This window comes from Acinetobacter sp. ANC_7682, assembly GCF_056779795.1.
The window spans coordinates 1-57,671 of record NZ_JBWYIQ010000016.1 but is presented as its reverse complement, the minus strand read 5'-3'; the positions used below and the strand labels follow the sequence as shown (position 1 = coordinate 57,671).

Genomic DNA, 57,671 nt, shown 5'->3' with positions numbered 1-57,671 from the left:
GTTTAGGTAATAAAAAAGTTGAAGATATTGGACAATCCTTCCAGTCGGCATGGAGTAAAGGGTTACTAAGCCAGTTAAAAGCTGAAGATCTCATTATTTATCCAGCTAAATCTAAAACCAAACATATCGTTTACGTTTTTACAGATATCAGCTGCCCTTACTGCCATAAATTGCATGAACATATGGATGAAATCAATTCTAAAGGAATTGAAGTTCGTTATATCGCGTGGCCACGTGGAGAACAGTATTTCCCAGCAATGGAAAGTGTCTGGTGTAGTAAAGATCGTAAAACTGCATTTGATCAAGCTATTGCAGGTCAACAATTGGACAATACCAACTGTGAAAATCCTGTTAAAGATCAGTACCAAATGGGTTTAAAAATGGGTGTAAATGGAACGCCTGCAATTTACAGCTCAGAAGGTGTTTATCTTGGTGGATACATGACAGCAGATGAAATACTACGTAGCTTAAATAACTAATATTTATGAGATAAATTACTGCTTTTTATACATCAATATTTAACTCGATTGACCCTAGAGTCTGCCTCTTTTTTTAGCTATGATCTAGGTTCAATAAAATTTTACATATTTTTTGGAGTGTGACGTGAAACCAGTTCGTCTGGCAATACTCGGTCTAGGAACCGTAGGTGGTGGTGCCCTTAAACTATTACAAGAAAACGCTGCTGAAATTAGACGTCGCACCGGTCGTGAAATTCAAATTACTTATGTGGGTACTCGTCGCCCTCGCCCAGATTTAAATCTTCCAGACTCAGTTAAACAAAGTGCCGACCTTCTTGATATCGTTCGTCAACCTGATGTTGATGTTGTTGTTGAAGTCATGGGTGGTATTCACCCTGCTTATGAAGTCATCAAAGAAGCAATTGTTCATGGCAAACAAGTTGTCACTGCCAATAAGGCGCTTTTAGCTGAACATGGTAACGAATTATTTAAACTTGCTGAAGACAATGCTGTACAGATCGCCTATGAAGCAGCTGTTGCTGGCGGTATTCCAATTATCAAAGTAATTCGTGAAGGCTTAGCTGCCAATAAAATCGAGTGGCTTGCAGGCATCATTAATGGTACAGGCAACTTTATCCTAAGTGAAATGCGTGAAAAAGGACGTGCTTTTGCGGACGTTTTGAAAGAAGCGCAAGAACTTGGCTATGCTGAAGCAGATCCAACCTTTGATGTAGAAGGGATTGATGCTGCTCACAAGTTAACCATTCTTGCATCTTGTGCATTTGGTATTCCACTTCAATTTGATAAAGTTTTTACTGAAGGAATTGGCAAAGTTACTGCTCAAGATGTGAAGTACGCCGAAGATCTTGGCTTCCGTATTAAGCATTTAGGTATTGCACGTCGTGCAGAAAAAGGCATTGAACTACGTGTTCACCCAACGCTCATTCCAGATGACCAGTTGATCGCAAATGTAAACGGCGTTAAAAATGCTGTTCTCGTACAAGCGAACGCAGTCGGCCCAACTTTATATTATGGTGCTGGTGCTGGTGCTGGTCCAACTGCTTCTGCCGTAGTCGCTGACGTTGTCGATATCGTTCGTGACATTTCTTATACTGAAGACGGTGCTGGAACTATTCCACAATTAGCATTTGAAGCACTCACAGACTTACCAATTCTAAGTCGTGAAGAAATGACAACGGGTTACTACATCCGTATTAATGCTGAAGATCAAACAGGCGTACTTGCTGAAGTTACTACGATCTTGAGTCGTGCAGGAATCAGTATTGATGCCATTATGCAGCAACCTCGCTTAAAAGACCTTATTCCTATCGTGATTCTGACAGATCCTATTGTTGAATCAAAAATGGATGAAGCGCTTTCACAAATTCAAGCATTACCCGTCATCCATGGCGAAATTGTACGAATTCGTTTAGAATCGCTTGATAATTAATCATCTCGGGTAGAGGGTACTGCTGCCCTCTCCAGCTCTACACACAATTGGAACATCATCATGTCTAATGCCAATCGTTACACTGGTTTAGTTGACCGTTATCGCGACCGTTTACCAGTGTCTGCAACTACTCGTGCAATCTCCCTAGGCGAAGGTAATACACCACTGATTAAGCTTGCGAATATTCCACGTTTAATTGGCAAAAATGTTGAAATTTATGTGAAGTACGAAGGCTTAAACCCGACTGGTTCATTTAAAGACCGTGGTATGACCATGGCAGTCACTAAAGCGGTTGAAGAAGGCTCTAAAGCGATTATCTGTGCATCTACAGGTAATACCTCTGCTGCCGCTGCCGCTTATGCTGCTCGCGCTGGTATTAAAGCATTCGTTTTAATTCCAGAAGGCAAAATTGCAATGGGTAAAATGGCTCAAGCAATGATGTATGGTGCGATCACAATGCAAATTCGTGGTAACTTCGATGACGGTATGCGCCTTGTTAAAGAAGTTGCTGACCAAGCCCCTGTAACTATCGTAAACTCAATCAACCCTTACCGTTTGCAAGGCCAAAAAACGATTGCATACGAAATCGTTGATGAATTAGGTCGTGCACCTGACTATCACTGCTTACCAGTAGGCAACGCAGGTAACATCACTGCACACTGGATGGGTTATACAGAAGCTGTTGCAAACCAACCTGCGGATCAATTTGAGCAAGTAATTTATGATGCTGAAACTGATCAATTCACTGGTCCTAAACCTGAAGGTTTACCGACGATGGTTGGCTATCAAGCTTCTGGCGCAGCACCATTCTTACGTGGTGCACCTGTTCAAAACCCTGAAACTGTTGCAACAGCAATCCGTATTGGTAACCCACAAAGCTGGAACCATGCGAAAGCGGTAGTACGTGACTCTCAAGGTTGGTTTGATGAATTAACAGATGCTGAAATCTTAGAAGCTCAACGTTTGCTTTCTATGTATGAAGGTGTATTTGTTGAGCCTGCTTCTGCAGCTTCGATTGGTGGTGCAATCCGCGATATTAAAGCGGGCAAAATTGCTGAAGGTTCAGTCATTGTTTGTACTGTAACAGGTAATGGTCTTAAAGATCCGGATACTGCTATCAAACAGTGTTCTGATGCAGTCATGCTTTCAATTGATGCAACGATGGATCAAGTACGCGATTCAATTTTGTCTAATATGTAAGATTGCATCATAAAAAACCCTGCATCTGCAGGGTTTTTTATTTATGGTCTAGATCGCACGTGGTAACTGACTGGTCCAACGCATTAAGCGAACAGCATCATCATTACGAGCTTGAGTATTGCTTGCTCCTAAAAGCACAACTACAGCTGGACGATTATTCAAAGTCGTATGCATCACCACACAACGCCCAGCCTCATTAATAAATCCCGTCTTTGAAATGTTAATATTCCAGCCACCGTTACGAACGAGAGAGTTCGTATTGTTCGATTTCAACACACGATAACCGAGGTTAAAATCATAGGTTGGCGTCGTAGAAAATTGACGAATAAGACCGTACTGTGATGCGGTACTCACCAAGATGCCCAAGTCCCGCGCAGAAGCAACATTACGAGGATCTAGACCTGTAGACTCAGTAAATTTAGATGAATGCATCCCTAAGGCACGTGCTTTATTATTCATAGCAGAGACGAAAGCCGCACGACCTCCTGGATATGTTCGAGCCAAAGCCGCAGCTGCAGGGTTTTCAGATTTCATTAAAGCGAATAATAAGGCTTCAGCACGATTCATTGTGTCACCTACACGCAATGTCGAGCTTGAGTTTTTACCACCCGCACCTGCAAAATCAATGCTTTGCAGTGTAATATTTTCAGACATATTTAATTGTGCATCTGCAATCACAACAGCTGTCATTAATTTTGTAACAGACGCAATCGGTAGAGCAGTATTCGTGTTCTTACTAAATAAGACCTCACCTGTATTTGCATCCATGACCAACGCTGCACGCGCGTTCACTGAAGGTTGATTACTATAGCGACTGTTATCAAGAATCTGCGTAGTTGGTGATGTTGAGGTCGCAGGGCCTGTAGATTTACGAATTGTTGTTGTAATCGTGGTCGTTGCTTGAGGTGTATACTCTTCTGAAGAGGAAGTAGAAGCTTTGACACTATCATTATTTAAGAATTGGCTTGCATCTTCAGATGACCAACTGATACTCGCCTGCCCCGGTGCAGAATTAGCATGATTAATTAATTCTGCAAAGCTCAATGAGCTCATAGAGAGTAGTACTGATGTAGTCAGCACATGCATTAGCGTTAATTTCTGTTTTTTCACGATAACTTACTCATCTTACGGAGGCATTTTGCATCATTGCTAATCACCTCAAATATGACTTACATTTAGGTACAAACGTGATTAATATTAAACCACGTGATTATGCACAGTATTTTAGTAAAGATTAGGAATAGCATTGCTATTTTTGTTAGTCCAATGCAAGCAATTTTTGCATCATGTAACAAAAAAGTAAGAATAGATTTCAGAGGAGGTGTTTGTGATCACGGTATTAGTGGTAGATGACCATGAGTTAGTTCGTACAGGTATTTGTCGTATGCTTGAAGATCAAGCAGATATTCAAGTCATTGGTCAAGCAGAGTCCGGTGAAGAAGCAATTAGTCTTGTTCGTCAACACCACCCTAATGTCGTCTTGCTCGATGTGAATATGCCTGGTATCGGTGGCGTAGAAACCACTCGCCGTTTATTACAAACAGCACCTGACACCAAAGTTCTCGCCGTCAGTGGCCTAGCGGAAGAACCCTATCCATCACTACTGTTAAAAGCGGGGGCTCGTGGTTATATCACGAAGGGAGCTCCGATCACAGAAATGGTGCGTGCAATTAATAAAGTCATGCAAGGTGGTAAATACTTCAGTGCAGATATTGCTGAACAGCTTGCGAGTTCTTATTTATCTGATACACAAACCTCTCCTTTTGACGCACTTTCTGAACGTGAAATGCAAGTCGCGATGATGGTTGTGAATTGTATTAGTGCCCAAGAAATTTCAGACAAACTTTTTGTTAGCGTAAAAACAGTGAATACTTATCGCTATCGTATATTTGAAAAATTAGGAATCGATAGTGATGTCAAACTGACTCATTTGGCAATTCGTTATGGTTTGATTAAACCTTAATTTGATCTGAGTATTCCAATGACGTCTGCTGCTTCAATTTCTATTTATCAAACGATCTACCGTCTTGGAACACTATATTCAAGTTATCGTGTCATTATCGCCTTAAGCTTAACACTCATATTCCTACTGACGATTGATTCTGAACGTTATTTTTATCAATATGAATCAATCTATTTTTACGCTTTACTCCTTTATGTTGCAAGTAGCATCGTACAAACGATCGTTTTAAAATACTTACCACAAGCTATTTCTAAACAAATTATCACCTTATTTGCAGTTGACCTGCTCTTTCTAAATACCCTTACCTTTGCACTCGGTGGTCCCAATATCGCAATTGGGTTATTGTTTGTCATTTCCGTCTTTGCAGCAAACTTTTTACTCAGTAAAAACCAAGCCTTATTCATCACATTAGTCGCGGTGATTGGGGTCGTATATCAACAGTTTTTTGGCAGTTTATTCTCCATTGAAAGTCTAAATAATATTGGTGACAGTGCCTTTCTTGCTTTTTTATTTTTTGTGGTTCATGGCATTGGTCAAGTATCAATACAACGGTTTCAAGTACTCGAATCCGTCAATACACATCAAGCCAATGAACTCTTTAAACTACAAAATATTAATCGCTATATTCTTGAGCAAATCGAAGTCGGTTATCTGGTCTTAGATGATCACTGTAAAATTATCGTCTGCAATCCTGCTGCATATTCCTTACTTGGTATTTCGCCCCTGTACGCTCATGAACAATATAATCTTGCCAACTTCCAACCAGATCTCTATGAAATTCTAAAAAACACATTGGTTGCTCATGGAGAGCGCTTTCAGTTTGAATCTCATCAATCATCCTATACAGTTGATATTCGTGTTCAAAAACTGGTTACACCTCAACAAGCACTCACGCTATTAATTTTGGAAGATGCGCAAAAGCTTAATCAGAAAGTTCAACAAATGAAATTAGCTTCTCTTGGTCAATTATCAGCCAGCATTGCACATGAAATACGTAATCCTTTAGCGGCAATCGTACAAGCTAATGAACTTAATGATGATTCGGATGAAGAACAAAAACGTATGCTCAATCAAATGATTGCCAAGCAAGCAAAGCGTATTGATAAAATCGTCAAAGACACATTGGATATGGCAAAGAATAAAAAAACTGCTGGTGTACTAATTCATTTTGAACAGTTTATGCATGATCTTATTCACCAAGATTTAGCAGATATCAGTTCTCATATTCAATTACAGCTTGAAGCTAATCTTGAAGTTTATTTTGATGAAATCCAACTGCGACAAGTTCTGATTAATTTAATTCGTAATGCTATTCGTCATAATGATCCGACCGCAGAGTACATTTTTGTCAGAAGCAGTTGTTCAGAAAATCAAATTTTTATTGATGTTATCGATTTTGGCAAAGGCATCCAACAACATGATTTATCTCAATTATTTCAACCATTTTTTAGTACTGAAACCAATGGAACTGGTTTAGGATTATATTTATCACAAAGTATTTGTGAAGCTAACCAAGCAAAATTGAGTTATATCGAACAAGAACAGCAAGGTGCATGTTTTCGTATTACATGCCATAAGACAGACGTTTAGATGGATAAGATCAGGTTATGGTAAAGCAACAACCTTTAGTACTTTTAGTCGATGATGAACCTGATTTATGTATGTTGATGCAAATGACCCTTTCTCGGATGGGCATTAAAACGCATATGGCACATCATTTGAAACAAGCACTACGTTTTCTAAGCGAATATAAATACGATGCGTGTATCACCGATTTCAATTTACCAGATGGCAATGGCATCGATTTAGTTAAATACGTCACCCAGCACTATCCGAAGACGCCCATCGCGGTACTGACCGCCTATGCCAATATGGAGTTGGCAATCTCTGCTTTAAAAGCAGGCGCTTTCGATTTCGTCAGTAAGCCTATTAATCAACAGCATTTGCATCAATTGCTTAAGAAAGCATTACATACCCCTGCAGTGGATGATGATCTCAATCAGCTTCCGCTTGAGGAACAACTGCTGATTGGTGTCTCAGAACAAACTCAACAGCTTCGTACGGCAATCAAAAAAATAGCTCGATCACAAGCGCCCGTCTTTATTACAGGTGAATCAGGGACTGGTAAGGAAATCGTTGCGAATCTTATTCATCAACTCAGTAATCGTCATGATCATGCCTTTGTCGCGATCAATTGTGGTGCAATGAATGAAGACCTGATGGAAAGTGAATTATTTGGTCATATCAAAGGGAGTTTTTCGGGTGCTGACCAAGACAAACAAGGGTTAATTCAAACTGCTGATGGTGGAACATTATTTTTAGATGAAATTGCAGAGCTTTCACTCGCCATGCAAGCTAAATTGCTACGAGCAGTTCAAGAAAAGAAAATACGTCCGATTGGCAGTGATAAAGAGCTTGATGTTGATTTTAGAATTGTCAGTGCAAGCCATCAAAATCTTGAGCAATTGGTTCAGCAAGGCAAATTTAGACAAGATCTATTTTTTAGAATTCATGTGATGGATTTACGTCTTACCCCACTCCGCGATAGACCCAAAGATATTCCCGTTCTAGCTCAACATTTTATTGATAAAATCAGTAGTGAATGGCGTATTGAAGCCCCTCAACTATCTCAAGACGCGATACAATTCCTTAAACAACAACCATTTACAGGTAATGTACGCGAACTTAAAAATATCATCGAGCGTGCACTTACACTTTGCGATGATAAGCTCATAGCCGTCGAGCATGTTAAAAGCCCTTCATTAGGCTTAACATCCCCACCTTTAGCACAACAACCAAATAGTCAAATTGAAGGAACTACTGATTTACCTTCTCAGACACCCAAAGGTTTGCCCGAAGAGGGATTAGAACAATACCTTGAGAAAGTAGAAAAAGAAGTTTTAATTAATGCGTTAAACTCAACGCATTGGAACAGAACCCTAGCCGCCAAAAAATTAGGAATGACATTCCGCTCATTACGATATCGTTTAAAAAAATTTGGTTTAGATACTGAAGATGAATAACTTAGCATCACCCCGATATTGATGATATTTAACGGCTTCTTAACAACAAATCGGCTGCGTGTTGGAGGTAAACCTCTTCTTTCATATCCTGCGGCCAAGGATATTCGATATTAGGGGCTATGCCTTGCCCATCAATCTCGACACCATTGGGTGTTAAGTAATGAGATACTGTCATTTGTAGTGCCGCACCATTTTCAAGTGGAAAGAGTTTTTGCACAACACCTTTACCATAACTCTTTTCACCAATGATTACGGCGCGTTGATGATCTTTCATTGCTGCCGTAAATACTTCTGCTGCAGAAGCCGAACGTTGATTAATCAATACTCCGACTTTAAGCCCTGTAAATTCATGTCCAGGTAAAGCTTGGAATTGTTGATCACCTTCTGAACGGCTACGTGTAGATACAATCAAACCCTGATTTAAAAATAAATCTGCCGTTTCCACAGCAGAAGATAATAATCCACCCGGATTATTTCTTAGATCTATTAAAACAGCTTTGAGTTGTTGGCTATGATGCTCATCGATATAACGTTTTATTTCATTCGCAGTATCTTGCTGAAAAACTTTCACCTTTAATAGTAAAACTTGATTACTCAGCATATGTGCTTGTATATCGGCAACATCTAGTTTTTGATTTCTCACTAAAATAATTGGAGATGAGTTCGGTGATCTTTGTAAACTGATGGTTGATCCAATCGAGCCGCTGAGCAAGTCTTTGACTTGATCTTGGTTTAACAATCTAAGCTCTTGTCCATCAATTTTGTAAAGTGTAACGCCGTTGGCCAATCCTAATTTTGCCGAGTCACTATCGGGATCTAAATTTTCGATCTGCCATAAACCTCGTGAGGTATCAAAGCTAAGATCAAAATCGATACTCGCTAAATCCTCCTCGGTATATTTGAGGAGTTGGCGATAATCTTCTGGAGATAAATAGCGAGAGTAACGATCTAGCCCACTCACCAAACCTTGGATCGCTTGTAAAAATAACTGATCGTCAGTGACTTCAGTGACATAGTTTTCTTTTACTGTACCGTAAATCTGAACAAACTGCTGTATAGATTCAATCGGAACTTCTGAACTGTTTGATGACCAGTCTTCTTCTAAAGGATCAACTGCTGGACCCTTAGATCCAGCAGCGAAAGCATGAACCCCATTCAAACTTAAAGCTAGACCTAACATGAGTTTGAATAACAATGGATTCATACTGAATTCCTTCTTATTTTTTAAACTAAAGTCACTAAATTGCGACCTTTCATTTCAGCAGGAACAGGCAACTGCATTAAATTCAATAATGTCGGTGCAACGTCTGCAAGCACCCCACCCTCTGCAATTTTTGCTTGAGTTGGACCTACATAAATAAATGGCACATGCTCAGTTGTATGTTGAGTATGGACTTGACCACTTTCATAGTCCTGCATTTGTTCAACATTACCGTGATCCGCAGTGATCAACATATGACCTTTCTTCGCCATCACTGCATCATAGACACGACCTAAGCTGACATCCACTGCTTCTACTGCTTTAACGGCAGCATCGAATACCCCTGTATGTCCAACCATATCGCCATTTGCATAGTTCACAACGAGTAAGTCAAATTCACCTGAATTAATTGCATTCACTAACTCATCAGTGACTTCATAAGCACTCATTTCTGGTTTTAAATCATAGGTTGCAACATTTGGTGATGGAATCAAAATACGTTTTTCACCTGGATACTCATCTTCACGACCACCACTGAAGAAGAAAGTCACATGGGCATATTTCTCAGTTTCCGCGATACGTAATTGAGTTTTACCTAAATTAGACAGGTATTCACCAATTGAATTGACCAACGGTTCTGGCATATATGCCACCGGCGCATTAATTGTCGCTTGATAGCGCGTTAACATGACAAATTTCGCAAGCTGAGGCACAACTTTACGCTCGAAACCATCGAAGCCTTGTTCAACAAATGCTTTTGTCAATTCGCGAGCACGATCTGCACGGAAATTCATAAAAACAACAGCATCACCATCTTGTACTGCGGCTACATCCCCAATACGTGTTGCTTTCACAAACTCATCTGACTCTTCAGCAGCATACGCTTGTTCGAGACCTTCCACAGCAGATTCAACTACGCGAACAGCCTCACCTTCTGTTAATAAACGATATGCTTGTTCGACACGATCCCAACGATTGTCACGATCCATTGCGAAATAGCGACCGATCATCGTTGCGATTCGACCCTGACCTGGATATTGGGCAAATAGTGCATCTAATTTCTCTAAAGACGGCTGTGCACTTTTTGGCGGAGTATCACGACCATCTAAGAAAGCATGTAAATAGACTTGAGCACCTTTTTTTAGTGCCAACTCTGCCATAGCAACAATGTGGTCTTCATGAGAGTGAACACCACCTTCAGACAACAATCCAAAAATATGTACTGCTTTTTGATTTTCTTTTGCTTTTTCTACAGCATCAACCAATACTTCATGTTTGTAGAAATCACCAGTACGGATATCTTTGGTAATACGAGTGAAATCTTGATACAACACGCGTCCAGCACCAAGATTCATATGACCAACTTCTGAATTCCCCATTTGGCCATCTGGAAGACCAACATCTTCACCTGAACCTGAAATCAGACCATGTGGATGATTCTGTTTCATTGCAGTTAAATTAGGTGTTTTCGCTGCAAGAAAAGCATTATCTTCGACCGCTTCACGATGACCCACACCATCCATAATGACTAAAACGTGAGGGATTTTGCCAGCAGTTGCATCCGTCATGATATACACTCTTTTCTGTTTACAAATTAATCAACGTATCTTAACGAATTTTTCATTAAGACTCTATCTGAACACGATGGCTTTGATTGATCTAGACCATCTATTTTTCAATTTAAAAATTCTCTAGCGCGCTCGATATAGCAAATAGCTACCTACCGCAAAGATAAGCACAATTGGCAGAAAAACAAACCAAGCGGGAGATGGTGAATACACCAAACTCGCGTACCCTAAGAAGTCTTGTAGGTAGTAAAAACCAAGCCCTACAAATAACGCAATTACTAAACGAAATCCCATGGATTGTTGACGTAAAGGGCCAAAAATAAATGAGCAAGCAATCAGTACAAGTGCCAACAATGCAAATGGCGAAGCCACTTTTTGCCAGAATGCAAGTAAATACGTTTTAGGAACTTGACTATATTCATCCATATAGCGCATAAAACTGATCAATTGACTTGGAGCTAAATCTTCAGGATCAATCGTCACCATATGAACATATTTAGGTTGAAGCGCTAAAGCAACATCCTGCTGAGGAGTTTGAATCAGTCTCGAATAGCCTTCAGGAAAAATATCCATCTGACTGGCTTCAATTAAAGACCATTGTCCATTTTGTACAAATTGACCTTGATTCGCAGTCAAGACTGACTTCAGACGATAATCTTGATCAAAGTCCATCATCTCAACTTGACGTAACTGCCCTTGCGCATTTGCATAGTCAATATAAATAAATCGTTGACCTTCTCTAGTCCAATACCCTTTGACTTCGCCAAGCTCAGCAACAGAACGACGGTCTTTAATACTTTCCGCCCGCTCATTGGTGTAAGGAATAACATATTCACTGAGTAAAAATGAAAGCAATACCAAGAGCATTGCTGAGCGCATGACCCAACCCACAATACGCCACAGGCTAATCCCTGAAGCGCGCATGACAATCAGCTCACTATTTGAAGCCATTGAACCCAAACCGAGCACTGCACCAATCAATGCTGAAATAGGTAAAATTTCATATAAATATTGCGGTGAAGCCCATAGAACATGAATAAGCGCTTGCCAAGCTCCATATCCTTCTTTCAGGCTGCCTAATTCACCCATATAGGTAAAAAGAATTTGAAGGGCTGATAAAATCGCTGTAGCACCCAACATCGCCAGCGCTGTGGTTTTCGTCACATGTTTTGCGACAATTCGACGTGCCAACATTATGATTTCACCTGCTCAATTCGTTTTTTTAACTTAGGTGCTAGTTTTTGTTTACGCGAGAAAATCGCAGCACCCACTGCATAAACAATCAAGATAGCGGGATAAGCCCAAATACCAATCTCATCTTTACTAATTCTGGTTTTAATCGCCATTAATGCCACAATCAAACTGGCAAAAATTAAGAGTGCAGGAAATAATTTTAAATATCGTCCTTGGCGTGGAGTAACCTCAGACAATGCCGTTGCTAACATCAATGCCACAATCAATGTAAATGGCACAAATATTCTCCAGCCCAATTCACTGGCTACTACAGGATCTTCACGAGTTTCAATTAACTTCGAAATTGGTAACGCTTCTACATCACCACTTTCAAATTTCGCCTCTTTATCACTTTCAAGACGCAAACGATATGAAGCAAATTCAGTATGACTATATTTCGGACTATCTTGATAAATTTCGTAACGGCGACCTTGGGTTAAATCAACAACACTCGCTGTTTCACCGACCATTTCAACACGTGTCGCTTCTTTCGCTAAAATCATGATGTCAGGTTTTTCAGGCTTATCTGCTCGCTGATAGAAGAAAATTTCTTTTAAGTTTTTACGATCTTCTGAAAGTGCACCAGCATAAATGGTATAAGGACCTGAGGAAATAAACTCTTTTGGACGTACCAAATCAAAGCCTGATCGAACCGCTTGGGTCGTCGTAAGCTTTTCAAATTCACGTATACCCCATGGAGACATCCATACCATTAATACCGTTTGAATGGCCAAATAAATGGCTGTGAGAGGTAACAATAAACGAGCCAATTGATTACGACTAACACCACTGCCATTGAGAACCGCCATTTCATGATCTACATACAGTCGGCCAAACACCAACATGAGACCAATGAAAAAACCTAAAGGTAAGATCAATGTCAAAAATTCTGGAAGACGGTAGCCAATGATGCTAAATAAAATACTTGCATCCATTCGACCCTGAGCTGCCACGCCAAAATACTTGATCAAACGCCCACCCAACATGATGAGTGTAAGCAATGAAATCACAACCACAGAGGTAGATACCACTTGTTTGACGAGGTAACGTCTTATAATCAAAGTAATCTTCCAAAATTAGGTTAAATCGGCTAGCGCTAGTTTACCCGAATGTTAAAAATATAAAACCTCATTGAAATTCTATCATTGGTAGTGTTTCAATGGTTTAATGATTTAAACGGTCTCAATAGGCACACAACAAGCATATGAAACTTTCAATTAATACATCATTAGCACAAATTTCAGAAAGCCAACATTTGGTTATTTTAGTCGACTCTGAAAACACCCATGCAGTTAAAAGCAACTATCAAATCAACAATTTAGACAGCCTAACTGAAGCAGCTCAATTCAAAGCAGGTTTCAATGAGTCTTTATCGTTATTGGGTCAAATTGAAAATCAACCGAATAGCATTTTACTTGGCTTAGGTAATGCACAAGAAGTTAAAGCTGCAAAATTAGCAAAAATTGCACAAACTATTATCAAAGCTTCACAAAAAAAATTCAAACAAATCAGTGTTGATATTTCAGCTTTGCCGAATGAATTACACTACTTATTTGCACTTAAACTCACTCAATCTGCTTATGCTTTTGACGAGTTTAAGTCGAAAAAAAATGACTTTATACTCGAACAAGTTCATCTAATTGCATCAAACTCTACGCTAACGTCAAATCAACTCAACTTAATTCAAGCAATTGAAAGCGGTCAAAACGTTGCACGTGATTTAGCAAATCGTCCAGGAAATATTTGTTTTCCTGAATATTTAGCGGATCATGCAATTGCATTGGCAGCAGAATTCCCAGATTTATTGAAAGTAACCGTGCTAGATGAACAGCAAATTGCTGATCTTGGCATGAATGCATTTCTTGCAGTCAGCAAAGGTTCAGATCGCCCTGGACGTATCATTACTCTTGAATATCAAGGTCAACTTGAACAAGCTCCTATCGTCCTCGTGGGTAAAGGAATCACTTTCGATACGGGTGGTATTTCATTAAAACCAGGTTTAGGCATGGATGAAATGAAATACGATATGGGTGGTGCAGCTTCAGTTTTAGGAACCATGCGCTCACTCTGTGAAGCTCGCCTTCCGATTCATGTTGTAGGTGCAATTGCGGCGGCTGAGAACATGCCATCAGGTCATGCAACTCGACCAGGTGATATCGTCACCACGATGAGTGGTCAAACTGTTGAAATTCTAAATACAGATGCCGAAGGTCGCTTAGTCCTCTGTGACACGCTGACCTATGTCAAACGCTTTAACCCAGAACTTGTGATTGATATCGCAACATTAACAGGCGCTTGTGTTGTTGCTTTAGGCTCTGTTTTAACAGGTATGTTCACACCAGATGATGAACTGGCACATGAACTTTCTCAAGCTGGTGAACAATCCTTTGACCGTGTATGGCGTATGCCTGTCTATGATGACTACCAAGAACAGCTTGACTCTCCATTTGCTGATATTGCCAATATTGGTGGTCCAAAAGCTGGTGCTGTTACAGCTGCTTGTTTCTTGCAACGCTTCACACGTGAATATCGTTGGGCACATTTAGATGTTGCTGGTACAGCTTGGACATCTGGCGCAGCAAAAGGTGCAACTGGTCGCCCAGTTCCATTATTGGTTCAATTTCTCGCAAATCGCGTAAATTAATGTCTAAAATCAGCTTCTACTTATTTGAAAAGAGTCCAGAACGACAGGTCCAAAGTGCCTGTCGTTTATGTCGAAAAATTCTGCGTCACCCTGCAAAAATATGGATTCATTGTCCAGAATTGAGCATTCAAAACGAACTCGATGATTTACTTTGGAGTTTCGATCCACAGAGTTTTTTGACACATGGCATTGATGATCAATCAGCAGCTATTTGTATTTCGTCTAAGCTCCCTGAAACTCAGGAATGGATCGTGTTTAACTTTCACATTCATGCACTTGAAGATCCTTCACGTTTCAGTCACATTATCGAAATTATTGAAAACAACGAAGCTGCCAAAGAAATTGGACGAGAGAAATATAAAACCTATCGAAAATTAGGTATCTCACCTCAAACACATAAACTTTAGCGCGTTGTCATTGGAAAAAGGAGAATCACGGTGGCCATTAATGTCGGTCAAGATTTTAAAAAACGTTGGTTGAAAGCGCCAGAAGCGGTTCGCCAAGCTTTTATCGACGACCTTAATCGCATCAGTGATTTACTCGAACCTCAAACTCAACCAGAGCAATGGCTAGACCATGATAATCGTGCCCAGCAAGTGGCTCAATTAAAGGTTGAACAGGCTTATGCGGATGAAAAAGCACGATTAATTGAAGAAGCTCGTATTCGTAAGCAATTGGCTTTAGAAAAATCATTAGCAGAAAAACGTGCACTGCAAGAGGCTTATAATCAAAAGCTTCTACAAGATGAATATCTTAAATTTCAACAACAAACCGATTCGCTCGTACAGTTACGACAAGTGATTGATGCAGAAATCGATGAATATACTGAAAAATACCAAAAAGTGACTACACCCCATCGGGACTTTTCAGGAAACTCTTCTGCGCATTTATCAATTCATCAAGATTTAGATACGATTCGTTTACGTCTCGAGCTTGAAGCTGAAACCATGATTGAAGATGCCGTACAAATTTTTAAATCAAAACTCCAAGCAGCAGCAAAAGAAGAGATCGAACTTATTTTAAAAAATACATCTCTACCCTCTTAGAGGCTCGAACGGTGGATGCTTAGTGTCATCAAAATGAAACATATTTGTCACACCATGAATGTGATTTAAATGCTCTCTGCGATTTGACGGACATGAGGAAAGTATCACCATGAATTTTTTAAACAACATCTCTGAACGAATCACTCATTTGAAATCTGGCGAGCATGTCACGATAAGTGCTCAAGAACTATTGATTAGTCGAGCAGATTTTCAATCCGTTTTGGTGTATCTAAAACATGAGTCGAAAAAAGGCGACTTTTTAATTCAAGATGAAGCTTTGGTAGAGAATTGGTTTGATCGCACATCACTCACCATTAATAAAATTTAAAAGAGCCCACTGAGGGCTTTTTTTAACAGGTTTGAAGTATCAATTTAAGCAAAAAAATCTAAAACGGCTGAGAATATATTTCCCATGCCATACCCCATACCTAGTAAAAGTGCGATCCAAATCCAAGCACCAATAATATTGTAAAACATGAAACTGCTATAGCTCATATATCCAGAGCCAGCAGCGAATGGAGCAAAAGAACGTACAAAAGGGATAAAGCGCGCCATTAAAATGGTCTTACCACCATGTTTTTCGAAATAAGCATTGGTTTTGGCAATATACTCAGGTTTTAACCAACGTGAGTGCTCGCTAAAATATTTAATACCAAGCCATCGCCCTGTATAGAAATTGAGAATATAACCAAGGACGGAGGCGATAAATAATAACAATCCCATATAGTGCAAATGAATCAACTCAGTGGTCGAACATAAAGCACCGATGGCAATGAGCAAACTGTCCCCAGGTAAAAAAAACATGAAAACGGAACCATTTTCCGCAAATATCACTAAAAATAAAATTGCGTAAATCCATACGCCATATTGCTCTAATAAACTAGGTAAAAGCTGCTCTAAATGCAGTAAAAAATCAATCATTCTGAAGTTCTCTGAGCATGTTGCTTTCTCCTTTAGATAGATTGTATACCTAATTTATTTAAACAAAAAAACAGCCTAAAAATTTAGGCTGTTTTCTATTTTAATCATTTTTTAACGTAAAAAACCATTCTGTGCTAAAAATTCCATGCTTAATTTAGACTCAGGTTTATGCTCAGCAGCCTTATCCCCAAGCAATAAACGTTCAATATATCGTGCAAGTACATCGACTTCTAAGTTTACTTTAGTCCCGACTTTCCACGTACTAATATTGGTCCGCTCTGCAGTATGAGGAATAAGATTTAAACTCAACACATTGCCACGTAGATGATTGATTGTAAGACTAATTCCATCAACTGTGATGGAACCTTTCTCCGCTAAATATTTTGCAATTTCAGGCGGGGCCTTTACCTCAAAATAGAGTGAACGTGCATCTTGACGTTGCACCGTAATTTCACCAACAACATCTACATGTCCACTAACAATATGACCACCAAAGCGAGTTGTTGGTAACATCGCTTTTTCTACATTGACGGTTTGCCCAACCTTCCAACTCGATAAAGTTGTACGATGAATACTTTCAAGTGACACATCTGCTTCGTACCATTGATTGCCCCATGCAATAACAGTTAAGCAGATGCCATTGGTCGCAATAGAATCACCCAAGTGAACATCAGACATATCAAGATCAGTCTGTATACGCAAGCGGATATCACCACCTACATTTTGTAAACTTTCGACTTTTCCTAAACTTTCAACAATGCCTGTAAACATAATGGGTACTCTTAAATTTGTTCTATTTTTACCATAAATCCAATTGTTCAGCGACGCCTGTAGTGTCAACACCACCCAATTCAGCATAGTGGTGTAACTGACCAAGTAACTGTCGAATTGGCGGTCCTGATTTTGCGTGCGTGTCTGTAATCACGATAAACTCAAGAACGCGCGCACGCTCAGACTGACGCTGCTTACTCACACGATATCTTGGAACATCTTGAGTCAAAATGGTGACTCGTCCACGCTCTAAATTCGCTTTAAGTAAATCACCAGCCTCAATATTTCCATCTGTTGAATAGCTGGTCAAAATATAGCGTGCATTAATGGTTTGCAAAAGCTTTTCATACGCTTCTTTGGCATGTTTAGAAGAATTGTATGGGCTTGGTCGTTCTTTACGCCAAGCACGGTCGATTCCGCTCTTGAAACCCTTAGTATCTGGACTTGGTAAATCCACCTGATCCCATAAAGTCAAAGCATTCAATACATGATAGTTGCTACTATACGCATGCTGATTATAGGGTGGATCCAAATATGCCACATCGACTTCGAAACCGCTCATTTGGTTTGCTAAATGTTGAGCATCCACACACCACATTTCAGCTGCTGGGCCTGTCAGATTGGAATTTTCACAAAAACGACTTGGGGTCAGCCATAGTAATGATTCAATTCGCTCTAAAGCCGTCTGAGTTTTACCGCCCCAGCCGTGATGGAAACTCTTAAATACGCCTGAAGTATTACTCACAAAACTTGCTGAATACAATAAAGGTGCAAGTAAAGCGCTCATTTCGACATCATCAATTGCACCTTGAGCTTGCCAAGTTGCAATTTGTTGGCGAATTGCATCAATGCGCATGCCATTTCGACGTTTGAAGAATAAACGGTCTCTTGAAGGATCATAGATTTCATCATTACGAGGGCAGAGATTGTGTGTCACCCATCCTTTGACCTCAGGCAAGCGATTAAGATAATCAATTGCTTTCTGATATCCGCCTAATTCTTTAAAAGCAGGAGCTTCAGTACATGACAATATGGCATGATTAAGTGCGTGGCTGTAAGGCTCCCAATCGTTCGCTATCACTCTGTAGCCATTTTGACGAGCCAAACGAGAAACCACACCGCTCCCAGCAAAGAAGTCCGCAAAGATAGGCGCTCGACCTGAACTCATATTCAAAGTTCCAGTGCTTTCTAATGCCTCAAGAATCAAATGTAATAAACGACGCTTGTTGCCTAAATAAGGCACAAGTTGATTAAACAAATACTCATCTGTCGTACGTGCTGCATGGCGACGTTTATGATAAACCGTTGACTCTGTACTCATAGCGACTCTTGATCAGGGATTAATTTTAAACGGATGTCATCACCTAACTGAGTTACATCTTGAAGTTTAAAACGGAGTTGTTCTGTCATTAGATTAAATTCAGCATTAAACATTGGACGAGCCGATTGACCTAATAGTGTAGGCGCAATATAACTAATCAATTCGTCTACCAAATTTTCCTGCAAAAATGCAGTAGATAGGGTTGCACCAGCTTCCACCATCACATCATAGATTTGAAAATCTTTTAAGACTTTTAGCAATTCAGCTAAGGACTGAACTTCGAGTTGAATCACGCCAAGTTGTGCAAGCTCTGCTCGAAATGGCCCCATGACCATGACAGTATCAGGATTCTCTAACACTTTAGCATCTAAAGGTAAGCGACCTTGACGATCTAAAATCACACGTTTAGGCTGCACAACTCGTTCTAATTGAATATTCGGTAAAGTTCGGACATTCAACTGACAATCATCAGCCAACACTGTTTCAATACCCGTGATCACTGCACCAGAAATTGCACGCCAATGTTGAACATCCTGACGTGCCAATTCACCTGTAATCCACTTCGACTCCCCTGAAGCCATTGCTGTACGACCATCGAGACTCGATGCGACCTTTAAACGTACATAAGGTAATCCCTTAGACATAGCTTTAAAGAAGCCTAAGTTCAAAGGACGCGCTTCCAACTCACAGATCCCGACTTCAACGTCTATACCTGCTTGTTGTAGGATAGCCACACCTTTACCAGCAACCAATGGATTAGGGTCTGAACAAGCCACTATCACTTTTGCAATGCCCGCTTCGACCAAACCTTTAGCACAAGGAGGAGTACGACCATAATGCGCACAAGGTTCTAATGTGACATACGCGGTTGCACCCTGTGCTTGCTCCCCTGCTTGACGAAGTGCAAACACTTCGGCATGTGGTTGCCCAGCTTGGGGGTGAAAGCCTTCACCAATAATCTGTCCGTCTTTGACAATGACACAACCTACATTAGGATTTGGTTTTGTCGAATATTGACCTTGCTTCGCCAATACTATTGCACGACGCATCCACATTTGATCTTGATCGATCTTTTGTTGCGAGAACTCAGACATTCATAACCTTGAAGTTGAATTTGGGGCGAGATTAATGTTCTTGATCTCGGTGTTGCATTTGTTCGATTTGACGGCGGAACGCTTCTACATCTTGGAAATCTTGATATACAGATGCAAAACGTACGTATGCGACATGATCGAGTGCAAATAAAGCCTTCATTACAATTTCGCCTATAGTACGCGAACGCACATCACGTTCACCTAGTCGACGAATTTGAAGTTGAATATCACTGACCACCGTTTCAATTTGTTCTTGTGTCACAGGACGTTTTTGTAAAGCATGCATGAGTGAACGACGAAGTTTCGCTTCATCATAAGGTTCGTTTTTACCATCGGACTTGGTGACACGAGGCATCACCACTTCAAAACTTTCAAAAGTAGTAAAACGCTCATTACAACTAATACATTCACGACGACGGCGAATTTGGCAGCCTTCAGCAGCTAAACGTGAATCAATCACCTTACTATCAGCGGCGTTGCAAAATGGACAATGCATAGCAGTTTAATTGAACAAATTCTATTTGCACCAAGTGTATCAAAAAATTCTGCTCATGTTGAGCTTTCATCAATATATAGAAAAAAAACAGCCCCAAAGGGCTGTTTCACACTATATATTGATTGTAGTGTTTAATCGTTATTCAACACGCTCACCATGTTGACTTAAATCCAGACCCATACGCTCATCGTCTGACTCAACACGAATACCGATGATTAAATCAATGCCTTTCAAGATGATGAATGTCAGGATTGCTGAATAAGCGATTGTTGCAAGAACACCTTCAACTTGTACCCATAATTGGCTTAATACGTTTGTAGGTGCTGCATCGCCCATGATGAACTCACTTGCAAAGAGTGCGGTTAGAATTGCGCCAACGATACCACCAACACCGTGAAGTCCAAAGGCATCTAATGAGTCATCCGCTTTCAATGCACGTTTTAATGCTGTAATACCCCAGAAGCATACGACACCACCAATTAAGCCCATCGCTAAAGCACCACCTACTGTCACGAATCCAGCAGCTGGCGTAATCACAACCAGGCCAGCTACCGCACCTGATGCGGCACCCAACACAGAAGCTTTGCCACGAACCACTTTTTCAGTGATTAACCATGAGATGGCAGCAGCGGCAGCAGCAACTTGAGTTACCACCAATGCATAACCTGCTGAACCATTTGCACCTAATGCAGAACCACCATTGAAGCCAAACCAGCCGACCCAAATTAAACTCGCACCAATGACAGTCAATGTAAGGTTATGTGGTGCCATTGATTCTTTGCCTAGCCCCATACGCTTACCAAGCATATACGCCGCAACTAAACCAGCAACACCAGAGTTAATATGAACAACAGTACCACCAGCAAAATCAAGTGCACCATCGTTACCTAACCAACCACCACCCCATACCCAATGTGTAATAGGAGCATAGACAACCACCACCCAAATTGCGATAAACGCAACAAAAGCACTGAATTTCATACGCTCAGCAATAGAACCACTGATAATGGCAACGGTAATGATTGCAAATGTCATCTGGAAGATGACAAATAAAATTTCTGGAATTGTTCCACTCAATGCTTCTGTAGTGATACCAGACAACATAAATTTATCTAGACTTCCAATAAAGGCATTACCTTCACCAAAAGCAAGTGTGTAACCAACCACCACCCAAGCGATACTGACCACCGCAGCAGCGACAAAGCTGTGTGCCATGGTACTTAAGACATTTTTTTTACGTACCATACCGCCGTAGAACAGCGCTAAACCAGGAATGGTCATGAGTAAAACGAGTGCAGTTGAAACTAAAATCCATGCAGTGTCACCCGTATCAAGGACTGTCGCTTCTTCAACAGGAGCCTCTTCTGGAGCTGCTGGTAATGTTTCAACCAAATTAGAATCTGTAGATGAAGCCTCAGTTTCAACAACTGCTACTTCAGGAGAGGTCGGTTCTGACACTGCTTCTTCAGCCCATGCGACAGAACCACCTAAGAGTGCGCCAGACAAGCTCAGCGCCATTAGCATTTTTTTCATTCGTATCCCCCAACCTAGTTTTTTGAGTTATTCGCTACTCAGCAAACTTCATGCCAAATTAAACTGCGTCAGCACCAGTCTCACCAGTACGGATACGGATAACTTGTTCTAGATTTGTCACGAAAATTTTTCCGTCACCAATTTTGCCAGTACTAGCTACACGTGTAATTGATTCAATCACTGAATCAACCATTTCGTCACTGATTGCGATTTCAATTTTTACTTTAGGTAAAAAATCAACCACATATTCAGCACCACGATAAAGTTCAGTATGACCTTTTTGACGACCAAAACCTTTTACTTCAGTTACGGTGATCCCTTGAACGCCAATTTCAGAGAGTGCTTCACGCACGTCATCTAATTTGAATGGTTTTACAATTGCTGTTACGAGTTTCATGTTGTTTTCCTTCGGCTTTTTTCACCAGTAAGGTTTTATGTTCAAATTTCATGCCAAACTTCATAATGGTTGGGGATATTAATCAGCCAGCATGAACTTATTTATAACCTATTTTATACGCCTACACGGTCTTATGTTCTAAAAATATTGGGAATTTTGATGGATTTTTTTTATGTTCTTATTGGTTTAACCTATGAAATGTAGTTAACATTAGGGTCAATCCAAAACCGATGTTAAACTTCAATGTTGACCACTTATTATTCGGACGAACTATGATTGAAACTTTATTACAGGCAATCTTAGAACAGGTTGACCAACCCAAAAAAGATTTAGAAAAAAATGTGAGAGCGTTGTTAAACGAAGCGATTAGTAAAATGGATCTGGTTTCTAAAGAAGAAATCGAGCGTCAGAAAACTGCACTAAACAATGCCAATTCCCGTTTAACAGAACTTCAAACGCAATTAAAATCATTAGAAAGCTTAATTTCCGATCAAAAATAAGCAACATTGCACCAATACAGTGCTTAAATACAAAGTCAGTGATTAAAAATAAAGCAATTCTAAAAATAATATAATAACGGTTCAGTTTTATGTCATTTGCAAAAATTTATAACCGAGGTCTTCTTGGTTTACATGCACCACTGATTGAAGTCGAGGTTCATGTCAGCCAAGGATTACCTTCACTCACCATTGTAGGTCTTCCAGAAGCTGCTGTTCGAGAAAGTAAGGATCGTGTCCGTTCTGCAATCATTAATAGCGGTTTTCAATTTCCAACCAAACGGCTGACGATCAATCTAGCCCCTGCTGATTTACCCAAAGATAGTTCAAGGCTTGATTTACCTATTGCTTTGGGGATTTTAATCGCTTCAGGGCAACTACATGATCAAAATATTGACCGTTTTGAATTTATAGGTGAATTGGCACTCGATGGTCTGTTAAGACCTGTAACTGGAACTTTGACTATCGCAATGGCATGTCAAACCGCAGGTCATGAGTTAATGATTCCTGTGAGTAATTTGGATGATGCAGCACTTCTTCCCAATTTTAAGGTGTATACAGCCAAGTCATTAAAAGATGTTTGCCAACACTTTGATCAATCGCGTCCAATTCAACCCATATTAGCGAATAAAACGATCCAACCTCAAATAAATCGATTTGATCTCGCTGATGTCAAAGGTCAATTACGTCCAAGACGCGCCTTAGAAATTGCAGCAGCGGGTGGACATTCGATTTTATTTAAAGGCCCGCCAGGCACTGGTAAAACACTGCTTGCCTCAAGATTGTCTGGCATCTTGCCACCATTAACCAATCAAGAACACTTAGAGGTTGCAAGTATTTACTCCATTGCAAATACACCTTATCAATTTGGTCATCGTCCCTTTAGAGCACCACATCATACGGCATCCGCTGTGGCGTTGGTTGGTGGTGGCTCACACCCTCGACCAGGTGAGATCACCTTAGCCCATTTAGGTGTACTTTTTCTCGATGAATTACCTGAGTTTGACCGAAAAGTCTTAGAAGTATTGAGACAGCCTCTTGAGTCGAAAGAAATCGTAATTTCAAGAGCATCAAGACAAATTACTTTTCCAGCTAATTTTCAATTTGTGGCTGCAATGAATCCATGTCCATGTGGATACGCCTTCAATCAAGATAGTCGTTGTCAATGTTCACCTGAATCAATTAAACGCTATCAAAATCGAATTTCTGGCCCTCTACTAGATCGGATTGACTTACATATTGATGTGCCACCTTTACCTCCCCAAGACATGCAAAGCACTACACCGATGGAGAATTCTGAAACCGTCAGAAAACGTGTGATTCAGGCCTATGAGCTGCAAATTCAACGACAAGGTATGACAAATCAAAATCTAAGCTCTCAACAGCTTGATCAAGTAGCTCAACTAAATGATTCATCAAAAAAGATTATCGCTATGGCTCAGCAACGTTTGAATTTATCAGCACGTTCTTACCACCGAATCTTACGTGTCGCTCGTACAATTGCTGACTTAGCGAGTTCTGAACATATACAAACAGCTCACTTAACCGAAGCACTCTCTTATCGTAAACAGGAATAAAAAAAGCGACTCAGTTGAGTCGCTTTTTTTATTTGAGTTGAGTTTAGAAGCTATAACCCAATGCTAATACCATTTTATTCTTAAAATTGTTTCCATAACGATCATCACCACCAATAATATAATTCATGCTTGCTGTGACACCTGTTTCCCCTAAAGCTTTACTTAGACCAATATCAAAGTGACGGAAATTAAAACTTTCTGACTCTGGTGTTTCTGCAACATACTTACCGTCTTTTTCATAAACATATAAACCCAAAGCTGTGTCCAAGCTAAAATCGTTTGGTAGAGGATAACTATATGTAGCTTTTAAATATGTGTCTCCAGCGTTCCCCCAACCTGTATCTTCCAACAAAGTTTGAGCAGTTACTCCAACATCTTTGTAATTCAGACCAAGTAATAATTCAAAGCCATCATAAACTGACGTTTCAACGTCATAATAATAGTAATAAGTTGTACCTACAGTAAAACCAGTGTTTTCATTGATTGAACCGTTGTAACCCACATAAAAATTATTTTCCATTGGATTGGTAGTACCGTAAGCATCTGTACCTAACGTAGATGTCCACCACCCTGCGTACAATCCAGAACTATGGCTATAGTCTAATCCACCTTGTAATGTAGCTTCAGTATTTTCAGGAGCTGCCGTATTACCACGCAATATATAACTTGATAAAACACTGATATTACCTGATACAGAATGCGGTGAAGTTGGTACCTCAGCAAAACTAAATGTTGATGCAGATGCTACAACTGCTAGACCCAATGCTTGAATTGCTAATTTCATATTTATGTTCCCCCACATCATGGTTAGATGCTTTTTCGGTTTATTCGTTGAACTCATATGTGAATTAGCAATAGCTATGCCAAAGTTAAAGGTGTTTAGATAAAAAAGGAATATAAACAACGAGATAAAATAATTTAAATTAATGATTTTATTATTATATTTATTTAAATTTCTTATTTTAAAAATATTCAAAGCAATTTTTTTTGACGATCCACTTGAGTTAAAGGCATATCTTTTTAGATTACACATTCATTTACAAGATGCATCATTTTAAGGCTATTTTTTAAACAAATTTAAAATTGGAGTATCAATTTAGTGCGGCATGAAAAGCCAATGATGTCTGAACCACATTAAAATTAAATGAAAATGAACTGAATAAATATCATTCTTATTTAAAATCCTTTATTCATCCTTATTTACTTCTGATGTTACAAAAAAAAACGTGCCAGATTGACTAAATTAAATAAAAAAAAGAATATCAGGTTAAAAATAAATATATGTTATTAATAGTTAAATTTAATTTTATAATAATTTTAATCTTTAATAATTCACAACTTAGTTTAATTTATATACTTTTTGCTTATGACTTTAGGTGCGAAATTGTGAATAATAGAGCCAATTTTGTTATACATTACGTATACAAATACTAAACATTAACCATAATCATTTTGTATGAGGCTCTCTCCCAATGCAAAAATTCCAAAAACTAAGCTTAGCAGTTCTTATTCAAACTGCTTTAATTTCTACTGCATTTGCGAGTGAGCAAAGTGAATCAAAGGGATTCGTAGAAGATGCTGAAGGATCAGTATTATTCCGTACAGGTTTCTTGCATCGTGATAAAAAGAACGGTGTCGAAGATACCAGCTCAGCAGCTCAAACAGCCATGGTTAAAATTGAGTCTGGTTTCACGAAAGGTATCGTTGGTTTCGGTGTTGGTGTTATTGGTGATGCTTCTTTCAAAATAGGAAAAAATGGTCACACAGGCAATCAAATGATTCCTGTTAAAGATCAGTTAAATTCAGATGGCACTAAAGATGCATATGATCACTGGGCTAGAGGTGGTGCATTTATAAAAGCTAGAGTATCAAACACTACTGCAACTTACGGCACTCAAGTTTCTGAAATTCCTGTAATCGCAAGTAATACAGCACGTTTAACTCCTGAATATTACACCGGTCTCTCCATCGTTAGTAACGAAATTGAAAACTTAAGTTTATATGCTGGAAAATTTACAAAAAATCAGTGGTCTAACGAGATTAGTTCTGATGAACAAGAATTAGATCGTGCAGTCTATTGGGGCGCTAAATATAAGTTTAATGATCAACTAAATACTTCGTATTATGGCGTTGATGTTAAAAATAAATTAGACCGCCATTATGCGAATATAAGCTATACCCAACCTTTAAAAAATGATTCATCACTAGTTTTCGATGCTATGGGATATCATACTAAATGGGCTGCTCAAGCAGCTACTGGATCACATTTAACCAATGATCTAAAAGATCGTCAAAATACAATTTGGGGTGTCTCAGCTACTTACAGTAAAGATGTTCACAATGTCATGATAGCTTATCAAGACAATGCTGGAAACACAGGCTATGACTATGCTTATAACAAAGATGGCTTACAAAGTATTTGGGTTCCTAACTCGTATTTATCTGACTTTAATAGTAATGATGAGAAATCTATAGGTCTTCAATATAACTACAATTTCAAAAATCATGGTTTAGCTGGTCTGAATTGGACGACTGCTTTTGTGTATGGTTGGGACATTGATTTAGCCGATCGAGATAACCGTACTCAAATTATCGATCAAGCTGAGGAACATGAATTCTTCAATCAAATTGAATATACCATCCAAACAGGTGCTTTGAAAGATGCTAGTTTACGTTTGCGTCATTCATACTTGCGTGGCAGTGACTCATTTAATAACCCTAATTTCACAAGTGAAGGAATTGGGGACACCAACGAATGGCGTATTTGGTTAGACATCCCAGTGAAATTATTCTAATTTTCAACTAAAAAGATCAATAAAAAAACCTGCGCTTTGTGCAGGTTTTTTATAAAAGCTACAAGATCAAAGTTTGTAGCTTTATTTATACATCAGGCAAATTATTTGTTTGCTTCTGCATAAGCAGCAATTGAGCTTAACACTTCTTGTTTAGCAACATCTGCACCTTCCCAACCACTTAACTTGACCCACTTACCTGGCTCTAAGTCTTTGTAGTGTTGGAAGAAATGTTCAATTTGACTAATCAATAAAGGAGGAAGGTCAGTATATTCTTGAACATCTTTATAGATTGGCGTTAATTTATCGTGTGGTACAGCGACAAGTTTCGCATCAACACCACCATCATCTTCCATATTTAATTTACCCACTGGACGGCAACGGATAACCGAACCTGGTTCTACAGGATGTGGAGTAACAACTAATACGTCTAATGGATCGCCATCAAGAGATAATGTATTTGGTACATAACCGTAGTTTGCTGGGTAGAACATTGCAGTACCCATGAAACGATCTACGAAAAGTGCATCTGAATCTTTATCAATTTCATATTTAATTGGTGCTGCATTTGCAGGGATTTCGATAATTACATAGATATCGTTTGGTGCATCTTTACCTGCAGGGATATTACTGTAGCTCATAGCAAACTCTTTACTGTCAGTGTTCATTAAAATGGGGTTGATTATAACGCTTTATTCAGCAATCATCATTCGATTATACAAGCTGAAGATGTATTTTAGGTATGGTGTTAGTCTGTTTTTCTTAGAGCAATCGAATAATTAATAAAAGCAATAAGATCGGACAAAGCATTGATAAGAACCAAACAATTGATCTAAGGGTCGCCCAATTACATAAATAACAAATCCCATAGATGATTCGTAAGACGATATACGCCGAACCTAATAGAATCACCAATTGTTGTTGAACAACCATATACTCAGCCATCAAAACTGCCGCAATAAATAATGGCAAACTTTCAAAGCTATTTTGCTGAGCAGCATTCGCTCGAGCCGCTAAGCCTGTGGTTTTAGACATGAATTCACGCGGATTTTGATTATCCTGCCCTTTGAAACCACCTGCAATTTTAGCAATGACTGTAAATAAATAAGGGAGTAAACAAGCAATTAAAATAAGGTAAATAACACCTTCAATACCGTGCATGGATTTCAGTCCAATGATTTAAGCTGGTTTTATCTTAGCATGATGTTTGTGCGATAATTTTAGTTAAATTATTTTGTTTATTAAAATTCTGAGTAATGGCATGACCAATTCTGACCAAAAAAAGTTATTTGATGTTCTCGAGTTACAAAAGCAACATCAAAAACGTGTCGATCGTGTGCTTTATATCGTTCTTCCGATTATGGCTTTCTTGATCAGCGTAATTTGTGCCAATATGAATTGGCAATCGACTCTCGGCACATTGCTGGTTCTCAGCATCGCCTTTATCGCGGTAGGTATTAAACGAGCAAATAAATGGATCTGGCTGAGCATTATTTCAGTATATAGCTTAGTTGATATTTACTTCAGTTATTCAGGACAGTTACCGAGTTCTGCTGTAGGACGTCATTTAGGTACAATGCTGACATTCACATTTATTATTGCAACAGCGCGACCTTATATCGACCGTTGGCTAATGAAAGAATAAAATAAAAAAAGCGCCTTACGGCGCTTTTTTTATTTGAATTATTTGCGTAAATCTTTACGAAGGATTTTACCGACATTCGATTTTGGCAATTCATCCATGAATTCAACATAACGAGGACGCTTATATCCTGTTAAGTTTTCTTTCGCAAAAGCTAATACTTCTTCTGTTGTTAGTGATGGATCTTTCTTCACAACAAACAACTTAGGCACTTCACCTGATTTTTCATCAGCCACACCAATCGCTGCAACCTCGAGTACTTTAGGATGTGTTGCAATCACTTCCTCGATTTCAGATGGGTATACGTTAAAGCCTGATACCAAGATCATATCTTTCTTACGATCAACAATCTTGAAGTATCCACGAGCATCCATGATACCGATATCACCAGTACGGAAGAAACCATCTGCGGTCATCACCTTAGCTGTTTCGTCTGGTCGGTTCCAATAGCCTTTCATGACTTGAGGACCACGGATTGAAATCTCACCTTGCTCACCTTGTGGAACTTCATTGCCATCGTCATCCAAGACAGCGACATCCGTTAAAGGTAATGGGATACCAATCGTACCGCTAAACTCTTCAGATGCCGGTGGGTTTGCCGTTGCAATAGGTGAAGTTTCAGAAAGACCATAGCCTTCAATAATATTTGTACCTGTGATTTTTTTCCAAGCTGCAGCAGTTGAAGGCAATACAGCCATACCACCACCCATCGCCATTTTTAATTTGCTATGGTCAAGTTGTTTGAATTCTTCATTATGAACGAGTGCGTTGAATAAAGTATTCACTGCTGGGAAAAAACCAGGCTGATATTTGCGTAGCTCTTTAATGACTGCAGGGAGATCACGAGGGTTAGGAATCAGTACGTTTGCTTGACCCTTGTACATACCATAAAGTGCACAAACCATGAATGCAAAGATATGATATAGCGGTAATGCACAGAAAATGCGATCGTCGCTCGCACCATCTTGAGCACCAAATTTAGATTGGAAAATACCATCTGCTTGCATTAAGTTTGCCACAAGGTTGCGATGTGTTAATTCCGCACCTTTTGATACGCCTGTTGTACCACCTGTATATTGCAATACAGCAGTGTCGCTCAACGTTGTTGCTGGACGCTTATAATGTGCAGAACTGCCTTTAGACATCGCAGTCGTGAATTTCACATGTCCTGGGATACTCCAAGCTGGAATTTGCTTACGCACTTTACGTAAAACAAAATTCACGAGTGTACCTTTTAAGGTACCTAACATATCACCTACTGTCGCCACGATCACATGCTTAACTGGCGTTTTACCAAGAATTGATTGATAAACAGAAGCGAAGTTTTCAATAATCACAAGCGCTTCAGTGCCTGAGTCATTCAGTTGATGCTCAAGTTCACGAGCTGTGTAAAGTGGGTTCACGTTGACAAGAACTAAGCCCGCACGGAATACACCAAGTGCCACCACTGGATATTGCAGTACGTTTGGCATCATGACTGCTACGCGAGAACCTTTTGCTAAACCAAGGCTTTGAAGATAGGCTGCAAATTGACGGCTCGCCGTATCAAGTTCATTGAACGTTAATGTTTTATCCATAAAGATAAAAGCATCACGCGAACCAAATTTCTGGAAGTTTCTCTCAAAAATATCAACAAGAGAGGTATTTTCTGGTGGTAATTCTACTGTTTGTGGAATTCCAGTTTTTTGGTATTCAGCGAACCAAATCTTTTCCATAATGCCATATTCTCCAATTAGTAATACTTGGTTTTAAACTCTTATTTTCGATAATGTATTGAGCATCTTATTTAATTTATTGCTCAATAAAGCATCCATAGCCATAAATACATTTCATATATAACGTATTTTGTCGACTAGATGCTAGCTTTATCTTTGAATGAAGAGTTTATTTGCTTTTTGATAACCTCGTGGTAATACCTGCCCTTTTGAAGCACGTTTACCGATGTATTTCAGCAGATCATCACCTTTTAATTTCAATTGTTGTTGTCCAGCAACGACCTGAAGCACATCATCCAAGTTAAGTGTTGTCATAGACACAATGCGTTCCTTTGCATCCAACTGCATCAATTTATTACCTTTTCCTTTATTGAGCATTGGTAATTCTGTCAGCTCTGTCAGTAATAATCGTCCAGAACTGCTGAGTACAGCGATATGTGTACCATCAATTTGTTGCAATGGCATTGCGCTTGCATCATCTGCAAGCGTTAAAAACGCTTTACCCGCTTTAGCATTGGTATCCAATTGTTTCGCTTGTGTTTTAAAACCATATCCTTTGGAGCTGATCGCTAATATTTCCACCTCATCTTCAGCAATCAGAATTTGTTGGAAATTTACTCCATTTGCTGGCGATAATTTCGAGCTTAATGGTTCACCTAAGCCGCGCGCTGAAGGTAATCCTGTAATTGGTAATGCGTAACTTCGACCAGATTGATCTAATACATACACTTTTTGATTGGATTTACCTTGTGCATGACTTAAATATTGATCTCCTGCACGGAAATTGACTTTATCTAGATCGATCTCATGTCCTTTCGCACAACGAATCCAACCCGCTTCCGATAAAATGACAGTGACAGGATCAGCTGGCATCAAATCTTGTTCACTAATCGCGGTCGCTTCTTCACGCTGAACAATTGGAGATCGGCGATCATCACCAAACTTTTTCGCATCTTCTTTTAATTCTGAAATGATCAGATTTTTTAAAGATTCAGGATTCGCCAATTGCTCTCGAATCACGGCTGCTCGAGCTTCAAGCTCTTCTTGTTCACGGCGAATTTCCATTTCTTCGAGACGCGCCAAATGACGTAATTTAAGCTCTAGAATGGCTTCGGCTTGAATTTCATCAATACCGAAATGTGACATTAAGACTTCTTTCGGATGATCTTCCTCACGAATAATGCGAATTACCGTATCAATATCTAAATACGCAATTAAAAGTCCCGCCAGAATATGTAGACGTTTTTCAATTTTATTCAAATGGTATTGCAAACGTCTCGTCACAGTCGTTTTACGAATTTCAATCCATTCCAATAAAATACGACGGATTGATTTTACTTGTGGACGACCATCAGCACCAATCATGTTCATATTGACGCGGTAGCTCGACTCAAGATCGGTCGTGGCAAATAAATGGCTCATGACCGCATCTGCATCGATACGATTTGAACGCAAGACAATTACCAAACGTGTTGGACATTGATGATCTGATTCATCTCGTACATCACTTACCAACGGTAATTTTTTTGCCTGCATTTGATCAGCAATTTGACTGATAATTTTAGAGCCAGAAACCTGATATGGTAATTCACTGATGACAATTTCATTTTTTTCAACCGAATATACCGCACGCATGCGATAACTGCCGCGCCCAGTGCTTTGTAATTTCAGTAATTCATCAGCAGGTGTAATAATTTCTGCTTGAGTCGGTAAGTCTGGACCAGGAATATATTCAGCAACTTTTTCATCAGACAAATTCGGGTTACGAATCAGTGCAATGGTACCCTTAACAACTTCCCGTAAATTGTGTGGTGGAATATCTGTTGCCATTCCCACCGCAATTCCCGTCGTACCATTTAAAAGAATATTCGGTACGCGTGCTGGTAAATTTACAGGCTCTTTTAATGAACCATCAAAGTTATCTTGCCAGTCGACAGTTCCTTGACCTAACTCAGAGAGCAGGACTTCACTATATTGTGATAGTTTGGCCTCGGTATATCGCATTGCAGCAAACGACTTTGGATCATCTGGTGACCCCCAGTTGCCCTGCCCTTCAATAAATGGATAACGATAACTAAATGGCTGTGCCATTAAGACCATTGCTTCATAACAAGCAGAATCACCATGCGGATGATATTTACCTAAAACATCACCAACTGTACGTGCTGATTTTTTGGGTTTACCACTATGCTTTAGACCAAGCTCGCTCATCGCATATACGATACGGCGTTGTACAGGTTTTAATCCGTCACTAATATGAGGCAATGCACGATCCATAATCACGTACATCGCATAGTTTAGGTAAGCTTGTTCTGTAAATTCTGCTACAGAACGATTCTCTGTCGCTTGGTGCGCAAGGCTTGTCATTGAATCGTGAAATCCTAATGAATGAATAGTTTAAGGGTGTATGCTAGTCTCCCAAACTGCGAAGAACAAGCAAGGTTGGACACTTTGTAAAGATAAAATAACAAAAAAAAGGCCAGTTGGTTTTATTTCATTTTAAATTGGACTTTTTTCTTGTATCCAATTAATTATATTGAATATACAATAATCAAAACACAACTTTATAACGAATGCTTTTACATACGCTCATCGTATGAACGGAACAAACATGCATAATTACATTCCTTATGATCTTCGCTCAAAATTATTTCAAATTGACCCTAATCTAGATGTTCATTGGCAAACGCGTTTAAAAAATATTTTTAATAGTGTTCCCGCACCAATACAAGGTCTGATCCAGGAACAATTCCTGACTGCGAAGAATATTTACTGGGATCAACATCGACAATCATTCACTTTTAAGGGCATTGTTGGTCTTCAGGATTTAAGCAGTCATTTAATCTCACCGAAAATGCGAACTTTGGCTGAAAAGATCGCAGCCACTTTAGAAACGCTTAAATCATATCAAGACGTAATTAAAATCGCCGATTACTTAGAAACTGTACAAAATCAAATTGATCGTATTGAAACAGAAGAAGATCAAAGTTTTCTTAGAGACAAACAACTCCTACGAAAAACTTTTTTATATGATGCTGCAAATATCATCAAAACACTCGACTTAAATGTTCCTGATAATTGCCGACATTTAACAGCTGAAGAAATTCGTACTTTTATTCTTGAAGTTCATATTAAACATCAAATTTTAGGCTATTGGTTCAAAACCATCCTCCCGAGACAACTGAAGCAAATTAGCCATCCATTATTCCAAGACTTTATTATTCAAGAACAAAAAATTCGTGATTTTGATGTCATTGAAAGCAGTCAGTATTTATATCTGGTCGCGACCATTCATGACTTTAGACAGAACCCATATTCTATCCGCCGCTTTTTAATGGAAGAAAAGCTAGGTCTTGAAGATCGAGTTTACCTAAATGGCGTGGTGTTGGATAAGAAACGTTTAAATGATCCAAGTTATTTAGAACAATTTAAATGGCAAGTCAGTCGAATTATTACTATTCAACGACAGATCACGACTCCTATTTTGGATCTGATGGAAAAATTTCATAACGTCAATTTTGATCTGTTATTACCGTTACTCAAAAAACCGCTCGATGCCTCTGGATTTTCAGTCGAACAAGTCATTAACGAGCGCCTTTTAGATTTCGAAAAAGCTTTAACTCTTGAGATCTTGCAACCTTTCCAATATGCACTGCGTCATTCAATTCGTCACCCTGATGAGTTTGATTATTGTTTTATCAGTATGCATCGTCTGTTCTCTGATATTGCGAGTTTTTATAAAGACTTTTCAAGTGAACCCATTATCGCCTTCAATACTCAAGCTCAAATTTTCGAATATAAAATTTTATCCTATTTAAAATTGATGGAAAAAAGACGACATACTATTTTTGTGAGTTTAGATGCAGAGTCTTATGCGGCAAGTCATAGCAAATCTCAAGCAGCGATTGAGCAAGTTAAAACAATTATTGCCGATGCTCTAGACCAACATAAAGTCAATCAAATTGCTTTCAATCAGAAAAAAAGAGAACTCGAAAGCCAATCAAACAAAGGATTCTTTCAAAAAATGTTTGATAAAACTGAAAAGTTAAAATCGGATCTTGAAGCGCTTAAATTGGCTGGAATTAATAATCGACGAATTGCATATTTAGATCTCGTGAAAGTGCCCAAAAAACATGATGAAACGACGGTGTACCTTGAGTTTGAAAGTTTGATTTCAATTAATCAGACTGAGCGTCACTATGCTTTTGTCAATGGCGACAATGGGGTATCAGCTTTGCCTATTTTAATTCAACTCCCTGAAGATAAAGAAAAATTCAATCTCCAGCAAGTGTCGAACACATTACATTTTGACTTAACTAAAGCACGTCAAAAATGGGTCTAAAAAAGAGGAGCTTAGCTCCTCTTTTTTCACAGATTTACATCCCCATAGACTCAAGTGTCTTACCTTTGGTTTCCTCACCGAGCACCAAGATCACGGCTGCAACTGCCAATAATACAGCGGTAAACATCATAAATACTTGGCTAAATCCATTTGAAGCCACCATCATATGGGTAACCACTAAAGGTGCAACAATCCCACCAATACGCCCAATTGCTGCTGCCCAACCTGATCCGAAAGCACGAATATTTGCAGGATATTGTTCAGGCGTGTAGGTATATAAAACGCCCCATGCACCAAGATTAAAGAATGACATCAAGCATCCCCAGAACATGATCATCGCTACGGTATCAGCCTGCCCAAAGAAATATGCTGATACTGCACACATTGCAATAAAGCCTGAAAGCGTCGCTTTACGCCCTAACTTTTCAACGAGCCATGCCGCGACAATATAACCTGGCAATTGTGCTAAAATCATCCCGAGAACATATTCAAAAGACTGCACAATGGTATATCCCTCTTTGACTAAAAGACTTGGTAACCACGTAAAAATACCGTAATACGAATAAACAATCCCAAACCAAATTAACCACAGCATTAAACTGCGCTTAGCGAAACCGCTTGACCATAACTGACCAAAACTGACATTTGAATGTGTTGAAACTGGTTTCACTTCAATTTTGTCGATGACTTCAACACCACACTGCCGCTCGATTTTTTGTACAATCGCGTGCGCTTCATCAATACGACCTCGATTGATCAAGTAAGGAATAGATTCCGGAACTTTTTTTAGAATAACGAAGACATAAAGTGCAGGCAAACCACCCAATAAAAATGCAACATGCCAATCAAATTTAGGGATGACGAAATAAGAAACCAGTGCAGCACATAACCAGCCTAGCCCCCAGAAGCTTTCAAGTAACACAATAAAGCGACCACGAACATGGGCTGGAATGTATTCACTCACTAAAGTCACGGCAACTGGTAACTGTCCGCCTAAGCCTAAACCCACAATAAATCTAAAGATTAATAACCATGTTAAATTTGGTGCGAAAGCACAAAGGGCTGTTGCGATGCTATAAATGACCAAAGTTGTAGCAAATACTGCTTTACGCCCGATTCGATCTGCCAGTCCACCAGAGAACACCGCACCTATCACCATCCCCACAAAGCCTATGGATACAACCCAACCTTTTTCAGCAGGCGTCATTTGCCAGTCTTCAGCCATCTTCGCCAAGATAAAGGAAATTAGTCCAGTATCCATTGCATCAAACATCCAGCCTAATCCAATCACCCACAACAAAGTGTAGTGAAATTTACCAATAGGTAAACGCTGTATTCGTGAGATTAAATCCATAGCATGCTCTCTGTGAGGAGTGATTTAAATACAACCAATGACAATTGCTGTTTTCTCAACACTGCTTATTTTTATTTTCTAAAGAACCATATAAAAATGACCGATCACATTATCGGCCATTTTGAAAGATGAGTGTAAAAAGTTTAATTTACATCTTTTGATGACGCCGACTGTTCATCATCATCTTTATAAATAAATTTTGGCATTTCAAGGCCAAAGTAAATTGCGATACAACGCAATGTGAAACCAAAAACAAGAGTAGAAATAATGGTGATATCTTGTGAAAAACCGACTTCGATACAGCCCCAATAGAAAATGACCGCAACAAAAGAAATACTGGCATAAAGTTCGCGACGGAAGACTAAAGGCACATCGTTACATAAGATATCTCGTAAAATACCCCCTGAAACGCCTGTCAATACCCCTGCCACTGCACAAACCACGAAACCCTGTTCCATTTGAATCGCAATTTGACAACCAATAATGGTAAAACCTATCAGACCTAAGGCATCTAGAAGTAAGAATACCGAACGTAGATGTCGCATCCATTTTGCGATAAAAATCGTAAATAATGCTGCACAACATGTAAGTACTAGATATTCAGGATGTTTCACCCAAGTTAAAGGATAGTGCCCTAGCAAAACATCACGAACTGATCCTCCGCCCAAAGCAGTCACACAGGCAATAATAATGACACCAAACCAATCCATACTTCGTCGACCTGCAGACAAGGCGCCTGTCATCGCTTCCGCAGTAATCGCAATAATATAAATAACGGTGAGTAACATTGCCCTACTTCCAAATGAGGGTTTTTAATGCGCAATATTCTAAGTTAATTAAAAATTAATTCTAGAGAAATCGCGCACAACATTGCTTAAATTTTTTTCCTGATCCACAAATACAAGGCTGCTTCATCGTCACAGTTTGATCTGTCGTTGGGTCTAAAAAATACCACTGTCTATTGGTGAATACGAAATTTGAGGTTTCATGATGGAGATGTACCTGATCGACATGTTGGTAATGTGCTTTGAATTCAACTTGAGCATGGGTTTTATCCAGACGAGGTAAATGCTGAATAACCTCTAATTTTAACCACTGATTGCTCATCGCCCAATCCCGAATGGCAGCAATGTCTAAATGACTTTGCTGACCTGATGCTGTGGTACTCACAATATAGTCGATTTCATGTTTAGCGAATGCACTATAGCGAGAACGCATGAGCTGTTCAGCACTTTCTGCAACACGCTGACCACGATGTAAAGGTTCACAACAGTGTGTATAAATTCCATGCCCGCAAGGACAATTGAGTTCGGACATCAATATTCCAAAAAAATAGCACCTAATGAGATGCTATTTTAACTGAGTTTAAATCATTCTGATGGGTCTTGTTTTACGATGGGTACAATATGTACTTTTTCGATTTTATGACCATCCATTGTAACCACCTCAAATAGATACCCTTCTGCTTCAAAGGTTTCTCCATTTTCAGGTAAATGTCCTAAATGGAATAAGATATAACCAGACAGCGTAGAATACTGTTCTGACTCATCAACTAAATCACGATCAAGCAATAATGAAATATGACGAATATCAGTTGAACCCTCGAGCATGAGTGAACCATCCTCTAAGCTTTCAACTGCAGTTTCTATTTCATTTTCGTTCGGGAATTCACCCGCAATCGCTTCTAAAATATCAATCGGTGTTGCAATACCCTCAATGGAACCATATTCATTGAGCACAATCGCCATTTGTAAGGGTGCCTGACGCAATTGATCCATCACCATTAAGACTTGAGCGCTTTCATGGACAATGACAGGCTCTCGAATGTGTTTTTCGAAATTAAAATCGCCTGATTCAATATAGTCATTCAAAACGTTATGCGTGAGCACCACCCCAGCAATATTGTCCAGCTCGCCATGTGCAACGATCAAACGTGAATGTTTCATAGAAAGCACTTGATGTTTAATACTTTCAGGATCGTCATTTAAATCGATCCATTCGAGTTCTGGACGTGGGGTCATTAATGATTTGACTGGTCGCTCAGATAAACCTAATACTCCTTGCAACATCACGCTCTGGTATACCGCATTCTCATCCGAGAACATTTCCTCTACCAACGCTTGGGTAGCCAAGACATCATCTGTATTTGCCGATTGAGCATCTGCCGTTTTTGACTTACCACCCAGCATACGAATGACGGCAGAAGCTGTTTTAAAACGTAAATCAGTCGTTGTTACCGTTTTTTCTTGGTTGCGGCGCATCAATTGATTTAAAAACTCAATCAGGACAGAGAAACCAATTGCAGCGTATAGATAACCCTTCGGAATGTGGAAGCCTAGGCCTTCGACAACCAATGAGAAACCGATCATCATCAAGAAACATAGACACAGAATCACCACAGTTGGATGCTTATTCACAAAGTCCATGAGGGCTTTAGAGGCCCATAGCATGATTCCTATCGCAATAATTACGGCGATCATCATGACCGAAAGATCTTTGACCATACCGACTGCTGTAATCACACTGTCGAGTGAGAACACTGCATCCAATACCACGATCTGTACAATGACCATCCAAAATGCAGCATGAACAGGATTTTCTTCTTTAACATGAACTTTACTTTCTAGACGTTCATGTAGTTCTAAAGTTCCCTTCATTAACAAGAAAATACCGCCAAAAATCAAAATGAGATCTCGGGCTGAAAACGGATGATCAATGATATGGAATAATGGATTCGTTAACGTGATAATCCAAGCGATTGACGCCAAAAGTATTAGGCGCATGCCAAGCGCGAGCGTTAAGCCTAAAATTCTGGCTTTATTGCGTTGCTCAGGCGGCAGTTTTTCCGCCAAAATCGCGATAAAGACGAGATTATCAATCCCGAGAACAATTTCTAAAATAATTAAGGTTAAGAGTCCCACCCATGCGGAAGGATCAGACATCCATTCAAAAATCATGAGTTACACTCCCAAGTTTCAGGAAGATGGGATTCATTTAAACCAAAGTGATGAGGCAAAGTTATAAATGCAGTATTTAAATTTAGAAAATAAATAATATTTTGTTCTATTGAGCGATGTCGATCACTACTCATATTGATGTATTGGTTGCCGAACAGATTTTCAGTATAGAAAAGATTTTAGTGCAATTCACTATTTTTTCGTTGAATCAAGATTGACTTTATCAATCATTTTGGAATGAAACTACAAAATATTTCAAAAAAATCTTATTTATCTATACAGTTGTCACCTTTCTTGCTTAGATTAAACTGCATGATGAAGTTCATTTAAAAAAGGTGAGTAAATAAATATGAATACAAGCGTTCTTAATAACACCTTAGAGACCGATACATCAGTTAAATCAAAAGCAACTCAATGCCTTATTGCACTTTATTGTGGTTCTCGTTTTGGCAATAACCCTATTTACCAACAAAAAGCCATTGCTTTGGCTGAAAAAATTGCAAGGCAAGGATTTGGCATCGTATATGGCGGTGCAAGTATCGGATTAATGGGACAAGTCGCAGATACAGTCATTGAAAACCATGGTGAAGTTGTTGGTGTTATTCCTGAATTTATGCTTGATTACGAAGTTGCCCATAATCAGTTAACAGAACTTCACGTGGTGAGAACAATGCATGAACGCAAAGCCATGATGGCTGAACGTGCTAGTGCTTTTGTTGCGCTCCCGGGAGGTTTAGGCACATTTGAAGAAATCTTAGAAATCGCAACTTGGGGACAGTTAAATCAACACCAAAAACCAATGATTATTTATAACGTCAATGGATTCTATAATGCCTTGATTGCACAACTCGATCACGCAGTAGAAGAAGGTTTTCTACCTGCTCAACATCGTGCAAAAATCATCGTATGCGAGCATTCACATCAAATCATCAATGCCATCGCAAACTTGAAATGCCCTGAACAATTCGTGGTCTAAATTCAACAAGACTTTAAAGCATTACGCATGACGAGTAAAAAATAAAAGAGCCATATGGCTCTTTTATCATACATCTACACGATCAGGCTCTATTTCAACGTGATCTGGTACGTTGCTGTAGTACCACTGACTTCATTCCCTACAATCAGTAAAGGCATACCCGTTGGAGATTCTTTTGCTGAAACAAAGGTTAATCCTTCAGGACCTAAGTCTCCTGCCTGACCTGCCTCGATATCGGCAGTGGTTGCATCAAGTTTTCGTGAATGAATATATTGCACAAATTGGGGTTGGGCAGGATTGGAGATGTCATATACCATCACGCCTCCAGCTCGTTCTAAACCAATAAATGCATAAGTTTTCTGACCGATTTGACCTATCACCACGCCTTCTGGCTCTGGGCCTTTATTGTCACTACGATTATCGATCCCTGCTTCTTCATGGTTTGCATTAAAGATCTCAGGATGGTGCTGAGCAATATATTGTTCAAAATCATCACCCGAATCCCAAACCAGCTCTAATCCTGTTTGTGCATCATTTTCTGTCCAAATACTGACAGATCGTGCCCCGAAGCTATATAAATGATCATAAACCAAATTGCCTCGAGCATTGAGTTTAGGTGTGCCATTAGTATTCTTTTGATAACCTTCAGTCCAAGTGATATTCAAACGACCAAGCATCTTGTCTTCACGGCATCCTTTAGCATCTCCATCGATCGCTCCACAATATGCAAAATGCAGAGGATTCAATTCAGCACCTTTCGCCAGTGCTCTTAATTGTGGTGGCAGATCTTCCCCTTGTCGTCTATCGAAACCATCTTTATGGACTAGATGCTTCACACGCCATTCTTCAACAAAACCCTTTTTAATATTACCTTGAGCACTCGGATTATCCTTTAATTTTTCTCCCCAATATTCAGGATCATCTTCACCCCAAGCACGAGCATCCCCTTCATTGGCAGTGACAATATACGTTTTACCATTGACTTCGTAACTTGAGATCGCATCTGGCATATATAAGCCACGAACATGCTGCCAAGTTTGAATATTGATCTTCGCAAGACCATTTTCACCATCGGCATCACTGACATCTAAACCATGACCTTGTAAGCCATGATCTTTAAAACCGAGCGGATAAACAGCCATGACTTTGGCATTTAAAACATCCACCTTAGCTAAGGCATTATTTTCCTGTAATGCGATCCATGCAATTTTGCCATCTGCGCTGAGTGTGATGTATTCAGGTTCAAAATCTTGCGCTACTGTTGCATTTGGACCATAAATTCGCACACCTTGATTACGTAATAGCTGTGCTTGACTGTTAAAGGCTTTGAAGTCAGCTGTTTTTGCAACTGGTTTGTTCAAATTTGAGAGATCAATGATTGAAATCGAACCTTCGGGATCAATCGCATAATCATGAGATGGCTCTCCTTCATTCGCCACCAATAAGGTTTTACCATCTGCACTAAAGGTCAGCATATCGGGTAGAGAACCCACTGGAACTTGGGCAATAAAGCTCGAATCATTGGCATTAAAAAGTGCCACGATTCCTGGATCTGTTTTATCTTTGGCTTGTACAGCCAAGGCAACAATTCCATTTTTTACAGCAACACTATTTACTTCTGAGTCTGTTAAATAAGATTTAGCATCTAAAGAGCCAATCCATTTAGGTTGCTGAGGTTGGCGATAATCAAAAATATCAACCATGCCTTCTTTTGCGTTTACAACAAACAATCTTTGGCTTTGTGCATCATAGGCAGGTATCTCTGCTGCGCTGACCGCAAAACCACGACTTTCTGTACGACTGAGATAGTTGAGTTCAATCGATTCAGGCGTAATATTTGGTACTGATGTGATATTGTTAGTATCATCATTACATGCCCCTAGCCCCAATGCACACATTGCGATCACAAGTGCGTTAGACTTTAGCTTCATTTTTTTAATCGTCTTATGATGTTGTTGGCAACACTCTATGACCATGCGATGACAATGCTGTGACCATTAGATTGCAATTTTGTTGCAAATCCTTCGTAAATAAACCACAAGTGATACTGAGAAACTGTTTTAAAATATTAACTTACTAATATGATCCTACAAGATGAGCAGCACAGCACACCAACCCTTACAGCCTGAGTTTAGATTATTGGTGTTTTTGGTTTCGATCGGCTTTTTTATGCAAGGTCTAGACACAACTATCATCAATACTGCGATTCCTGCAATCGCTCATCACCTCAATGAAGATCCTCTACACATGCATAGTGTCGTGGTGGCTTATGTATTGTCAGTCGCAGCCTGTATTCCACTCAGTGGTTGGCTGGCTGACCGATTTGGTGTCCGAAATGTTTATTTTTCTGCAATTATCATTTTCACTTTGGCATCGCTCGGATGTGCATTTTCTTCTAATTTAAATGAGCTTTTATTTTTCCGAGTGATTCAAGGGATTGGAGGTGCTTTACTGCTTCCAGTTGGGCGTCTTGCAATGTTGAAAATCATTCCTAGAACCCAATTCCTTGCAGCCATGTCTCTGATGAGTCTTGCAGGTCTGATTGGCCCCTTAATCGGTCCTACTCTTGGCGGATGGCTAGTGGAGTACGTGACTTGGGAGTGGATTTTCTTAATTAATATTCCTATTGGACTCATTGGAGTTTTTCTCACATTTAAAGCCATGCCAAATGTGACCGAGACCCATGTTGCTAAATTTGATTTTTTTGGCTTCTTGTTATTAGTCATCGCGATGGTTGGCTTAAGTTTAGGGATTGAAAATTTTGCTAGCCCCTATCTTCCACTATGGTGGAGTATTGTTCTTATTGTGTTTGGTTTATCTGCAAGTGCTTGGTACATGGTGCATGCCCATACCCACCAAAATGCTCTATTTCGTGGGAAACTATTCAAAAATCAAATTTTCGCGATTGGTATTGTAGGCAACTTTTTTGCCCGCTTAGGCGGCAATGCGATGCCTTTTCTTATCCCCTTAATGCTACAAGTTGCTTTTGGTTTTGAACCATTTATTACCGGTTTACTTATGATTCCAACGGTATTGGGTTCACTGGCATCAAAACCGATCATTCGCCAAATTATTCAACGATTTGGGTATCGTCGGGTGTTATTAGTCAATACCTGCCTTATTGGCTTATGTATTGCAAGTTTTGCCCTCACCTCAGCCGAAACACCTTTATGGCTAAGAACATTACATTTCTTCATTTTTGGTATGTTGAACTCACTGCAATTTGTTTCTATGAATACGCTAACCTTAAAGGATTTGCCTCAACAAGATGCTAGTAGTGGTAACAGTTTTCTCTCGATGATTATGATGGTATCCATGAGTATTGGTGTAGCGCTTGCAGGTACACTGGTTAATGTGTTCACCGCTTATCTTAGTACTGCACAAATGCAACAGGCCTTCCAATGGACCTTAATTTTAATGGGCTCAATTAATATTATTACCATGTTTATTTTTTGGAAAATTCCGAAAGAAATGGATGATGACTAATGAATATGGATTCTAGATACTGTCGCTACCATTTACGTTTATTCGCGTTATGATATTAATCATATTTCGCACCAATCTTTAAGTGCTCATGAATTCAAAAAATAAGCAGCATATCTATTCGCAGAAGATTATCTTGTGGACCTCCCTTTTAGGTGCAGCCCTGATCGCACTCATGGTCGGATTATTGAGCTTTTTCTTTTTGCCGTTTCAACCAGCAACAGCTCAAGAATATCCAATCAAAGGATTTGATGTCTCACATCATCAAAAAGAGATTCGCTGGTCGCAAATTCCAAAAAAGGAATATCAATTTGTCTACCTCAAAGCAACAGAAGGTGGCGACTTTAAAGATCGAAAATTTCAGGATTATTGGCTTAAAGCACGCGAGCATGGTTTTAAAGTCGGAGCGTATCATTTCTATCGACTTTGCCGTGATGGGAAAGTTCAGGCATTAAATTTCATTGACTCTGTGCCACGTAAAGAAGATGCCCTTCCCCCAGTCATTGATTTGGAATACGACAGCAATTGCATCAATACCTATAGCAAAGAACAACTGTTACATGAAATCGATGTTATGCACGATTTGCTGCATCAACATTATGGCAAACAACCTATCTTTTATGTTTCTAAAGCCTTCTATAACATCGTACTTGCTGGCGCTTTTACAGATACCCCACTCTGGGTACGTGAATACACCACTCAACCTGAATTAAAAGACAGTCCAGATTGGATCTTTTGGCAATACACCAATAAAGGCAAAATTAAGGGTATTTCTACACCAGTGGATTTGAATGTATTTAATGGCGATCAAAACGACTGGATAAAATTTCTAAAATTAAATCAAATTGAGCCATAAATCTTAAGGAGTCAGTACGTTACAACTAAAGTGATCTAACTAAAAAATAGAGTGCAACGGGGCTCAAGCAAGCGAGTTACGCTTTATAAGGATGACATGATGTCGCTTAAAAAAGGGATTTTAACGGTGATTGGTCTTTTGGCTGTCACGCTCATGGCTGCGTTTTTTTATTTATGGCAACCATCAGGAAAGCTCTCCGAATTTAATCAATGGAAGGCTAAAATAGACCAACCCGTCAGTGAAAAAAAATTAAATGTTCGCTTTTTTGGCGTTTCCACATTGCTATTTGATGATGGTAATTCACAAATTCTAATTGATGGTTTTTTTAGTCGACCGTCTCTCATGACTATTGCTTTACAACGCCTTTCCAGTGATCAAACACTGCTTCACAATATGATTCAGGACCATGAGCTTAAACGCCTCAAAGCCATATTGGTGACCCACAGTCACTATGATCATGCTTTGGATATCTCAGTACTCGGAAGTTCACTCCCCAAAACTCACATCATTGGTTCGTTGAGTACATTAAATATAGCACGAGGCGGCAAAGTGCCTGAGCATCAATTGAAACTGGCTGTGCCTTTTCAAGCACTACAATTGGGTGCATTTCGTATTACGCCTATTCCCTCACAACATACGCCACCTACAGCAGTGAACAATGATTTAGGTGAAGAGATTCTGCATCCACTGCCTCAGCCAGCACGTTTTTATGAGTTTAAAGAAGGCGGTAGCTTTGACTACTTGATTGAGCACAATAATCACAAAATTTTAGTTAAAGCCAGCACAGGTGCACTTCCTAATCAATTTCAGAAGTTAAATGTAGATGTCTTGTTTTTAGGAATTGCTCAGCTTTCAAAACAATCACCCGAGTTTCAACAACAGTATCTCGCTGAAACCATTGATCAGTTACAACCGAAAGAAGTCATACCAATTCATTGGGACAATTTCTTTAAACCACTTTCACAACCTTTAGAGTTTCTACCACGAATAGCAGATCATTCTCCGAAAAGCCTACAACTCGTGATTGATCATGCACAGCATCAAGGTCGAAAGGTGACTTTACTGACGGAGCCTTACGCATACCCAATAATCAGCTCAACGATGCCTTAATTATGGGTTAAAATTAAGGCATCTCATGATTGATTGAACATTTTGCGAAAGATAATTCATATCGATATGGATGCTTTTTACGCTTCTGTGGAGCTTAGAGAGCGTCCAGAATTACAACACTTACCTGTGGTCATTGCATCTCATCACCCACGGGCCGTCGTTGCAGCAGCATCATACCCAGCTCGTGAGTATGGCTTACGTTCGGCCATGTCGATGACACAAGCCAAAAAACTTTGCCCACAAGTGATCGTCATTGAGCCAAATTTTTCTAAATACCAACATGTGTCAGCCCAAATTCATAAGATATTTCAAAAATATACCAGCATCATCGAACCCTTATCGCTGGATGAAGCATATCTGGATGTCACTGAAAATTTACAGCAGATCCCAAGCGCTACTGAAGTTGCGATGCATATTCGTGATGAAATATTTCAGCTTACTGGATTGACCGCCTCAGCAGGCGTTGCACCAAATAAGTTTTTAGCCAAAATTGCATCTGATTGGAATAAACCGAATGGCATTTGTGTGATCAAACCCAATCAGGTGCAACAGTTTATCTATGATCTTCCACTCAAAAAAATCCCTGGTGTAGGAAAGGTCACACAGGAAAAATTAAAAGCTTTGCAACTCGAAACACTTGGGGATTTACAGCAGGTGGAAGAAAAATTTCTCACTCATCATTTCGGAAAATATGGCAAACAATTATTTCTCTATGCTCAAGGGATTGATGAGCGACCTGTTCAAAGCGAACGCCAAAGACAGCAAATTTCTAAAGAAACCACGTTTGATGAAGATCTTTTTTTAAACCAATGTGATCAATTTTGGACTTCACTGCTTTCTCGTGTTTGGCAAAACCTTCAAAACAAGGAAATGATCGCTAGAGGTATCAGCGTCAAACTCAAACTTAAAAATTTTCAAGTTTTACAACACTCTAAAAGCTTTAAACAACCTTTCAATCACATAGAGGATTTGCAACTGGCACTCAAATTATTGTTAATGGAAATGAATATTCCTGATGAATATCAGTTTAGACTCATTGGTGTTGGGGTGTATCAACTTTCAGAAAAACAACAAGACACGCAACTCAATTTATTCGGATTGTAAATTTCGTCTAGTTTTCATGCAAAAGAACAAAATTAAGTCAATTTTTTTCGCCTTTTTTTCCTTTTTAGAGTAATCTAATCGCGCAATACATTTACCCATGTGTCTGCTGAGATGTTGTTAGAAGACCTATATCTAACACATTTGTCCTGTGATTGGCGTGACAATCCATCCGAATATTACAGGGCACTCTAATCTGAATGGGTACAATTTCTTTTTCCTCCAAATATTTCTGATCTCCTCCCATAAAAATAAACTTTCAGAGATACAGCAATTAAACCGAATTCATAGTTCCAATTCCCCTATACTTTCTGAATCCTATACTGCGTTTCATAATCTATATTTATATCTATAAGGGATGAGTTTTATGTCTGTTCAACGTTTACACGTTCAAAAACGTTTTTCTGAGGTCGCTATTTTTGGTCACTTCGTTCATCTGGCAGGTCAGTTAGCAGAAGACACGTCGCTCGACATTCGTGGACAGTCACAACAAACCTTTGACATTATTGACCGTTTATTGGCTGAAGCAGGTACAGATAAAAGCCATATCATGTCTGTGACAATTTATCTAAAAGATATTGAAAAAGATTATGCAGCATTCAATGAAGTTTGGGATGCATGGGTTTCTGATATTCAAGCTCTACCGCGTACATGCGTAGAGGCTAAACTGTATCATCCCGATGTTCTTGTTGAGCTAACGGTAATTGCCGCGAAACCTTGATAAAAAAAAGCATGCCTGAGCATGCTTTTTTATTTCAAAGATGATTAGCTAAATGCGCGAATATCTGCCAATCGCCCAGCACTATACTTTTCTAATTTATGCTCAATCACGGATTCATCTCCCCATTCAATTGGCATATCCTCAGTGTATTCATCCAAAAAATCACGTCTTAACTGCACATATTCTGGGACAGCATGGTAAGAGATCACTTTGTATCCCGCGGTTTCAAGTAATGCATTTTGAAACTGTAAAGTATGTCCACGCTTGAATGAAAATTTATCTTCTAAACTGACAATGGCAAGAACTTTACAATCCTTATTCATCACCACAAAATCAGCAAACATTGACTCATATTTACGGCGTGTACGCGGTAACTTTGTGGTCAGTAAGGCGTCAAAAGAGACATGTGCCAAAATATGCGCATTTGGCATGATTTCTTTAAGACGATTGAAAGTTACTTGCTGATAGGGGCTAAACACTGCTCTTTGACGGAGCATGCTATCAGAGGGTTGTTGATGCTTTAATCCTTTATAAGCAATGAACAACACCACAGCGAGTATGATCACACTCGCGATGATCATGATATCCATGACTAGTATCCTTATTTGAATTCTTATCGTTAATTTCTTTTTTAAACTACTTCAAAAAACACAACTTTTATTATTGTTTCATTATGCTGATGCTAAACATCGCATAGTCCAAGTGAAAAGCGCTTCAGACCAAGCTTATATTAAACATGTTCTGCACTTATTGGCTATAGTTTAAAACATGAACCACATCACACTATTACATAATTGTTGGACAATGATGAAAATTTCATTTGAAGATAATACAATATCACCTGAAATGAAAAACTCAAAACCTCACTAAACTACTAATTTAAATTATTATTTTAAAATAAAAAAGAGACTTACCCAAATCAAGCCCAATATTTCGATAAAATGAGCATCATCGAAAATATTGTATAGAAAATGTTCAAAAAAGGACGCCGCAGCGTCCTTTTAAAAGAAATTATCATTTATGCACGAGACTTGGGTTTGGATTTACCCTTAGGTTTCCCCTCGCCAAAAGGTTTTTTGCGATCTCCAGTCTCACGTGGTGGCAAACCAGTGTGCTGTGTCAAGATTTGGCCTTTCTTCGGACGATTATTTTGTCCTTGTGATTGACCACGATTAGCGGTTTGACCCGTACGTTTTTGTGAATCACCTGCAACAGTTGAATTTTTCTTACGTGCAGATTGATATTGACCATCCGTGCCCTGAGGCTGATACGTCGGAATCAAATGTTGCTTAGAATTACCAATTAAGTCCTGACGACCCATTTCTTTCAAAGCTTCACGCAGTAAAGGCCAGTTATTTGGATCATGGTAACGTAAGAAAGCTTTATGTAAACGGCGGCGTTTTTCACCTTTTACAATGTCGACATCTTCAGTATAACGTGCCACTTTCGCAAGCGGATTTTTACCGGTGTAGTACATGGTGGTCGCAGTTGCCATTGGTGATGGATAGAAGGTTTGTACTTGGTCAGCACGGAAACCATTCTTTTTCAACCAAATTGCAAGGTTCATCATGTCGTAATCGGTTGTACCCGGATGCGCCGCAATAAAGTAAGGAATAAGATATTGTTCCTTACCTGCTTCTTTACTGAAACGATCAAACATTTGCTTAAAGCGATCATACGTCCCGATACCTGGCTTCATCATTTTATTGAGAGGGCCTTTTTCGGTATGTTCAGGTGCAATCTTTAAGTAGCCACCGACATGATGCGTGACTAATTCTTTGACATATTCAGGGTTCAATACTGCAAGGTCATAACGTAGACCCGAACCGATCAAAATCTTTTTAATACCGGGTAAAGCACGAGCTTTACGATATAACTGCGTAAGAGGTGCGTGATCAGTATGCAAGTTTTGACAAACACCCGGGAACACGCACGATGGCTTACGACAGTTCTTTTCAATTTCTGGATCTTTACATGCCAAATGATACATATTGGCTGTTGGACCACCTAAGTCCGAAATAATGCCTGTAAAGCCCGGCGCCGTATCACGAATCTTTTCAACTTCACGTAAGATCGATTCTTCAGAACGGTTTTGAATAATTCGACCTTCATGCTCCGTAATCGAACAGAAGGTACAACCACCGAAACAACCACGCATGATGTTCACAGAGAACTTGATCATGTCAAACGCTGGGAAACGCGCATCGCCATAAGATGGATGTGGTAGACGTGCATAAGGCAAGTCGAACACATAATCCATTTCTTCTGTGGTTAATGGAATTGGCGGTGGATTAATCCAGACATCACGCTCACCATGCTTCTGCACGAGTGCGCGCGCATTCCCTGGATTGGTTTCTAGATGCAAAATACGGTTTGCATGGGCATACAGCACAGGATCATTGGCAACTTCTTCAAAAGAAGGTAGACGAATCACAGCCAATTCACGTGGTGGCAACTTATGCTTAATCGCCTTAGATGATGGCTGTAACTGCACGATTTGCGTATCTGCATCCAAATTGTCGCCTTCACGAACAATCGGATTACTGACCACTTCTTTTTGGAAATTCTGATACTGCGTTAAGCTGTTGCCTTTGTCTTTCTCAATTTCACAGCCATCAATATCTTCGGTCATCACATATGGATTGATGATTGGATCAACACGGCCTATGGTATCGACATCATTTGATGCGATCTCAACAAACTTGGCTTTTGCTGCACGGTTATGCTTATTAATAATAAATGCAGTACCACGAACATCAGTAATGTCTGTAATTTTTTCGCCTTTGGCTAGACGGTGCATCACTTCAATGATTGAGCGTTCACCATTACCATACATTAATAGATCTGCTTTTGAATCCATTAAAATAGAACGACGAACTTTGTCAGACCAATAGTCATAATGCGCGATACGACGTAATGAACCTTCGATACCGCCTAGCAGAACAGGAACATCAGGGAACGCTTCACGACAACGTTGACAATAGACTGTTGCTGCACGGTCAGGACGTTTATTCGGTTGGTTATCTGGAGAATAAGCATCATCTGAACGGATCTTACGGTCAGCCGTATAACGGTTGATCATAGAGTCCATGTTACCTGCCGATACGCCCCAAGCAATATTTGGTTTACCAAGTACACGGAATGCTTCAACATTCGTCCAGTCTGGTTGGGCAATAATACCAACACGGAAACCTTGCGCTTCAAGCACACGGCCAATGATACCGGTTACAAATGATGGATGATCGATATAAGCATCACCACAAACAAAAATAAAGTCACAACTATCCCAACCGAGTTGGTCCATTTCCTCGCGTGACATCGGCAAAAAAGGCGCGGGTTCAAAACAAGACGCCCAATATTTGTCGTAATCAAACAACGCTTTTGGCGCAGTCTGAGCGGTATAAGCAGTAGACATGGCTAGCAATTCTCGGCTGGCAGATGGAAGATCAAAAATTAGATCAAAGATGAAAGCCGATAATTTTACCATGAATTCAACTCAACTTGCTTGATTAAAAAACAATCAAATACAACTGCTTAAATTTTCTATTCATCACTGATGACCTAAGACCTATTTTTGTACATTTAACATACAACCAAATCTAAACAAAAAATAATATGCATTTAATTTAAGCAACTTAAGCTTAACAATTGACTCAATTCTTTTACGACTGATGATTTGGGTAATAAACAAAGTTGCTTTTCATTTTTATAGTGTTTGAAAAAAATGAAAGGCGTTTAAGCGTGCTCAAAATAATACTCACAACCGTTGCCACTATGATGGCTTTATTACTTTCTAATTTGGCTTGGACTCAATCTAAAATTCCACAGTCTTACCAGCAACAAGCAGCTTGGCAACAATTACAACAAAGCCTCCCTTTGAAGTTTCGTATCAACGACCAAAACAAACCACATGAGTACTACTGGAGTTGGAATGATTACCGTGTACATGTCGATGCTTATCCCAATACTAAAGCGCCAGCCAAAGTCATTTTATTACATGGCGTAGGTACAAATGGTCGTCAGATGAGTTTAATTCTTGGGCGTCCACTTGCCCAAAAAGGATATGAAACCTTCGCATTGGATTTACCCGGTTATGGTCTGACACAATATCCTTCAAAAAAAGAAATTCGTTATGATCATTGGGTGAAATTGGTCAATGATTTTGTGAACGAACAAGCGCAAAAAGATGATCGTCCTATTTTCCTTTACGGACTCTCAGCAGGTGGAATGCTCACGCTACATGTGGCCATGCAGAATAAACATGTCGATGGCATCATCGGAATGACCTTTCTCGATCAAGAGTTTAAAGACGTTCAAAAAGGAACCATGCGTTTTAGTGCTCTAAGCCCTGTTCTTTTGCCAAGTATGAAAGCAGTTGCACATACCCCTTTGAAGCAAATCACCTTACCTATGTCCTTGGTCTCAAAGATGTCAAAACTCACCAATGACCCTGAAGCCCTACGCATCATGCTGGCTGACAAAACATCTGCAGGTAATAGTATGAGCGTGGAGTTTTTAAACAGCTATATGCATTACCAAAAACCATATCCTTTGACTCAGTTTAATCAAGCACCTGTGTTACTGACTCAACCTGAACAGGATCAATGGACTCCTTTAAAATTGAGTCAACCTGTTTTGACACAGTTGAAAGTACCTTATCGTGTGATGAGTTTACAAAATGGTGGGCACTACCCTGTTGAGCAACCTGCATTAGATCAGCTGATAAAATACAGTGATCAATTCATTCGTGAAAATATAAAACGCTAAATTGATCTATTGAACGATAAATGAATCACTTAGATTGTTTTGTAAGCATTTTCCTACAATCATCTCTTCCATTGTCGGCTATGCATATCAACGACACTGGACTATTCTTAAACCATCAGGAAACAGGAAGTTTCCCAAACAAAAAACAACAATAATAAGTTTGAGCATCAGGACGTGAGGTACGACAGGAGTTATACCTAAAAGCAGCCGATACGAAGAAAAGCCCATCAGGAAGATGGGCTTTTCTTTTTCTTACACATAAAATTTTTTAAGCACACTACACGTTGTCACGCTTGTAAAACAATTATGCATCATGCTTTTTCGCTTTCACAACACTTTCATGCATTCTATTTGTTAGCTTTAAAGTGTGTCACGCAACAACTCTTACTGTAATTTCCAAAGTGCAAGCGACTTATCCTGTTCCTACAACACGGAATAGCCTAGAGCAAACCGCTTACATACAAAATTTTAAAGATTGAGGATGTGAACATGGCAAAAGCTTTATTTATTACTGCAAATTTTGGTGTTGAAAAAGATGAATTAATCAAACCCTTAGCATTTTTAAAATCAAAAGGGATTGAAACCTATCATGCTGCTGAAGAAAAGAAATCTGTTCAGACTGTGGTTGGGGATCAAGAGCCTTCTGATCAAGTTCAACCTGATTTAAGCTTCGAGGAAGTCATCGCAGACGATTATGACATCCTGATTATTCCTGGGGGAACGGTGAATGCGGATAACTTGCGAATTCATCCACAGGTTCAAAAATTGATTCAAAGTTTTGCTGACCATCAAAAACCAATCGCAGCTATTTGTCATGCGCCTTGGACGTTAATTGATGCACAACGTATCAAAGATAAAAATTTGACGTCTTATAAGTCAGTAAAAATTGATTTAGAAAATGCAGGCGGTAAATGGGTTGATGAAGAGGTGCATCGTTGTAATACTGGCGGCTGGCCGCTCATTACATCTCGTTGCCCTGATGATATTCCTGCATTTAATGAAGCCATTTATAAAGAATTGACGCAGTCTTAAAAGATTAAAACCCCTTTTTAGGGGTTTTATTTTGCATGTTTTACAGACTTTTTAAGTAATCTACGATTTCTTGCTCGCCTGCCATTTCAGCAAGTTCTAAGGCCGTAAATTGACCTTTGTAAGCCACATTTGCACCTTTTGCGACTAGCAGTTGTACTACATCTAAGTACCCATTCTCTGCGGCTGCTTGAAGTGCGCTATAACCTTCATCATCAATTTGGTTTACATCAGCTCCGTTGTTTAAAGCTGTTTCAACTTCTGTGATTTCGCCTAATGAAGCCCAATAGATGAGTTCAGGAAGATGAAGTTCGCTATCATCGTCAGGGAGTGGGGAGATGGAATTAAAGTTCATTTTCTTGCTCTCTTGATGAATAAGATATATTGCCTTAATCTTAAAATTAGAACTACTCAAAAATTTTCTAAAACTTTCTCTAAAAATCTAGGGAACTTAATATCTTTTGCAACACATTGATATGTTCCGTCATCAAGTTTCTTTATTAATACAATTGCATCGTCTCTAATAATGTTTTCTGTATTTATTCGTAGTAAATCAGTTCTACTGTAGCCTATGCCTGCTGCAGAAAATACTAATCCCAAAGATACTAGAAAACAAAATATTATTGAACTAAGAGCTGACTTTGATGCTTTTAGCATAGGAAGCAAAAAAAGACCAGATACCCACATTAATATATAAAGATATGCGGAAAAGATAGTAGGCTGCATAAAAAAATGATTTTCATATTTTGTAAGTAACCAGAAAATCACTGCCAGTATTAAGCCTCCTCTTGCAAACCAGATTACAGAGTTTATATCTTCATTTTTAATTCTTTCTTCAATTACATCCCACTCACTTCTACTTATATCTTTACTAAAAAATTTAATGAGTTGATTTATTGCGCTTATAAAGATTAGTGGTATACCAATATGATAAAAACCACTCATAAGGTAATGTCTAAAATTTAAAACATCCGCAACTTTTACATTGAGTTCATAAAAATAGCTAAATTCATAGATGTAACCTAAAGCAGCAAAGAAAATTATGAAGCTGATTAACCAGTGTACCCCTTTTTTTGTATTATCCAATTATCATTAAATCATTGAAAATTAGATCTTATTTTATTCGATATTAATAAAATAAAAAGCCCCCTTACGGAGGCTTTTAAAACATTCATTTATTTAAGCTTTGGCAATACTTGGCTGACTTGAACCAATCTTTTCAGATTCACTTTCATTCATAATCAGAGCCACTGCAATTGCGGTAATTAACACAGGTAAACCTACTGCCATAAAGTTAAAATGCGCTGGTAAGTTCATCCCTAATAAGCCACCAATCAAGATTGGACCAACAATTGCTCCCATACGACCAATCGCAGATGACCAGCCAATCCCTGTTGAACGAACTGCCAATGGATAGTACTGAGCTACGTAGCTGTATAACAACATCTGTGAACCAATCGATGCAGCACCTGCCAAGAACACCAAAATGTAAAGTAACAGCATATTCGACTGGAAGCCCATTAAGCTCATCACAATCGCACCCATTAAACCTAAGAACATTAATACAGGTTTTAAATGGTAACGGTCTGCCAAGATACCACCGCCAACGATCCCCACTACCGCACCAACATTCATGACCATCATGAACATCAAGCTATTATCCATTGAGTAGCCCGCAGCCATCATCAATTTCGGTAACCAGCTGCTGAGAGCGTACATGGTTAATAAGCATGTAAAGAATGCAACCCAGAACAACAATGTATTTACAGCGCGACCACGACGGAACAAGCTGACAACAGTTGCCGATTCAGGCTCATCTACTTGATCAAGCTCGAAAGTTGTATCTTTCTCAACTTTTACTTTAGGTTCAATCTTCGCCACAATTTGACGAGCTTCTTCCTGACGATTTTCTTTTACGATGAAAGTTAAAGACTCAGGTAAGAATTTCCAAATAATTGGAAGTAAAAGTAATGGAATACCTGCGATAAAGAACATGATTTCCCAACCAAAACTTGGTGTAAACCATGAACCTAATAATGCAGCCATCACACCACCTACCGCATAACCACTAAACATAGTAGTTACCAAGGTGCTACGCATTTTTTGAGGTGCATATTCTGAGGTCAAAGCCACAAGGTTTGGCATAACACCACCAATCCCTAAACCTGCCAAGAAACGCAAAATACCGAACTCAGTTGGATTGGATGCAAAACCACCCGCAAAGGTTAATCCACTGAATAAAATAATACAGATCATAATGACTTTTTTACGGCCAATCTTATCTGCTAAAGAACCAAAAATCATTGCGCCAAACATCATCCCTGCAAGTGCAGTACTTGCGAGCATGCCTGCTTGAACAGCACTTAAACCCCATTCATCCATCAATAATGGTAAAACTACGCCATTAATTGCTAAGTCATAACCATCAAACAGGATAATGAGTAAACACCAAGCGACAACATTGAAGTGAAATGGTGTGAATTTAGCATGGTCAATAATTTTATTGACGTTCATTGCTTGCTGTGACATTCCTCACCTCCTGTGAGAGATCGTATTTCAATAATCTTTAAGCACGATCCAACCAACTTTGAATTTAATTGTTGTGAGCGACGCATCAAAATTGTGTGCTTAAAGTCTGTGAGGTAAATTTCACATAATTCTGTGTTAATAAAAATTGAACGTTAGTCTAAAATCCAATCAAAATTAGGTTTTTTATCTAAATATCGCATTAGACCAAAGTTGGTTTGACTTATGAAAATCAGTGTTTCCATCATTTTATTGGTGAGTAATGATGATATCTCGCTCAAATACGAATTTATTAAATTACTTATTTCATTATGATATTTTTCACTTAATTTAATAAAAAACCTCATAGATCAAAATCCATGAGGTCTCGAACAATTAATATAACTTTTTGTCTAATTTAATCTGAATAATTTCATTATCATCTGCAAGTTTTGCATTACGTCCACTCGAACCCGGGAAATTATTGTCATTCAGAACTGTGATTAAATCAGGTCCTTCAATCACAATATCTTCAATGGTAAAGAATGGAAAACCGAAACGCTCACCCGTCATAATATCGCCCTCACGTGGCGTACCATATAATAGATTTGGATTCGCAATATCCATTAAATTGACCAAGTCAGTCTTATTAACCAACCTCTTCGGTTCATTCAGTTGTATGCGAACTAATTTCTTGAAACCACCAATATTATTTTCAGAATCATCGCGCTCAATCACAACACCTTCATTTTGACTAAATAACTGGAAATCACCAATTGCTGTTGCTTTAGGATCGAGCTCAAAATAGTAATGGTCATTTGTATACGCTTTTTTAGCAATATCAAATTTTGAAATTAATAAATGTCTTTGCGCATTCTTGCTTAATGGTTTTTCCAGCATTGGATATAAATATTGACCATCTAGAGAAATAGCCATACCTTCAAATCCACCACTTCTTTGCACGAGCGCATTTTCTATTTCAGCCGCACTTTGATGAAGTTGATTTTGTGGAGATCGAAGCTCTTCTCCTTCTTTTTCAGGATGAGGCAATGCAATCGGAGCACTCTTTAAGACACCATCAGCACTAAAATGCAGTAAAAATGGACCGAATTCATCTCCGATCCAAATATCGCCATTTTTATCACGCTGTATAGATTCCGGATCAAAATCAGCACCTGTTAAAAGTCGTTCTGGCGTACTCTCATTGACAATTTTGAATGGTACTAACTTATTCGGATCACGAAGCTGTATATGAGACAGTACTTTAACGTTATTTGAGTTGGTCTTAGTAGTTCTAAAATCTACTGAAATATTATAAAGACGTAATAGATAGTCTGCTGAGTTATCTTGTGCACCAAATCCATTATCAGACATTACAAGATACGTTCCATCAGCATTTTTTAATGCCCCAGAAAATCCTTGAACTGGCTGACCTTTAAATGGTGGATAAATACCATTTGCACCTTTAACATAAAGTCCTGAATCTGGTCCATCGGCATAGGTAGCCACATCAAGCTTTGCAAATGAAACAAGTGTAGGTTCATTTATTTGATTTTGTTGATCTGAGGTGATCTTATCATCAGAATCATTACAACCGCTAAGGGCTAAAAATGACAATAGCACTGTGCTTAAAAGTGTCTTGTTCATAAATCCATATGTATCACTTAATTAAGGACTCATGATTAAACGGCATGATGGTGTCATTCCTCTGACAGATCAATGAAGATTTGATGAAGGCTTTTATTATTAGTTCCTCACTATATAAAAATCTTTATCAGTGAGTTCTAAGATACATTTCCCTTTATATTTAATTCTTTATTTTTTTCTTTACTGCATAAAAAAACACCCCCTTCTATTGAAGGGGGTGTTTAGAATAATGAGCTGGCGATGACTTACTCTCACATGGGTAACCCCACACTACCATCAGC

The 57,671-nt window shown here is 39.1% G+C and carries 50 protein-coding genes and 2 pseudogenes (1 of these 52 running past the window's edge); 24 read left to right on the top strand and 28 right to left on the bottom strand.

The genetic code is table 11. From position 1 onward, the window contains the following. From AC1M9D_RS08060 to thrC, 3 genes are all read left to right on the top strand, one after another. Positions 1 to 479: the 3' portion of a DsbC family protein gene (locus tag AC1M9D_RS08060; RefSeq protein WP_481607877.1), read on the top strand. The gene continues 337 nt to the left of window position 1, outside the view; only the last 479 of its 816 coding nucleotides appear in the window; its start codon lies off the left edge, out of view; its stop codon occupies positions 477 to 479. A gap of 124 nt (positions 480 to 603) precedes the next feature. Then, entirely contained in the window at positions 604 to 1,908 is a 1,305-nt protein-coding gene (locus AC1M9D_RS08055; RefSeq protein ID WP_035263907.1) for a homoserine dehydrogenase, read from the top strand. 60 nt (positions 1,909 to 1,968) lie between these two features. Further along, on the top strand, positions 1,969 to 3,108 hold the full coding sequence (thrC, locus tag AC1M9D_RS08050) for a threonine synthase (RefSeq protein WP_092767330.1): 1,140 nt from the start codon (positions 1,969 to 1,971) through the stop codon (positions 3,106 to 3,108). A 48-nt stretch (positions 3,109 to 3,156) separates the two neighbouring features. On the opposite strand, the gene AC1M9D_RS08045 is transcribed toward thrC, so the two are convergent. Beyond that, positions 3,157 to 4,218: a serine hydrolase gene (locus tag AC1M9D_RS08045; RefSeq protein WP_180028165.1), complete on the bottom strand. Its 1,062-nt coding sequence runs from the start codon at positions 4,216 to 4,218 to the stop codon at positions 3,157 to 3,159. A 217-nt stretch (positions 4,219 to 4,435) separates the two neighbouring features. Between AC1M9D_RS08045 and gacA the strand changes: the two genes are divergently transcribed. The 4 genes and pseudogenes from gacA to AC1M9D_RS08025 all read left to right on the top strand — a co-directional run. Next, positions 4,436 to 5,071, top strand: a complete 636-nt coding sequence (gacA, locus tag AC1M9D_RS08040; RefSeq protein ID WP_092767334.1) for a response regulator transcription factor GacA — start codon at positions 4,436 to 4,438, stop codon at positions 5,069 to 5,071. Between the two features lie 18 nt (positions 5,072 to 5,089). Beyond that, entirely contained in the window at positions 5,090 to 6,661 is a 1,572-nt protein-coding gene (locus tag AC1M9D_RS08035) for a sensor histidine kinase (protein WP_481611907.1), read from the top strand. A 17-nt stretch (positions 6,662 to 6,678) separates the two neighbouring features. Then, a pseudogene (locus AC1M9D_RS08030) lies at positions 6,679 to 7,807 on the top strand (sigma-54-dependent transcriptional regulator); the annotation flags it as partial. A gap of 107 nt (positions 7,808 to 7,914) precedes the next feature. Continuing rightward, positions 7,915 to 8,094: pseudogene (locus AC1M9D_RS08025) on the top strand (helix-turn-helix domain-containing protein); the annotation flags it as partial. A 28-nt stretch (positions 8,095 to 8,122) separates the two neighbouring features. On the opposite strand, the gene AC1M9D_RS08020 reads toward AC1M9D_RS08025, so the two are convergent. From AC1M9D_RS08020 to lptF, 4 genes are all read right to left on the bottom strand, one after another. Then, positions 8,123 to 9,298, bottom strand: coding sequence for a S41 family peptidase (locus AC1M9D_RS08020; RefSeq protein WP_228143113.1), 1,176 nt, complete (start codon positions 9,296 to 9,298; stop codon positions 8,123 to 8,125). Positions 9,299 to 9,318: 20 nt separating this feature from the next. Further along, a complete protein-coding gene (gene gpmI, locus AC1M9D_RS08015) occupies positions 9,319 to 10,863 on the bottom strand; it encodes a 2,3-bisphosphoglycerate-independent phosphoglycerate mutase (RefSeq protein WP_092767340.1) in 1,545 nt (514 codons plus the stop codon). Positions 10,864 to 10,986: 123 nt separating this feature from the next. Next, positions 10,987 to 12,057, bottom strand: a complete 1,071-nt coding sequence (lptG, locus tag AC1M9D_RS08010; protein WP_035263894.1) for an LPS export ABC transporter permease LptG — start codon at positions 12,055 to 12,057, stop codon at positions 10,987 to 10,989. Next, the gene (gene lptF / locus AC1M9D_RS08005; RefSeq protein WP_035263893.1) at positions 12,057 to 13,157 is read right to left on the bottom strand and encodes an LPS export ABC transporter permease LptF; all 1,101 of its coding nucleotides are present in this window, start codon (positions 13,155 to 13,157) and stop codon (positions 12,057 to 12,059) included. The genes lptG and lptF overlap by 1 nt, the downstream gene beginning before the upstream one ends. A 143-nt stretch (positions 13,158 to 13,300) precedes the next feature. Between lptF and AC1M9D_RS08000 the strand changes: the two genes are divergently transcribed. The 4 genes from AC1M9D_RS08000 to AC1M9D_RS07985 all read left to right on the top strand — a co-directional run bounded on the left by AC1M9D_RS08000 (position 13,301) and on the right by AC1M9D_RS07985 (position 16,114). Then, entirely contained in the window at positions 13,301 to 14,740 is a 1,440-nt protein-coding gene (locus AC1M9D_RS08000; RefSeq protein WP_481607880.1) for a leucyl aminopeptidase, read from the top strand. After that, positions 14,740 to 15,147 carry a DNA polymerase III subunit chi gene (locus AC1M9D_RS07995; RefSeq protein WP_092767347.1) on the top strand — a complete coding sequence of 136 codons (408 nt, stop codon included), beginning with the start codon at positions 14,740 to 14,742 and terminating at the stop codon, positions 15,145 to 15,147. Before AC1M9D_RS08000 ends, AC1M9D_RS07995 begins: the two co-directional genes overlap by 1 nt. A gap of 30 nt (positions 15,148 to 15,177) precedes the next feature. Beyond that, entirely contained in the window at positions 15,178 to 15,786 is a 609-nt protein-coding gene (gene blhA, locus AC1M9D_RS07990) for a cell division protein BlhA (protein ID WP_481611906.1), read from the top strand. Positions 15,787 to 15,895: 109 nt separating this feature from the next. After that, the gene (locus tag AC1M9D_RS07985; RefSeq protein WP_481611905.1) at positions 15,896 to 16,114 is read left to right on the top strand and encodes a hypothetical protein; all 219 of its coding nucleotides are present in this window, start codon (positions 15,896 to 15,898) and stop codon (positions 16,112 to 16,114) included. Positions 16,115 to 16,158: 44 nt separating this feature from the next. Here the strand turns inward: AC1M9D_RS07985 and AC1M9D_RS07980 are convergent, their stop codons facing one another. The 7 genes from AC1M9D_RS07980 to glnK all read right to left on the bottom strand — a co-directional run bounded on the left by AC1M9D_RS07980 (position 16,159) and on the right by glnK (position 22,319). Further along, on the bottom strand, positions 16,159 to 16,707 hold the full coding sequence (locus AC1M9D_RS07980; RefSeq protein ID WP_481593222.1) for a VTT domain-containing protein: 549 nt from the start codon (positions 16,705 to 16,707) through the stop codon (positions 16,159 to 16,161). A gap of 111 nt (positions 16,708 to 16,818) precedes the next feature. Next, the gene (locus tag AC1M9D_RS07975) at positions 16,819 to 17,478 is read right to left on the bottom strand and encodes a riboflavin synthase (protein WP_481611904.1); all 660 of its coding nucleotides are present in this window, start codon (positions 17,476 to 17,478) and stop codon (positions 16,819 to 16,821) included. A 28-nt stretch (positions 17,479 to 17,506) separates the two neighbouring features. Further along, positions 17,507 to 18,799 (bottom strand): DNA adenine methylase, encoded by a 1,293-nt coding sequence (locus tag AC1M9D_RS07970; protein ID WP_481611903.1) that lies wholly within the window; start codon positions 18,797 to 18,799, stop codon positions 17,507 to 17,509. Further along, positions 18,796 to 19,893, bottom strand: a complete 1,098-nt coding sequence (gene ribD, locus AC1M9D_RS07965; RefSeq protein WP_092767357.1) for a bifunctional diaminohydroxyphosphoribosylaminopyrimidine deaminase/5-amino-6-(5-phosphoribosylamino)uracil reductase RibD — start codon at positions 19,891 to 19,893, stop codon at positions 18,796 to 18,798. The genes AC1M9D_RS07970 and ribD overlap by 4 nt, the downstream gene beginning before the upstream one ends. Positions 19,894 to 19,924: 31 nt before the next feature. Next, on the bottom strand, positions 19,925 to 20,389 hold the full coding sequence (nrdR, locus tag AC1M9D_RS07960) for a transcriptional regulator NrdR (protein WP_035263879.1): 465 nt from the start codon (positions 20,387 to 20,389) through the stop codon (positions 19,925 to 19,927). 138 nt (positions 20,390 to 20,527) lie between these two features. Further along, positions 20,528 to 21,922, bottom strand: coding sequence for an ammonium transporter (locus AC1M9D_RS07955; RefSeq protein WP_481611902.1), 1,395 nt, complete (start codon positions 21,920 to 21,922; stop codon positions 20,528 to 20,530). 58 nt (positions 21,923 to 21,980) lie between these two features. Beyond that, positions 21,981 to 22,319, bottom strand: coding sequence for a P-II family nitrogen regulator (gene glnK, locus AC1M9D_RS07950; protein ID WP_004650081.1), 339 nt, complete (start codon positions 22,317 to 22,319; stop codon positions 21,981 to 21,983). A 272-nt stretch (positions 22,320 to 22,591) separates the two neighbouring features. Here glnK and AC1M9D_RS07945 point away from each other — a divergent pair, with 272 nt between their 5' ends. After that, positions 22,592 to 22,819 (top strand): accessory factor UbiK family protein, encoded by a 228-nt coding sequence (locus tag AC1M9D_RS07945; protein ID WP_035264082.1) that lies wholly within the window; start codon positions 22,592 to 22,594, stop codon positions 22,817 to 22,819. Positions 22,820 to 22,908: 89 nt separating this feature from the next. Next, positions 22,909 to 24,393, top strand: a complete 1,485-nt coding sequence (locus AC1M9D_RS07940) for a YifB family Mg chelatase-like AAA ATPase (RefSeq protein ID WP_481611901.1) — start codon at positions 22,909 to 22,911, stop codon at positions 24,391 to 24,393. Between the two features lie 43 nt (positions 24,394 to 24,436). On the opposite strand, the gene AC1M9D_RS07935 is transcribed toward AC1M9D_RS07940, so the two are convergent. Continuing rightward, positions 24,437 to 25,177: a TorF family putative porin gene (locus tag AC1M9D_RS07935; RefSeq protein ID WP_481611900.1), complete on the bottom strand. Its 741-nt coding sequence runs from the start codon at positions 25,175 to 25,177 to the stop codon at positions 24,437 to 24,439. 688 nt (positions 25,178 to 25,865) lie between these two features. Here AC1M9D_RS07935 and AC1M9D_RS07930 point away from each other — a divergent pair. Next, positions 25,866 to 27,188, top strand: coding sequence for an OprD family outer membrane porin (locus AC1M9D_RS07930; protein ID WP_481611899.1), 1,323 nt, complete (start codon positions 25,866 to 25,868; stop codon positions 27,186 to 27,188). Positions 27,189 to 27,289: 101 nt separating this feature from the next. Here the strand turns inward: AC1M9D_RS07930 and ppa are convergent, their stop codons facing one another. Both ppa and AC1M9D_RS07920 read right to left on the bottom strand, forming a co-directional pair. Further along, a complete protein-coding gene (ppa, locus tag AC1M9D_RS07925) occupies positions 27,290 to 27,826 on the bottom strand; it encodes an inorganic diphosphatase (protein WP_005233448.1) in 537 nt (178 codons plus the stop codon). A 121-nt stretch (positions 27,827 to 27,947) separates the two neighbouring features. Continuing rightward, on the bottom strand, positions 27,948 to 28,346 hold the full coding sequence (locus tag AC1M9D_RS07920; protein ID WP_035268067.1) for an MAPEG family protein: 399 nt from the start codon (positions 28,344 to 28,346) through the stop codon (positions 27,948 to 27,950). A 100-nt stretch (positions 28,347 to 28,446) separates the two neighbouring features. Between AC1M9D_RS07920 and AC1M9D_RS07915 the strand changes: the two genes are divergently transcribed. Further along, positions 28,447 to 28,830, top strand: a complete 384-nt coding sequence (locus AC1M9D_RS07915; RefSeq protein WP_481611898.1) for a hypothetical protein — start codon at positions 28,447 to 28,449, stop codon at positions 28,828 to 28,830. Positions 28,831 to 28,868: 38 nt separating this feature from the next. On the opposite strand, the gene AC1M9D_RS07910 is transcribed toward AC1M9D_RS07915, so the two are convergent. Continuing rightward, positions 28,869 to 30,542 carry a long-chain-fatty-acid--CoA ligase gene (locus tag AC1M9D_RS07910; protein WP_035268112.1) on the bottom strand — a complete coding sequence of 558 codons (1,674 nt, stop codon included), beginning with the start codon at positions 30,540 to 30,542 and terminating at the stop codon, positions 28,869 to 28,871. A 150-nt stretch (positions 30,543 to 30,692) separates the two neighbouring features. Continuing rightward, the gene (gene parC, locus AC1M9D_RS07905; RefSeq protein ID WP_180028852.1) at positions 30,693 to 32,909 is read right to left on the bottom strand and encodes a DNA topoisomerase IV subunit A; all 2,217 of its coding nucleotides are present in this window, start codon (positions 32,907 to 32,909) and stop codon (positions 30,693 to 30,695) included. A gap of 244 nt (positions 32,910 to 33,153) precedes the next feature. On the opposite strand from parC, the gene AC1M9D_RS07900 reads away from it, so the two are divergent. Further along, the gene (locus tag AC1M9D_RS07900; RefSeq protein WP_092767373.1) at positions 33,154 to 34,884 is read left to right on the top strand and encodes a hypothetical protein; all 1,731 of its coding nucleotides are present in this window, start codon (positions 33,154 to 33,156) and stop codon (positions 34,882 to 34,884) included. 34 nt (positions 34,885 to 34,918) lie between these two features. Here the strand turns inward: AC1M9D_RS07900 and niaP are convergent, their stop codons facing one another. The 4 genes from niaP to AC1M9D_RS07880 all read right to left on the bottom strand — a co-directional run bounded on the left by niaP (position 34,919) and on the right by AC1M9D_RS07880 (position 39,195). Beyond that, a complete protein-coding gene (niaP, locus tag AC1M9D_RS07895; RefSeq protein ID WP_481611897.1) occupies positions 34,919 to 36,238 on the bottom strand; it encodes a niacin transporter NiaP in 1,320 nt (439 codons plus the stop codon). Between the two features lie 143 nt (positions 36,239 to 36,381). Continuing rightward, a complete protein-coding gene (locus AC1M9D_RS07890; RefSeq protein WP_035268119.1) occupies positions 36,382 to 37,026 on the bottom strand; it encodes a trimeric intracellular cation channel family protein in 645 nt (214 codons plus the stop codon). Between the two features lie 61 nt (positions 37,027 to 37,087). After that, positions 37,088 to 37,555, bottom strand: coding sequence for a YchJ family protein (locus AC1M9D_RS07885; RefSeq protein WP_481611896.1), 468 nt, complete (start codon positions 37,553 to 37,555; stop codon positions 37,088 to 37,090). Positions 37,556 to 37,608: 53 nt separating this feature from the next. Continuing rightward, positions 37,609 to 39,195: a TerC family protein gene (locus tag AC1M9D_RS07880; protein ID WP_092767379.1), complete on the bottom strand. Its 1,587-nt coding sequence runs from the start codon at positions 39,193 to 39,195 to the stop codon at positions 37,609 to 37,611. Positions 39,196 to 39,544: 349 nt separating this feature from the next. Between AC1M9D_RS07880 and AC1M9D_RS07875 the strand changes: the two genes are divergently transcribed. After that, on the top strand, positions 39,545 to 40,171 hold the full coding sequence (locus tag AC1M9D_RS07875; protein ID WP_092767382.1) for an LOG family protein: 627 nt from the start codon (positions 39,545 to 39,547) through the stop codon (positions 40,169 to 40,171). A gap of 89 nt (positions 40,172 to 40,260) precedes the next feature. Here AC1M9D_RS07875 and AC1M9D_RS07870 read toward each other — a convergent pair whose 3' ends face one another. Next, positions 40,261 to 42,102 carry a choice-of-anchor I family protein gene (locus tag AC1M9D_RS07870; RefSeq protein WP_481611895.1) on the bottom strand — a complete coding sequence of 614 codons (1,842 nt, stop codon included), beginning with the start codon at positions 42,100 to 42,102 and terminating at the stop codon, positions 40,261 to 40,263. A 163-nt stretch (positions 42,103 to 42,265) separates the two neighbouring features. Here AC1M9D_RS07870 and mdtD point away from each other — a divergent pair, with 163 nt between their 5' ends. The 5 genes from mdtD to AC1M9D_RS07845 all read left to right on the top strand — a co-directional run bounded on the left by mdtD (position 42,266) and on the right by AC1M9D_RS07845 (position 47,442). Beyond that, positions 42,266 to 43,657, top strand: a complete 1,392-nt coding sequence (mdtD, locus tag AC1M9D_RS07865; RefSeq protein ID WP_481611894.1) for a multidrug transporter subunit MdtD — start codon at positions 42,266 to 42,268, stop codon at positions 43,655 to 43,657. An 88-nt stretch (positions 43,658 to 43,745) separates the two neighbouring features. After that, the gene (locus AC1M9D_RS07860; RefSeq protein ID WP_481611893.1) at positions 43,746 to 44,510 is read left to right on the top strand and encodes a glycoside hydrolase family 25 protein; all 765 of its coding nucleotides are present in this window, start codon (positions 43,746 to 43,748) and stop codon (positions 44,508 to 44,510) included. A gap of 99 nt (positions 44,511 to 44,609) precedes the next feature. Then, the gene (locus AC1M9D_RS07855) at positions 44,610 to 45,620 is read left to right on the top strand and encodes an MBL fold metallo-hydrolase (protein ID WP_481611892.1); all 1,011 of its coding nucleotides are present in this window, start codon (positions 44,610 to 44,612) and stop codon (positions 45,618 to 45,620) included. Positions 45,621 to 45,662: 42 nt separating this feature from the next. Beyond that, complete coding sequence (dinB, locus tag AC1M9D_RS07850; protein WP_481611891.1) at positions 45,663 to 46,724, top strand: DNA polymerase IV; 1,062 nt, start codon at positions 45,663 to 45,665, stop codon at positions 46,722 to 46,724. 364 nt (positions 46,725 to 47,088) lie between these two features. Next, complete coding sequence (locus AC1M9D_RS07845; RefSeq protein WP_481589192.1) at positions 47,089 to 47,442, top strand: RidA family protein; 354 nt, start codon at positions 47,089 to 47,091, stop codon at positions 47,440 to 47,442. Between the two features lie 44 nt (positions 47,443 to 47,486). Here AC1M9D_RS07845 and AC1M9D_RS07840 read toward each other — a convergent pair whose 3' ends face one another. After that, the gene (locus tag AC1M9D_RS07840; protein ID WP_092767397.1) at positions 47,487 to 48,032 is read right to left on the bottom strand and encodes a DUF2726 domain-containing protein; all 546 of its coding nucleotides are present in this window, start codon (positions 48,030 to 48,032) and stop codon (positions 47,487 to 47,489) included. Between the two features lie 428 nt (positions 48,033 to 48,460). Continuing rightward, a complete protein-coding gene (locus tag AC1M9D_RS07835; protein WP_481594791.1) occupies positions 48,461 to 50,857 on the bottom strand; it encodes a YgiQ family radical SAM protein in 2,397 nt (798 codons plus the stop codon). Between the two features lie 326 nt (positions 50,858 to 51,183). Between AC1M9D_RS07835 and AC1M9D_RS07830 the strand changes: the two genes are divergently transcribed. Beyond that, positions 51,184 to 52,209, top strand: coding sequence for an alpha/beta fold hydrolase (locus AC1M9D_RS07830; protein ID WP_481611890.1), 1,026 nt, complete (start codon positions 51,184 to 51,186; stop codon positions 52,207 to 52,209). A 489-nt stretch (positions 52,210 to 52,698) separates the two neighbouring features. After that, entirely contained in the window at positions 52,699 to 53,241 is a 543-nt protein-coding gene (locus tag AC1M9D_RS07825; protein WP_481594786.1) for a type 1 glutamine amidotransferase domain-containing protein, read from the top strand. 40 nt (positions 53,242 to 53,281) lie between these two features. Here AC1M9D_RS07825 and AC1M9D_RS07820 read toward each other — a convergent pair whose 3' ends face one another. The 4 genes from AC1M9D_RS07820 to AC1M9D_RS07805 all read right to left on the bottom strand — a co-directional run bounded on the left by AC1M9D_RS07820 (position 53,282) and on the right by AC1M9D_RS07805 (position 57,390). Beyond that, a complete protein-coding gene (locus AC1M9D_RS07820; protein WP_481594787.1) occupies positions 53,282 to 53,593 on the bottom strand; it encodes an ankyrin repeat domain-containing protein in 312 nt (103 codons plus the stop codon). A 56-nt stretch (positions 53,594 to 53,649) separates the two neighbouring features. Next, positions 53,650 to 54,324: a hypothetical protein gene (locus AC1M9D_RS07815; protein ID WP_481594788.1), complete on the bottom strand. Its 675-nt coding sequence runs from the start codon at positions 54,322 to 54,324 to the stop codon at positions 53,650 to 53,652. A 93-nt stretch (positions 54,325 to 54,417) separates the two neighbouring features. Next, on the bottom strand, positions 54,418 to 55,767 hold the full coding sequence (locus tag AC1M9D_RS07810) for an aromatic acid/H+ symport family MFS transporter (RefSeq protein WP_092767403.1): 1,350 nt from the start codon (positions 55,765 to 55,767) through the stop codon (positions 54,418 to 54,420). A gap of 372 nt (positions 55,768 to 56,139) precedes the next feature. After that, positions 56,140 to 57,390, bottom strand: a complete 1,251-nt coding sequence (locus AC1M9D_RS07805; protein WP_481610870.1) for an esterase-like activity of phytase family protein — start codon at positions 57,388 to 57,390, stop codon at positions 56,140 to 56,142. Positions 57,391 to 57,671: the final 281 nt, after the last annotated feature.

What these genes read in the sequence shown, in the direction of transcription:
- AC1M9D_RS07930 (WP_481611899.1), top strand. Translation starts at nt 25,866, where the DNA reads ATGCAAAAATTCCAAAAACTAAGCTTAGCAGTTCTTATTCAAACTGCT.
- nrdR (WP_035263879.1), bottom strand. Translation starts at nt 20,389, where the DNA reads ATGCATTGTCCATTTTGCAACGCCGCTGATAGTAAGGTGATTGATTCA.
- thrC (WP_092767330.1), top strand. Translation starts at nt 1,969, where the DNA reads ATGTCTAATGCCAATCGTTACACTGGTTTAGTTGACCGTTATCGCGAC.
- AC1M9D_RS07820 (WP_481594787.1), bottom strand. Translation starts at nt 53,593, where the DNA reads ATGAACTTTAATTCCATCTCCCCACTCCCTGACGATGATAGCGAACTT.
- AC1M9D_RS07875 (WP_092767382.1), top strand. Translation starts at nt 39,545, where the DNA reads ATGAATACAAGCGTTCTTAATAACACCTTAGAGACCGATACATCAGTT.
- AC1M9D_RS07860 (WP_481611893.1), top strand. Translation starts at nt 43,746, where the DNA reads ATGAATTCAAAAAATAAGCAGCATATCTATTCGCAGAAGATTATCTTG.
- AC1M9D_RS07920 (WP_035268067.1), bottom strand. Translation starts at nt 28,346, where the DNA reads ATGCACGGTATTGAAGGTGTTATTTACCTTATTTTAATTGCTTGTTTA.
- ppa (WP_005233448.1), bottom strand. Translation starts at nt 27,826, where the DNA reads ATGAGCTACAGTAATATCCCTGCAGGTAAAGATGCACCAAACGATATC.
- AC1M9D_RS07995 (WP_092767347.1), top strand. Translation starts at nt 14,740, where the DNA reads ATGTCTAAAATCAGCTTCTACTTATTTGAAAAGAGTCCAGAACGACAG.
- niaP (WP_481611897.1), bottom strand. Translation starts at nt 36,238, where the DNA reads ATGGATTTAATCTCACGAATACAGCGTTTACCTATTGGTAAATTTCAC.
- AC1M9D_RS07810 (WP_092767403.1), bottom strand. Translation starts at nt 55,767, where the DNA reads ATGTCACAGCAAGCAATGAACGTCAATAAAATTATTGACCATGCTAAA.
- AC1M9D_RS07855 (WP_481611892.1), top strand. Translation starts at nt 44,610, where the DNA reads ATGTCGCTTAAAAAAGGGATTTTAACGGTGATTGGTCTTTTGGCTGTC.
- AC1M9D_RS07935 (WP_481611900.1), bottom strand. Translation starts at nt 25,177, where the DNA reads ATGAAATTAGCAATTCAAGCATTGGGTCTAGCAGTTGTAGCATCTGCA.
- gpmI (WP_092767340.1), bottom strand. Translation starts at nt 10,863, where the DNA reads ATGACGGATGCAACTGCTGGCAAAATCCCTCACGTTTTAGTCATTATG.
- AC1M9D_RS07900 (WP_092767373.1), top strand. Translation starts at nt 33,154, where the DNA reads ATGCATAATTACATTCCTTATGATCTTCGCTCAAAATTATTTCAAATT.
- AC1M9D_RS08020 (WP_228143113.1), bottom strand. Translation starts at nt 9,298, where the DNA reads ATGAATCCATTGTTATTCAAACTCATGTTAGGTCTAGCTTTAAGTTTG.
- AC1M9D_RS08000 (WP_481607880.1), top strand. Translation starts at nt 13,301, where the DNA reads ATGAAACTTTCAATTAATACATCATTAGCACAAATTTCAGAAAGCCAA.
- AC1M9D_RS07845 (WP_481589192.1), top strand. Translation starts at nt 47,089, where the DNA reads ATGTCTGTTCAACGTTTACACGTTCAAAAACGTTTTTCTGAGGTCGCT.
- AC1M9D_RS07805 (WP_481610870.1), bottom strand. Translation starts at nt 57,390, where the DNA reads ATGAACAAGACACTTTTAAGCACAGTGCTATTGTCATTTTTAGCCCTT.
- AC1M9D_RS07970 (WP_481611903.1), bottom strand. Translation starts at nt 18,799, where the DNA reads ATGAGTACAGAGTCAACGGTTTATCATAAACGTCGCCATGCAGCACGT.
- AC1M9D_RS07835 (WP_481594791.1), bottom strand. Translation starts at nt 50,857, where the DNA reads ATGTCTACTGCTTATACCGCTCAGACTGCGCCAAAAGCGTTGTTTGAT.
- AC1M9D_RS08035 (WP_481611907.1), top strand. Translation starts at nt 5,090, where the DNA reads ATGACGTCTGCTGCTTCAATTTCTATTTATCAAACGATCTACCGTCTT.
- AC1M9D_RS07870 (WP_481611895.1), bottom strand. Translation starts at nt 42,102, where the DNA reads ATGAAGCTAAAGTCTAACGCACTTGTGATCGCAATGTGTGCATTGGGG.
- AC1M9D_RS07985 (WP_481611905.1), top strand. Translation starts at nt 15,896, where the DNA reads ATGAATTTTTTAAACAACATCTCTGAACGAATCACTCATTTGAAATCT.
- glnK (WP_004650081.1), bottom strand. Translation starts at nt 22,319, where the DNA reads ATGAAACTCGTAACAGCAATTGTAAAACCATTCAAATTAGATGACGTG.
- AC1M9D_RS07885 (WP_481611896.1), bottom strand. Translation starts at nt 37,555, where the DNA reads ATGTCCGAACTCAATTGTCCTTGCGGGCATGGAATTTATACACACTGT.
- AC1M9D_RS07915 (WP_481611898.1), top strand. Translation starts at nt 28,447, where the DNA reads ATGACCAATTCTGACCAAAAAAAGTTATTTGATGTTCTCGAGTTACAA.
- mdtD (WP_481611894.1), top strand. Translation starts at nt 42,266, where the DNA reads ATGAGCAGCACAGCACACCAACCCTTACAGCCTGAGTTTAGATTATTG.
- AC1M9D_RS07910 (WP_035268112.1), bottom strand. Translation starts at nt 30,542, where the DNA reads ATGGAAAAGATTTGGTTCGCTGAATACCAAAAAACTGGAATTCCACAA.
- AC1M9D_RS07825 (WP_481594786.1), top strand. Translation starts at nt 52,699, where the DNA reads ATGGCAAAAGCTTTATTTATTACTGCAAATTTTGGTGTTGAAAAAGAT.
- AC1M9D_RS07945 (WP_035264082.1), top strand. Translation starts at nt 22,592, where the DNA reads ATGATTGAAACTTTATTACAGGCAATCTTAGAACAGGTTGACCAACCC.
- lptG (WP_035263894.1), bottom strand. Translation starts at nt 12,057, where the DNA reads ATGTTGGCACGTCGAATTGTCGCAAAACATGTGACGAAAACCACAGCG.
- AC1M9D_RS07880 (WP_092767379.1), bottom strand. Translation starts at nt 39,195, where the DNA reads ATGATTTTTGAATGGATGTCTGATCCTTCCGCATGGGTGGGACTCTTA.
- AC1M9D_RS07890 (WP_035268119.1), bottom strand. Translation starts at nt 37,026, where the DNA reads ATGTTACTCACCGTTATTTATATTATTGCGATTACTGCGGAAGCGATG.
- ribD (WP_092767357.1), bottom strand. Translation starts at nt 19,893, where the DNA reads ATGTCTGAGTTCTCGCAACAAAAGATCGATCAAGATCAAATGTGGATG.
- AC1M9D_RS07975 (WP_481611904.1), bottom strand. Translation starts at nt 17,478, where the DNA reads ATGTTTACAGGCATTGTTGAAAGTTTAGGAAAAGTCGAAAGTTTACAA.
- AC1M9D_RS07955 (WP_481611902.1), bottom strand. Translation starts at nt 21,922, where the DNA reads ATGAAAAAAATGCTAATGGCGCTGAGCTTGTCTGGCGCACTCTTAGGT.
- AC1M9D_RS07980 (WP_481593222.1), bottom strand. Translation starts at nt 16,707, where the DNA reads ATGATTGATTTTTTACTGCATTTAGAGCAGCTTTTACCTAGTTTATTA.
- AC1M9D_RS07840 (WP_092767397.1), bottom strand. Translation starts at nt 48,032, where the DNA reads ATGGATATCATGATCATCGCGAGTGTGATCATACTCGCTGTGGTGTTG.
- parC (WP_180028852.1), bottom strand. Translation starts at nt 32,909, where the DNA reads ATGACAAGCCTTGCGCACCAAGCGACAGAGAATCGTTCTGTAGCAGAA.
- AC1M9D_RS07940 (WP_481611901.1), top strand. Translation starts at nt 22,909, where the DNA reads ATGTCATTTGCAAAAATTTATAACCGAGGTCTTCTTGGTTTACATGCA.